Raw genomic sequence first — 57,046 nt, forward strand, 5'->3', positions numbered from 1 at the left:
CTTATGCGGGCCGAAGCATTCGTAATGAATGTTGTCTTTGTTGATCCCTAATTCGACCAGCTGCTTCGCTGCAAACTGCATAAACGCTACCGGGCCGCAGAGATAATACTGCATCTGCGGGTCGCGAATATTGTCCGCCACTGCTGCTAAATCCATCAAACCTTCGCTATCAAAACGTCCAGCCTGACGGTCGGCCTCTGTCGGGGTGCGATACCAGACGTGAGAGGTAAACGCCGGCAGCGCCGCGCCGAGCGCCTTCACTTCATCGGCAAAGGCGTGAACGTCGCCATTTTCCGCCGCATGGAACCAGTTCACCTGACCCTGATGACCGCTCTTCGCCAGCGCATCCAGCATCGCCAGCATCGGCGTTTGCCCGACGCCGCCAGAGAGCAGAGTGACCGGCGTCTGTGGCTTAACGTTAAGGAAGAAATCTCCCGCCGGGGCGGCCAGATAGACCACATCGCCTTCGCTGGCATGGTTATGCAGCCAGCTGGAAACCTGACCGCCTTCCTCGCGTTTAACCGCAATGCGGTAGCCTTTGCCGTCCGCTTTGCGGGTCAGGGAATACTGGCGGATTTCCTGATATTCGAAGCCTTCCGGTTTCAGCCAGATGGCCAGGTACTGGCCAGGCTGGTAATCGGCGACCGGCTGGCCATCAACCGGTTCGAGCTCAAAGCTGGTGATAAGCTGGCTGCGCGGGGTTTTCTTCACGATGCGGAACGCGCGGGTCCCTTCCCAGCCGCCGGTTTTACTGGCGTTTTGCTGATAGATCTCGGCTTCACGGCCGATAAAGACGTTCGCCAGCACGCCGTAGGCTTTACCCCAGGCATCGAGCACTTCCTGGCCCGGACTGAACATTTCATCGAGGGTCGCCAGCAGATGGCTGCCAACAATATTGTACTGCTCCGGTTTGATCTGGAAGCTGGTGTGTTTCTGGGCGATCTTTTCCACCGCCGGCAGCAGGGCAGGCAGGTTATCGATATTGCTGGCGTAGGCGGCAATAGCGTTGAATAACGCTTCACGCTGATCGCCGTTGCGCTGGTTGCTCATGTTGAAGATCTCTTTGAGCTCCGGATTATGCGCGAACATACGATCGTAGAAATGGGCGGTTAATTTCGGGCCGGTCTCTACCAGCAGGGGAATGGTGGCTTTTACCGTGGCGATGGTTTGAGCGTCAAGCATAGCGTGCTTCCTTATGTGTTATCTTAATGATGCATTTTAAATGCATCTTAAAGAAATAACCCTGCGTTGTAAATGGTTCTTTAACACATTCCCCCGATCCAGTTACAACATGAAGAATTTGCATCACAAACCTGAAAAGAAATCCGTTGATACTGAGAGAGGCGTTATTGCTCAAAGCCTTGTGTCATGCGGAGCCAATCGTTTGCGTAAAATCCTTTGTCAAGACCTGTTATCACAGAATGATTCGGTTATACTGTGGGCCGTTGTCCAATCGGACCGCCTTTTTAGGCCGAAATTTTATTGTTAGCTGAGTCAGGAGATGCGGATGTTAAAGCGTGAAATGAACATTGCCGATTATGATGCCGAACTGTGGCAGGCTATGGAGCAGGAAAAAGTACGTCAGGAAGAGCACATCGAACTGATCGCCTCCGAAAACTACACCAGTCCGCGCGTTATGCAGGCGCAGGGCTCTCAGCTGACCAACAAATATGCTGAAGGGTATCCGGGCAAGCGTTACTACGGCGGCTGTGAATACGTCGACGTGGTTGAACAGCTGGCAATCGACCGCGCGAAAGAACTGTTCGGCGCTGACTATGCTAACGTCCAGCCGCACTCCGGCTCCCAGGCTAACTTTGCCGTCTACACCGCGCTGCTGCAGCCGGGCGACACCGTGCTGGGGATGAACCTGGCGCAGGGCGGCCACCTGACTCACGGCTCCCCGGTTAACTTCTCCGGCAAACTGTACAACATCATCCCTTACGGTATCGATGAGTCCGGTAAAATTGACTATGACGATATGGCGAAGCAGGCTCAGGAACACAAACCGAAGATGATCATCGGTGGTTTCTCCGCTTACTCCGGTATCGTTGACTGGGCGAAAATGCGTGAAATCGCTGACAGCATCGGCGCTTACCTGTTCGTCGATATGGCGCACGTGGCAGGCCTGATTGCCGCTGGTGTGTATCCGAACCCGGTTCCGCATGCTCACGTTGTGACCACCACCACCCACAAAACCCTGGCGGGTCCGCGCGGCGGCCTGATTATGGCGAAAGGCGGTAGCGAAGAGCTGTACAAAAAACTGAACTCTGCCGTGTTCCCAAGCGCGCAGGGCGGCCCGCTGATGCACGTTATCGCGGCGAAAGCGGTGGCGCTGAAAGAAGCGATGGAGCCAGAGTTTAAAGTTTACCAGCAGCAGGTTGCGAAAAACGCTAAAGCGATGGTGGAAGTGTTCCTGAACCGCGGCTACAAAGTGGTGTCTGGCGGTACTGAGAACCACCTGTTCCTGCTGGACCTGGTGGATAAAAACCTGACCGGTAAAGAAGCTGACGCTGCCCTGGGCCGCGCCAACATCACCGTCAACAAAAACAGCGTGCCGAACGATCCGAAGAGCCCGTTCGTAACCTCCGGTATCCGTATCGGTTCTCCGGCAGTGACTCGCCGCGGCTTTAAAGAAGCGGAAGTCAAAGAGCTGGCTGGCTGGATGTGTGACGTGCTGGACAATATCAATGACGACGCGGTCATTGAACGCGTGAAAGGTAAAGTGCTGGATATCTGCGCCCGCTTCCCGGTATATGCGTAAGCGTTAGCGTTGACATCAAAAAGGCCGCGTATGCGGCCTTTTTTGCGTCTGGATATTAGCGGCGGTCGAGGGAGATCGCCCCGGGGCCGGTTACCGCCAGCAGCAGGAAAGCGCCGGCGATGCTGACGTTTTTCCAGAAGTTAATCATGTTCGGCAATACCGCATCGCCAGTCATATCCCAGTAGTGATGGCCAATCACCGCCGTGCCCAGGGTGTAGAAAATAAAGATGACCGCCAGCGGGCGGGTGAAAAAGCCGAGCACAATCAGAATCGCGGCAGGCACTTCCATAATGACGGCGATAATCGCCGCCAGGGCCGGCATCGGCGCGCCGGAGGCGGCCATGTACTGCACCGTACCGTCAAAGCCCAGCAGTTTGGGGTAGCCAAAAAGAATAAACAGAATCACCACGGCGATGCGGGCGATAAGCAGCAACAGAGAGCGGGAAGCGCCAAAATCAAAATAGCGGAGTGTGTTCATAATCAGCTCGTTATGAGAGACGTGTGATTTAAACGTAATACACAAATTTGCGCTCCGCCACGTTCGTTTATGACTAAACCAGCGTCTGCAATTGCTCCTCAACGTACAGATAACCTATCCCCATCAGCTGCTGGGCGCGTGTCAGCTGGCCAAAGCCAATTTGGGTGGCGTGCGCCCGCGGTGTATCCCGGTGGTCAAAGGGGTTGAAACCCGTTTGTTTGACGATACTTTCCAGCCACTGCTCACCGAAGGCGCAGCTGCGCCCGTAAAGCCAGATTTGATTAATATTTAATATATTCAGGAAATTATAGAGGCTTAAGCCAATCGCGTTGGCAGCGTTATCAACCCATGCGCGAATTTGCACATCTCCCTCTTTCCAGGCCTCAATGAGCGACGCCGTGGTTAACTGCTCGGGGGCGAGCGTTGCTTCAGGCTGCGTTTTGAGCCACATTCGGGCCTGTTTTTTCAGCGCGCTGAGAGAGGCAACGGTTTCGAGGCAACCGTATCTTCCGCAGTCGCAGGCTTTGCCGTCAGGATTGACAATCGTATGCCCTATCTGCCCGCTGCCGTACAGACTGCCGCGATAAATATGATCGTTAATCACAAATGACGAGCCAATACCGTAGTCGACGTTGATCACGCAAAAATCCTGCTGTGTACCCTGATGCTGCCACTTCTCCGCCAGCGCCAGCATCACGCAGTCGTTATCCACCCGAACCTGCACGCCAAGCCGCTCCTCAAGCAGATACTTTATTTCGATCGGTGTTTTCCAGCGTGCCTGGGGCATGGTTTGTGAAACGCCGGTAATCGGATCAACCTGTCCATGCACGCCAAGGGCGAGATTGATGCTGTGCTGCGGGTAGCGGCGGTGGATATGCCGCCAGCATTCAACGATGGCCTCAAGCAGGGCCTGAGGAGTGGGCGCGTTGACCGGCAAATGCTGATGGCCATCCACTGCCAGCAGGCGGGCGTCGGCAAGCTGATATTCAATGCTGGTCGGGGTGATATTCATGCACAGTGTCCAGGCGCCGTGCTCGGGGATCTGGTAGCTGCCGCTGTTCACGCCCCGTTTGCTCAAGTGTTCCGTTGAGTGACCGATCAATCCCTCGCTAAGCAGCTCGGCCAGAATATTGCTCACCGCCGGAATGGAGAGACCGGTGAGTTGAGAGAGCTGTGATTTACTGAGCTGCTTTTCCCGCCACAGATGGGAAAGAAAAATCGACTTATTGGCCTGCCGGACCCGGGCATTATTAAAGCCAGTACGCTGCATACACTTAACTCCCTTAACTATATTGCGTGAGCATTGCGCATTTTAACAGCTAATTGGCGATATAGACTCCTGTTATTGCAACTTTTACTTCGTTTTGTTTAGTGGAGGCATCATGTACGGTTTGGTTAAGGTCTGGCAGGAAATCATTTCATTACCAACGTGGACAACGGGAGCGGAAGATCCGAACCCTATGTTTCTGGAAAAACGTGTTTATCAAGGATCTTCCGGCAGCGTCTATCCCTACGGCGTGATTGATACCCTGACCGGCGAACGCGAAATGCGCGATTATCAGGCAGTGTGGATGGAGAATGATTTCCTTCGGGTCATGCTGCTACCGGAGCTTGGCGGCCGTATTCACCGGGCATATGACAAAGTCAAACAACGTGATTTCGTCTATTACAATGAGGTGGTTAAGCCAGCCCTGGTAGGGCTGCTCGGGCCCTGGATCTCCGGCGGAATCGAATTTAACTGGCCGCAACATCACCGGCCGACGACCTTTAAGCCGGTCGATTTTTCTATTCAGCAGGGAGAAAACGGCGCGCAGACCGTATGGATGGGGGAAGCGGAGCCCATGCGCGGTTTGCAGGTTATGGCCGGGTTTACGCTCTATCCTGACCGCGCGCTGATTGAAATCACTGGCAAGATCTTCAATGGTAACGCCACGCCGCGCCATTTCCTGTGGTGGGCCAACCCTGCAGTAAAAGGCGGCGATGCCCACCAGAGTGTATTCCCACCCGATGTCACCGCTGTATTCGACCATGGTAAGCGTGATGTTTCCGCTTTCCCGATTGCCACCGGTACCTACTACAAAGTGGACTATTCTGCGGGGGTTGATATCTCCCGTTATAAAAACGTCCCGGTACCCACTTCGTATATGGCGGAGAAGTCGGATTACGATTTTGTCGGCGCTTATCATCATGACGAGCGAGGCGGGTTACTGCATGTTGCCGATCACCATGTCTCTCCTGGCAAGAAACAGTGGAGCTGGGGGTACGGGGATTTTGGCCAAGCCTGGGATCGAAATCTGACTGATGAAAATGGCCCTTATATTGAGCTGATGACCGGCGTCTTCACCGATAACCAGCCTGACTTTACGTGGCTTGCGCCTTATGAAGAGAAGGTGTTTGTGCAAAATTTCCTTCCCTACAGCGAGTTAGGGATGGTGCAAAATGCCAATACACAGCTGGCACTGAAGCTGGTTCGCGAGTCTGGGCAACTGCAGCTTGGCGTATATGCCATTGCTCCGCTAAATCATATCGTGGTTGAACTCAGCGCTGACCATCAGCCATTGTACGAAACTCAGCTGACGCTGAAGCCCGGTGAGAGCTGGCAGCAGACGCTGCCGGAAAATGGCGTCGGGCGCTTAACCCTCAAAGTGAAAACCGCCGAGAACCAGCCGCTGCTGGATTATCAGGAACATATTACCCAACAGACGCCGCTGCCCGAACCAGCTATAGCGCCCGCGTTACCGGAAGCGATCCACAATGGCGACGAGCTCTATTTTATCGGCCAGCACCTTGAACAATACAACCACGCAAGCCGCTACGCCGGGGATTACTATCGTCGGGCGGTTGAGCTCGATCCGCAGGATTATCGCAATAATGTTGCCCTCGGTACCCTGGCGTTCAACAGTGCCGACTGGGCGCTGGCGGAACAGTGTGCCCGTGCTGCGCTACAGCGCGCGCATCGTTTGAATAAGAACCCGCGAGATGGCGAAGCCAGTATGCTGCTTGCCAGCGTGCTGGAAAGGATGGGGGATGATGCAGGCGCCTGGGATCACTATTACAAAGCCTCCTGGAGCGGTAACTGCCGTGACGCCGCCTGGTGGTCGCTGGCACGGCTGGCGATGAAGCGCGGTGATGTTGCCGATGCGCTGGAAAAAGTAAACACCAGTCTGCGGTTCAACGCCAGCAATCCTCTGGCGATGGGGTTGAAAGCGCTGGCATTAGCCAACAGTGGGCAGAAGAAAGCAGCGCTAGAGTTTATTTTCGCCTCTCTTGAGCAATACCCATTGAGCTATCCGCTGCACTGCGCGCGCTGGATGATTGAGCGGAGCGACGACGCGCGAGAAACCCTGCTGCGCATCACGGGGCGCAGAGGGGTCAACGCCAGCCTGCTGGCGGGTTGGCTGCTCTCTATCGGACAGACGTCGGCGGTGAAAGAGGTTCTTGCGGTTCTGGACAGTCAGGAAGCGCTGCCGATGCTCTGGCGTGCGTCGCTAAGTGATGATGCCAATGAACGCCAACAGTTTATTGCCGCCGCCGAGCACTGCCATGCGCACAATGTTCGTTTCCCTAACTCGCTCGATGAAGTTCAGATGCTGCAGTCGCTGGGCGACAGCGCTTTTGCCCGCTATCTACTCGGTTGCTTCTGGTACAGCAAACGTCGCTATGACGAGGCGGTGAGCTGCTGGCGCGAGACGCTCGAAAAATCTCCCGATTATGCGCCCGCTCATCGTCTGCTGGGCGTTTACTCCTGGAATAAACAGCAGGATGCAACGCAGGCGCTGGCTTATCTGCAGCGCGCCGTAGCGCTGGAGCCGGAAAATGCGCGCTTCCTGTTTGAACTCGATTTTTTGCAAAAATTACTGGCCAGGTCGGTACATGAGCGACTGACGACGCTGGTGGAACGTAAAGCCGTGGTGCTGAAGCGGGACGACCTGACCGCTGAGCTGCTAAGCCTGTGGAACGCGTCCGGTCATTATGCCGATGCCGCCGCGATTCTGGATACGCGCGTATTCCATCCCTGGGAAGGAGGAGAAGGGAAAATCACCGGCCAGTATTTGCTCAATCAGCTCCATCGGGCATTACAGTTCATCGAGCGTGGGGCGTTTAAACAGGCCACGGACTGTCTGAAAGCCGCATTACGCTATCCCGACAATCTGGGGGAGGGGCGACTGCCTGGGCAAACGGATAACGATATCTGGTATTTGCTGGGCTACTGCGCAGAACAGGCTGGGGATGCGCAGCAGGCGGCGGAATATTACCAGCTTGCCCGGCAAGGGGGCTCAACGCTGGACGCCGGGCGGTACTACAACGATCAACCCGCCGATTATCTTTTCTGGCAGGGCATTGCGCTGCGTAAGAGCGGTAACCCAGCGCAGGCCGAGCAGCACTTCCGCCATTTTATCGACTGGGCCGCGCAGCATCGGGATGACGTTCCGCAAGTCGATTTTTTTGCCGTCTCTCTTCCGGACCTGGTGGTTCTCGATGTATCAGCGCAGCAGAGACATCAGCAGCACTGCTTGTTTATTGAAGCGTTGGGCCATCTGGGGCTGGGCAACGTATCCGCCTGCCAGCAGAGGATGCAGCAGCTTCTGCAAATAAATCCGGCTCATGATAAGGCGCATCTGATTCGCCATGCCCTGCAAAGCGGCATTTTTTCCTGAACCTCAATGGGCGGGCTCGGCCCGCCTGAACCCTACTGTTCCCTGCGTTTCCCTTATAGAGGAATCATTATGAACAACGCGCAGACACATCTCAAAATGGGCTACGTCTGGACGATTTGTCTGGTCGCCGCCTGCGGTGGTTTACTGTTTGGCTATGACTGGGTGGTGATTGGCGGCGCTAAGCCATTTTATGAAGCCTGGTTTTCAATTACGGACCCGGCGCAGTCCGGCTGGGCGATGAGCTCAGCGCTGTTGGGCTGTATTTTCGGCGCATTAATTTCGGGATGGTGCGCAGACAAACTGGGGCGCAAGCTGCCATTAATTCTTTCCGCCGTGCTGTTCAGCGCGTCGGCCTGGGGGACGGCGGTCGCCAGTCATTTCGATATGTTTGTGGTTTACCGCATTGTGGGCGGCGTAGGGATTGGTCTGGCTTCCGCTCTCAGCCCGCTTTACATTGCCGAAGTCAGCCCGGCAGAGAAAAGAGGACGTTTTGTCGCGGTCAATCAGCTCACCATCGTGATTGGCGTGCTGGCCGCTCAGTTAATCAATCTGATGATTGCTGAACCGGTGGAGCCGGGGGCGACGCAGCAGATGATTGTGGACAGCTGGAATGGGCAGATGGGCTGGCGCTGGATGTTCGGTGCGGAACTGGTGCCGGCGCTGGCGTTTCTGGTCCTGATGTTTTTTGTCCCCGAGTCGCCGCGCTGGCTCATGAAGGCCGGTAAACCGGAGCGCGCCCGGGCTGCGCTGGAACGCATTGGTTCTGCCGACTATGCCGACAGGATCCTGCGTGAAATCGCGCATACCCTGGAAAAGGATAACAATAAAGTCTCCTACGGCGCGCTGTTGGCTCCCCAGGTGAAACCGATTGTGATCATTGGCATGGTGCTCGCCATATTCCAGCAGTGGTGTGGGATTAACGTCATCTTTAACTACGCGCAGGAGATTTTTGCCTCGGCGGGGTTCGATATTAACAGCACGCTGAAATCGATCGTCGCGACGGGCGTCGTTAATCTGGTCTTTACCATTGCGGCGCTGCCGCTGGTGGATAAAATCGGTCGCCGTAAATTAATGCTGCTTGGCGCTTCGGGATTGACGCTGATCTATGTGCTGATCGCCGGCGCTTACGCCATGGGCATTATGGGGTGGCCGGTACTGTTGCTGGTGCTGGCGGCGATTGCTATTTATGCGTTGACCCTGGCGCCGGTGACCTGGGTGCTGCTGGCGGAGATTTTTCCCAACCGCGTACGTGGACTCGCGATGTCTTTAGGTACCCTGGCGCTGTGGATCGCCTGTTTCCTGTTAACCTATACTTTCCCGCTGCTTAATGCCGGTCTGGGCGCGGCAGGAAGCTTCCTGCTGTATGGTGTCATTTGCGCTGCCGGCTACCTCTATATCCTGCGCAACGTCCCGGAAACGAAAGGTATCACCCTCGAAGCGCTGGAAGAGCAGCTGGCGCAGCGTCATACGGGCGTGAATGCGGCGAAGCAGGAGCAGATGCGCTAATGGCGGAAGAGTGGATTCTGGAGAACGCGCATCTGCGGATGTGCGTCTCTTCTCTGGGCGGCAAAGTGCAAAGTTTATTCTCGCGGCAATATCAAGCGCCGGTGCTATATGAAAATCCCGCCGGCGGCATGTTTCCGATGCTGCCATTGGCCAATCGCGTCGCCGGCAACCGTTTTATTTTTCATGGGCAGGAGATTGTCCTGCCTCGCCACCATGCCGACGAGTATTTCTTTCTTCACGGTGACGGCTGGTTACAGCGCTGGGATATTATTGAGTGCGGCGCCGAGTATTGTGTATTACAGCTGCGTCGGCAGCATGCCTGCGGTTTCGATTATCTGGCGCAGCTCCGCTACCAGTTGCTGCGTAACCAGCTGATAGCGGAGCTAACGCTTACCCACTATGGGGAGGTCCCTGCGCTTTACGGCTGCGGCTTTCATCCCTTTTTCCCTTTCGATGAACGCAGCAAGGTTCAGTTCCAGGTCAGCGGTTACTGGCCGGAAGGGGAGAATCACTTACCTCTCAACTGGCAAGGAAACTTGCCCGACTATGCCAATTTCAGCGTGGCTCAGTTCGGTGAAGATCGTTGGCTGAACGTGGGTTATTCCGGCTGGGGCGGGCGGGCGAGGGTAAGCAATGACGTGATGAATATCACAATTCTATCGCAAACTCCGTGGTTGATGCTGTTCAGAATGCAAGGTGAATCATTCCTTTGCCTCGAGCCGCAAAGCCATCCGGTAAACGCCCACAACATGGACGGGCAGCCGGGGCTGCGAGTTTTAGGCGCGGGAGATAAGCTGAATTTTTCGCTGAAAATCATCATCGAGGGGGCATAAATAACGAGCTATCAGCAGACAAGAGCATCTTGCGCCCGCCGGGGTTTATCGCCAGACTATCGCCACCATTCGGGAGGAAATCATGGTCTTGCACTCCACGCGCTGGCTGGCGCTCAGTTATTTCACCTACTTTTTTAGCTACGGTATTTTTCTGCCCTTCTGGAGCGTCTGGCTGGCCGGAAACGGGCTGACTCCGGAAACCATCGGCATTTTGCTTGGCGCCGGTCTGGTGGCCCGTTTTCTCGGCAGTCTGCTGATTGCCCCGCGGGTGAGCGATCCCTCCCGGCTGATCGCCGCGCTGCGCGTGCTGGCGCTGTTAACCTTGCTCTTCGCGCTGGCCTTCTGGGCCGGCAGCCACGTAGCATGGCTGCTGGCGATCATCATCGGCTTCAACCTGTTCTTTTCGCCGCTGGTGCCGCTGACGGATGCTCTGGCCAATACCTGGCAAAAGCAGATCACCATGGACTATGGCCGGGTGCGGCTATGGGGCTCTATTGCCTTTGTGATTGGTTCGGCGCTGACCGGCAAGCTGGTGAGCCTGTTCGATTACCGGGCGATCCTGCTGATGCTAAGCCTGGGGGTCGCCTCGATGCTGCTCGGCATGCTGCTTAAGCCGTCGGTGATGCCCCAGGGGGAGTCGCGCCAGCAGCAGGGGGCCGGAATGGCGGCCTGGCTGACGCTGGTGCGCCAAAGCTGGCGCTTTCTCGCCTGCGTTTGTCTGCTGCAGGGAGCGCATGCCGCCTACTATGGCTTTAGCGCCATCTACTGGCAGCAGGCCGGCTATTCCGCCTCGGCGGTCGGTTATCTGTGGTCGTTAGGCGTGGTGGCGGAAGTGGTGATCTTCGCGTTGAGTAAAAAGGTGTTCCGCCGCTTCAGCGCCCGCGACCTGCTGTTGCTCTCCGCCGTCTGCGGGCTGATTCGCTGGGGACTGATGGGCTGGACCACGGCGCTGCCGGGACTCATCCTTGCGCAGATCCTTCACTGTGGCACCTTCACGGTGTGTCATCTGGCGGCGATGCGCTATATCGCCGCCCGTCAGGGTAGCGAAGTGATCCGTCTGCAGGCCGTCTACTCCGCGGTGGCGATGGGCGGCAGCATTGCCATCATGACCGTCTTCGCCGGTTTCCTCTATCAGCACCTGCACCAGGGCGTATTCTGGGTGATGGCCCTGCTGACGCTCCCGGCGATGGCTATACGGCCAAAAGCGGTGGCGGCCTAGTCCTCGAGCATGGCGCAGATATGCTGCTGCTGGCGTTCAGTGAAGTAGTTCTCCGCGTGGATAAGCGGCGGCGAAAACAGCGGCAGCGCCGTCGCATAGGGGGTGACGATAAGCGTCACCCCTTTGGGCGCACCTTCCTTCTGAAAGCGCTCTACGCTCTGGTATTTGATATTCAGCGGCAGCAGCGTTAGTTCGCGCAGCTGTTGTTCCAGGGCCTCTTCAATAGCTGGGTTGTCATCGGTTAGCAACAGCACCTGTTTCTCGTGCAGGTCGCTTTTCTGCATCAGCCAGGCGCCAAAGATCACCGCGATTAAACCGGTCTCTTCCTCATTAAAACGGATGTGCCAGGCCTCCTCGAATTCGCTCAATGCCGCCTGGGTGGTACGCAGTAAGCGAGGGTAGAGCCGGGTCACTTCCTCTGTGAGCGTGCTGTCGATGCCGATAGCAAACACGCTGCGGATCAACGCCTGCGACAAATGAATATAGAGTTGATCGCTGAGCCCCTGCTCATCATTGAACGCTCTGCCAGCGAGGATCTGAAAGCGGTGGATCAGGCCGGAGATAGCCAGCCGCAGGCGGCGATCGTGCGGGTGACCGTCGCGGACCGGGTCGGGGGTTTTGAGCAACATAAACAGCAGCGAGAGGAAAAAAGGTTCTCCGACATGGGGCGGAGCGCCGACCCGACGCTGCCAGTGGCGGACAATCTCCTGCGCCAGGGTGAACTCGGCGGCGGTTTGAGCCCAGCGTTGCTGTTCCTCATTGAAGTCCGGAGAGTATCCCCGGTGATGTTCGAGCAGACAGTACTGCAGGTACAAGCGCAGAAACTGCACGTCGCGGCAGTCAAACTGGCGATTGAGCGCCCGCGCGCAGCGGTTCACCAGCGCCTGCAGATTGGTATCATCGTATAAGGTGCGGGCAATGCCTTCCTGTTTAAGCTGCGTTTTCAGCGCCGGGGTAAAATGATGATTAACGAACTGTGGGCAGAGGCGCAGCCCCCGCCGCAGCGCATGCAGCAGACATAAACGTTGGTCGAGCGCGGCGCCTTCAATCCGATAGCTGCCGTCCACCTGTGACTGGAGGGTCAAACGGTGGTAACGCTGAATTTCGCGTCCGGTCTCCTCAATATCCTGCCGGGCCGTGGTCTCATCAACGAGGTTGATCCTGCCAAGCCGTTCAGTCGTCACCGACTGTCCGGGCAGATAAAACATCAGGAGCACCTGGCTACGGCGCTGTGGACTGGAAAGCGCAGATGGTGGTTCAATGACGGTCATCATCTGGTAAGTTCCAGTTAGGGTTTCCGCTAAGGATAGACAATGACCGCGGCGTGGGCAGGGAAGAGCGTCCGCTTTTACTCAGGATTGCTGGCGAAGTTCACAGAATTTTTCACGTGAGGAACAGATGAACAGAGTGAAACAATGCACAAGCGCGGCGTTTTTCATGGTTTTATCATGGTCGGCCGCTGCTCATCCGCATAGCTTCATCAGCCTGCAAAGCGAGCCGGTGGTCAAGGATGGTCTGCTGAGCGCCTTTAAAATGCGCTGGACGATGGATGAAATTACCTCATCGGATCTGCTCTATGATGCCGGAAACGCCAAACCGGGCAGCGAAGTCTGGAAAAAGCTGGCGGCGGAGGTGATGGCCAACGTGCTCGGTCAGCACTATTTCAGCGAGCTGTGGCATAACGGTCAGCGGGTTAAATTTGACAATCGTCCCGACGGTTACGGCCTCGAACGTGACGGACTGCAGGCGGTACTCACCTTTACTCTGCCGCTGGCGACGCCGCAACCCATTGCCGGGCAGACGTTTACCTTTTCCACCTTCGACCCGACCTACTACGTCGATATGTTTTATGACAAGGATAGCGATTTTTCCCTGCCCGCAGGGCTGCGGGCCGCCTGTAAGGCAACGGTGATGACGCCAAAACCGAACGACAAAATGCTCTCATACGCCCAGTCGCTGGATAAAGCGGATGCGCCGCCGGAGGATATGGCGCTGGGCAGCTATTTTGCCCAGAAGGTGACCCTGACATGTCAGTAATTTTTACTCCGCGCGCGCGATCTTCGCGCTGGAAAGCGCTGTGGCCGCTGGCGCTGTTGCTGGCTGTGAGCATCATCGGCGGCATCTGGCTGTGGCGGGCGTGGCCGCAGGTGCTGATGCAGAGCGCAGTCTGGCAGCGTTCGCTCAACCTGGAACTCAGCCGCCTGCTGCAGGCGGTGGCGGAGAACCCGGCGGCGGCAGGGCTGTCGCTGCTGGGGTTTAGCTTCGTTTACGGGGTGCTCCATGCCTTAGGGCCCGGACACGGTAAAATTGTCATTACGACCTGGCTTGCCACCCATCCCGCGAAGCTGAAATCAAGCATTGGCCTGACGCTGGCCGCCTCTTTATTACAGGGGCTGGTGGCCATCGCGCTGGTGGTCGTGGTGCTGGCGCTGCTGCAGCTGCCGGCGCGCCAGCTGCACCTCAGCAGTTTCTGGCTGGAGAAGGGGAGCTATTTGCTGGTGGGTGCGTTAGGGCTGCTGCTGTGCTGGCGGGCGTTAAAAAAGCTGCGTCTGCTGCTGCGCCGGCCAACGTTTACCGCTTTTACCCCGCATCATGTTCATAACGAACACTGCGGCTGCGGGCATCAGCATCTCCCGGCCCCGGAGCAGCTGCAGGCCGGCGACGACTGGCGGGCTCGCGCCGCGATTGTCCTGTCGATGGGCATGCGTCCCTGCTCGGGGGCGATCATGGTTCTGCTGTTCAGCAAGGTAATCGGCGTTTTTGGCTGGGGGATGGCGGCGGCGCTGGCGATAGCGGCGGGAACCTCGTTGACTATCACGGCGCTGGCGCTGTTGGTGCATGGGTTCCGCCAACTGGCGATCCGCCTCAGTCGCCATCAGGCGCCAGCGTTATGGAAGCAGGTTAGTTGGGCGACGCTGGCGCTGGCCGGCGGCGTCATATTGCTGGCGGCGGCAGGGGTGATGTGGCTCAGCGCCGTCCCTGCCGGCGGTGGGATCCGTCCGTTTTAGACAGACGCCGGGCGCAAATCCTAAAGTGGGCGCCAGCGCTTGCCGCTGGCGAAGCGATGCTCTAGTTTTCCGCTTTTCGGCGGATGACAAGGAGTCGCTATGGCCGCAAATATCGTTTCTCCCGCGCAGAGCGGGCGGTTCTATTATGGCTGCGCCGGCGCCGCCGGGCTGCTGGCGGGCCTGGCGATCGTATTCTGGTTTCCAGTCCTGGCCAGCTGGTGGCCGTCAGATCTGGTGCGTGTCTACCACGCTATGCCGTATGTTATGCGATTCGGGGTGGCGAGTGTCGCGGATATTCCGCTGGTGGCCTACGCCACCCTAACGCTGTCGGGCTTCGTGCTGGCCTTTTGCCATCCCGGTCACAGTAAACTGCCCATTGTTGCCTGGGCTGTGCATAACCAGCCCTCGCCGCGGGAGATGGTCGACTGGATCCTGCGCAGCTGGGTGTTGCAGTTCGGTTTTCTGGTGATCATTTTCTGGCGTTTCGCGTTTATGGGTAAGCTAAGCAGCGACAGGCTAATGCAGATCGTGGGCATCTTTAACGACGTATGCTATCTGGCCACGCTGGTGCTGGCTGGAATACTGCTGCGCGACGGCTGGCGCGACTTTCAGGGCGTTGCCGCACCGGCAGGCAATATTCGCATTCCGCTGATCTTTGCCCTGAGCTTTTATCTGCCGTTTCAGCTGGTATGGATTTTACTCAGTGCGCAGCAGTATGAGCTGCCTCTGTGGGGATGGCTGCTGCTGGTTCCGGCGATGGTCGGCGTGCTGTTAGCCCGCCTGGCGACGGTAGGGATAGCGCTGTGTTTCCGGCGCTGGCTGGGGACGCAGGGCTGTCTGCGCTGGCGCGGACCGCTGGCCTTGTTTAGCGGCCTGACGGTGCTCTGTATTGGCGGCAATGCGGTGATTCGCCAGATCCTCAACATGATAAAATGACATAAAAAAAGGAAGCCGCGGCTTCCTTTTTGACATCAGTAAGAGATTAACGCTTCAGCGCGTCGCTCAGCTGCTCGCGCATGTTCGCCAGCATCGCTTTCACCACGCGCGGGTTACCGGCAACGATGTTGCCCGTCAGCATATAGTTATGACCGCCGGTGAAGTCGCAGACAATCGCGCCAGCTTCACGGGCGATCAGCTCGCCTGCGGCGAAATCCCATGGTTTCAGGGCGATCTCAAAGTAACCGTCAACGCGGCCGGCGGCCACATAGGCCAGATCCAGCGCGGCAGAGCCGGTGCGACGGAAGTCGGCACATTCGGTAAACATGTTGCCGAGAATATTCATGTAGGTGGTGGCGTGCTGCTTCGCTTTGAACGGGAAGCCGGTCGCGATAATGGTGCCGTCGAGGTCGCGAGCGTTGCTGCCGCGCAGACGGTAGCCGTTCAGCTGCGCGCCCTGGCCGCGGGTCGCGGTAAACAGTTCGTTACGCATCGGATCGTAGACCACCGCGACTTCAGTACGCCCTTTGATGCGTACGGCGATGGAAACAGAGAAGTGCGGCAGACGTTTAACGAAGTTGGTGGTACCATCCAGTGGATCGATAACCCATTGAACATCCTGCTCTTCGCCAGCGTGTTCACCGCTTTCTTCGGTGATAATGGTGTGCTGCGGGTAAGATTTGCGAATGGTTTCGATAATAATCGCTTCGGCGGCTTTATCGACGTTGGTCACAAAATCATTGCTGCCTTTCTGGCTGGTTTCTACGGTGTCTGGCGTTTCGTAGTGTTTGGCAATTAAATTACCCGCCTTGCGCGCGGCGCGCACGGCGATGTTCAGCATCGGATGCATCGGTCTCTCTCACTGGATGTTAAAGAACGGGAAAAAACGGCGCATATAATAGCAGCCAAATCTGCTTATGTCTCCGTTTTATGGTAGCATGCACGAATAATCTTTAGCCGAAGAACCATAATGCTGCAAAATATTCGAATCGTACTGGTAGAAACCTCCCATACCGGCAACATGGGCTCCGTAGCCCGCGCGATGAAAACCATGGGCTTAACTAACCTGTGGCTGGTCAATCCGCTGGTCAAACCCGATTCGCAGGCGATAGCCCTGGCCGCGGGCGCCAGCGACGTGATCGGCAACGCGCAGATTGTCGATACCCTTGATGAAGCGCTGGCAGGCTGTAGCCTGGTGGTTGGCACCAGCGCGCGCTCCCGCACGCTGCCGTGGCCGATGCTCGACCCGCGCGAATGCGGTCTGAAAAGCGTCGCCGAAGGTCAGCATGCGCCGGTGGCGCTGGTCTTTGGCCGCGAGCGCGTTGGTCTGACCAACGATGAACTGCAGAAGTGCCACTATCACGTGGCGATCGCCGCCAACCCGGAGTACAGCTCGCTGAACCTGGCGATGGCGGTGCAGGTTATCGCCTATGAAGTGCGGATGGCCTGGCTGGCGGCGCAGGAGCAAGCGCAGCCGGCGGTTGAGCATGAAGAGGCGCCGTACCCGCTGGTGGACGATCTGGAGCGATTCTACGACCATCTTGAGCAGACGCTGCTGGCGACCGGCTTTATCCGCCCGAATCATCCGGGGCAGGTGATGAACAAGCTGCGTCGTCTGTTCACCCGCGCGCGTCCGGAAAGCCAGGAGTTGAACATCCTGCGCGGCATGCTGGCGTCTATTGAGCAGCAGAATAAAGGTAAGTAACCGCGTTAACGCCGGATGGCGCTTCGCTTATCCGGGCTACGAATCGGGCTCGCCTGGCGCGATGAAGGTATCAGGCTATGCGGAAGTAAAACGGCACGGAAAGCCAAATACCTGACTAAAACAGTCAAGTAAATAGTTGACCAAATTACTCGGGAATGTCAGACTTGGCCCTGCTATGCAATACCCATATTAATAAAAAGCCCGGCCAGGGGCGAGTTTGAGGTTAAGTAAGACATGAGACTGACATCTAAAGGGCGTTATGCCGTGACCGCGATGCTTGACGTTGCGCTCAACTCTGAAACGGGCCCGGTGCCGTTGGCAGATATTTCAGAGCGTCAGGGAATTTCGCTTTCCTATCTGGAACAGCTGTTCTCTCGCCTGCGTAAAAATGGCCTGGTTTCCAGCGTTCGTGGCCCAGGTGGTGGTTATCTGTTAGGTAAAGATGCCGGCAGTATCGCCGTCGGCGAAGTCATTAGCGCCGTGGACGAATCCGTTGACGCCACCCGTTGCCAGGGCAAGGGCGGCTGTCAGGGCGGCGATAAATGCCTGACTCACGCGCTGTGGCGCGACCTGAGCGAGCGCCTGACCGGCTTCCTGAACAATATCACCCTCGGGGAACTGGTGAATAACCAGGAGATCCTCGATGTTTCCGGTCGTCAGCATCAGCACGAAACCCAGCGCAATGCGCGCACCCAGGACGCGATTGACGTTAAACTGCGCGCCTGAGTGACCCGTCCCGTTTCGGGCTGCGGCTGACAGGGCAAGGCGGCGCGAAACGGCGGGACAACGATTATAAAGAGCTTTCAGAATCAGGCCGGGATGCTCCGACATTCCGTGTACTCGGTCGTACATCAAGCCGGTTGCCTGATTCCTTGCATTGAGTGATGTACGGAGTTTAAGAGCAATGAAATTACCGATTTACCTCGATTACTCCGCAACCACGCCGGTGGACCCGCGTGTTGCCGAGAAAATGATGCAGTTCCTGACCATGGACGGGACCTTTGGTAACCCGGCCTCCCGTTCCCACCGTTTTGGCTGGCAGGCTGAAGAGGCGGTTGATATCGCCCGCAATCAGATTGCCGAGCTGGTCGGCGCCGACCCGCGCGAAATCGTCTTTACCTCTGGTGCGACTGAATCCGACAACCTGGCGATCAAGGGTGCAGCCAACTTTTATCAGAAAAAAGGCAAGCACATCATCACCAGCAAAACCGAGCATAAAGCGGTTCTGGATACCTGCCGTCAGCTGGAGCGCGAAGGCTTCGAAGTGACCTACCTGGCGCCGCAGAGCAACGGGATTATCGATCTGAAAGAGCTGGAAGCGGCGATGCGTGACGACACCATCCTGGTTTCCATCATGCATGTGAATAACGAAATCGGCGTGGTGCAGGATATCGCTACCATCGGCGAGATGTGTCGCGCCCGCGGTATCATTTACCACGTAGACGCCACCCAGAGCGTGGGCAAGCTGCCTATCGATCTGAGCCAGCTGAAAGTTGACCTGATGTCCTTCTCCGGTCACAAAATCTACGGTCCGAAAGGCATCGGCGCGCTGTACGTACGTCGTAAGCCGCGTATTCGTATCGAAGCGCAAATCCACGGCGGCGGCCACGAGCGCGGTATGCGTTCCGGTACTCTGCCTGTTCACCAGATCGTCGGCATGGGTGAAGCTTACCGTATCGCCAAAGAAGAGATGGAAAGCGAGATGGCGCGTCTGCGCACGCTGCGCAACCGTCTGTGGAACGGCGTGAAGGATATGGAAGAAGTGTACCTCAACGGCGACCTCGAGCAGGGCGCGCCGAACATTCTTAACGTCAGCTTCAACTATGTTGAAGGCGAGTCGCTGATTATGGCGCTGAAAGACCTGGCGGTTTCCTCCGGTTCAGCCTGTACTTCCGCGAGCCTTGAGCCATCCTACGTGCTGCGCGCGTTAGGCATGACTGATGAACTGGCGCACAGTTCTATTCGTTTCTCTTTAGGTCGTTTCACTACCGAAGAAGAGATTGACTATGCCATCGATCTGATTCGCAAATCCATTGGCCGTCTGCGCGAGCTTTCTCCGCTGTGGGAAATGTTCAAACAGGGCGTGGATCTGAACAGCATTGAATGGTCACATCACTAATTCGGCACCAATAAGGAGAATTCATCATGGCTTACAGCGAAAAAGTTATCGATCATTACGAGAATCCGCGCAACGTCGGCTCTTTTGACAACAGCGACGAGAACGTCGGCAGCGGCATGGTCGGCGCGCCGGCCTGCGGCGACGTGATGAAGCTGCAGATTAAAGTCAACAATGAAGGTATCATTGAAGACGCGCGCTTCAAGACCTACGGCTGCGGTTCCGCTATCGCTTCCAGCTCCCTGGTTACCGAGTGGGTGAAGGGCAAATCGCTGGACGAAGCGCAGGCGATCAAGAACACCGATATCGCCGATGAACTGGAACTGCCGCCGGTGAAAATCCACTGCTCGATCCTGGCGGAAGACGCGATTAAAGCCGCGATTGCGGATTACAAAAGCAAACGTGAAGCAAAATAATTAGTTGAGGTTTTGTTATGTCGATTACTCTTAGCGACAGTGCAGCAGCGCGAGTCAATGCCTTCCTGGCGAACCGCGGTAAAGGGTTTGGCCTGCGCCTGGGCGTAAGAACCTCCGGCTGCTCGGGTATGGCCTATGTACTGGAGTTTGTTGACGAGCCGGCGGCTGAAGACACCGTGTTTGAAGACAAAGGCGTGAAGGTCGTGATCGACGGCAAAAGTCTGCAATTCCTCGACGGCACTCAGCTGGACTTCGTCAAAGAAGGCCTCAACGAAGGGTTCAAATTCACTAACCCTAACGTCAAAGATGAGTGCGGCTGCGGCGAAAGCTTTAACGTATAATCGGTACTCCTCAACCCCACCGCGGTCACGCCGCGCGTGGGGTTTTAATTTAGATGCATGACCCTGAGGTTACTATGGACTATTTCACCCTCTTCGGGTTACCAGCCAGCTATACCCTCTCGCTTGAACAACTGGCTGTCCGGTATCAGGATCTGCAGCGCCAGTACCATCCGGATAAATTTGCCAGCGCGCCTGCGGCGGAACAGCTTGCGGCGGTTCAGCATTCCGCCACTATAAACCAGGCCTGGCAGACGCTGCGCCATCCGCTGACTCGCGCAGAATATCTCCTTTCGCTGCATGGCTTCGATCTGGCCAGCGAGCAGCATACCGTTCGCGATACCGCGTTCCTGATGGAACAGCTGGAATTGCGCGAAGAGCTGGATGAGATCGGCCAGGCGAAAGACGACGCGCGGCTGGAAGGTTTTATCAAACGGGTGAAAGCGCTGTTTGATACCCGTCAGCAGCTGATGGTTGACCAATTGCATAATGAGAGCTGGGAGGCGGCGGCGGACACGGTTCGTAAGCTCCGTTTCCTCGATAAACTGCGCAGCAGTGCTGAAGAACTCGAAGAAAAACTGCTCGATTTTTAATTTTCGGAAGCAATTATGGCCTTATTACAAATTAGTGAGCCCGGCCTGAGCGCCGCGCCGCACCAGCGTCGTCTGGCGGCCGGTATCGACCTGGGCACCACCAATTCTCTGGTGGCTACCGTGCGTAGCGGCCAGGCCGAGACTCTGCCCGATCATCAAGGCCGCTATCTGCTGCCGTCGGTGGTGAACTACCACGCTTCGGGGCTGACCGTCGGCTATGACGCCCGGCTTAACGCCGCTCAGGATCCTGCCAATACCATCAGCTCCGTGAAGCGGATGATGGGGCGCTCCCTCGCCGATATTCAAAACCGTTACCCGCATCTGCCGTATCAGCTGCAGGCCAGTGAAAACGGCCTGCCGATGATCCAGACGGCCGGCGGCCTGCTGAACCCGATTCGCGTCTCCGCCGATATCCTCAAAGCGCTGGCCGCCCGGGCGACCGAAGCGCTGGCCGGCGAACTCGACGGCGTGGTCATTACCGTTCCCGCTTACTTCGATGACGCTCAGCGCCAGGGAACCAAAGACGCGGCGCGTCTGGCGGGCCTGCACGTGCTGCGCCTGCTCAATGAGCCGACCGCGGCGGCTATTGCCTACGGCCTCGACTCCGGCCAGGAAGGGGTGATTGCGGTCTACGATCTCGGCGGCGGCACCTTTGATATCTCCATTCTGCGTTTAAGCCGCGGGGTGTTTGAAGTGCTGGCCACCGGCGGCGACTCGGCTCTCGGCGGCGATGATTTCGATCACCTGCTGGCTGACTACCTGCGCGAGCAGGCGGGCTTCAGCGACCGCAGCGATAACCGTCTGCAGCGTGAGCTGCTGGATGCCGCCATCGCGGCGAAAATCGCCTTGAGCGATGCCGAGGCAGCGCACGTCGAGGTCGGCGGCTGGCAGGGCGATATCACCCGCAGCCAGTTTAACGATCTGATTGCCCCGCTGGTAAAACGTACCCTGATGGCCTGCCGTCGGGCGCTAAAAGACGCTGGCGTTGAAGCGCAAGAAGTGCTGGAAGTGGTGATGGTCGGCGGTTCGACCCGCGTGCCGCTGGTGCGTGAGCGCGTTGGCGAGTTCTTTGGTCGCACTCCGCTGACCTCCATTGACCCGGACAAAGTTGTCGCCATCGGCGCGGCGATCCAGGCCGATATCCTGGTGGGCAACAAGCCGGACAGCGAACTGCTGCTGCTCGACGTTATCCCGCTGTCGTTAGGCCTGGAAACCATGGGCGGCCTGGTGGAGAAAGTGATCCCGCGTAATACCACCATTCCGGTGGCCCGCGCGCAGGAGTTTACCACCTTCAAAGATGGCCAGACGGCGATGTCCATTCACGTGATGCAGGGCGAGCGTGAGCTGGTCCAGGATTGCCGTTCGCTGGCGCGCTTTGCGCTGCGCGGTATCCCGGCGCTGCCGGCGGGCGGGGCGCATATTCGCGTTACCTTCCAGGTGGATGCCGATGGCCTGCTGAGCGTTACGGCGATGGAAAAATCGACCGGCGTGGAAGCCTCCATCCAGGTGAAACCGTCTTACGGTCTGACCGATGGCGAAATCGCCACCATGATTAAAGATTCGATGAGCTACGCCGAACAGGATATTCAGGCGCGCATGCTGGCTGAACAGAAAGTGGAAGCCGCGCGCGTACTGGAGAGCCTGACAAGCGCGCTGGCCGCCGACGCCGCGCTGTTAAGCGCCGCGGAGCGTCAGGCCATCGATGCCGCTGCGGAGCAGGTACGCGCCGCCGCGGCAGGCGACGACGCTGACGCGATTAAAGAAGCGATTAAAAATATCGACACACAAACCCAGGAATTCGCCGCTCGCCGTATGGATCAGTCGGTCCGTATCGCGCTGAAAGGCCAATCCGTGGACGAGGTTTAAAATGCCAAAAATTGTATTTCTGCCCCACCAGGACCTGTGTCCGGATGGCATCGTTGTGGAAGCTGAGACCGGTGAAACCATTCTCGATGCCGCGCTGCGTAGCGGTATCGAAATTGAACACGCCTGCGAAAAATCCTGTGCCTGCACCACCTGCCACTGCATCGTGCGTGAAGGTTTTGACTCGCTGGCGGAAAGTAGCGAAGATGAAGACGACATGCTGGATAAAGCCTGGGGGCTGGAACCTGACAGCCGTCTGAGCTGCCAGGCGCGCGTCACCGACGAAGATCTGGTCGTTGAGATCCCGCGTTACACCATCAACCACGCACGCGAGCACTAATATGGCACTGAAATGGACCGACAGTCGCGAAATCGGCGAAGCCTTGTATGACGCTTACCCGGATCTCGACCCGAAAACCGTTCGCTTTACCGACATGCATCAGTGGATTTGCGATTTGGAAGAGTTTGATGATGATCCAAACGCATCCAATGAAAAAATTCTCGAGGCGATTCTGCTAGTCTGGCTAGACGAGGCCGAATAATTTCGCGTTAAGCGAAAACATTTTAACGGGCTGCCATAGGGTGGCCCGTTTGCTAAGAAGGATAATGATAATGACCGAAGCTATGAAGATTACGCTTTCTACTCAGCCAGCCGATGGTCGCTGGGGAGAAAAAGCGACCTGGAGCATCAATAACGACGGCATCGCTCTACATCTCAACGGTAAAGACGACCTCGGGCTTATCCAGCGCGCGGCGCGCAAAATTGACGGCATGGGCATCAAGCACGTCGCCCTGAGCGGCGAAGGCTGGAACACCGATCGCGCCTGGGCCTTTTGGGCCGGCTATAAAGGGCCGAAAGGTCAGCGTCAGGTCGAATGGCCATCCCTTGACGACGCGCAGCGCAGCGAGCTGGATAACCGCCTGACGATCATCGACTGGGTGCGCGACACCATCAATGCGCCGGCGGAAGAGCTGGGTCCGGAGCAGCTGGCGCAGCGCGCTGTCGACCTGCTGTGCGGCGTGGCGGGTGAGAAGATAAGCTATCGCATCACCAAAGGCGAAGATCTGCGCGAGCAGGGCTATCTTGGTCTGCATACCGTGGGCCGCGGCTCCGAGCGCCCGCCGGTCCTGCTGGCGCTGGACTACAACCCGACCGGCGATAAAGAGGCGCCGGTATACGCCTGCCTGGTGGGCAAAGGCATCACCTTTGATTCCGGCGGCTACAGCATCAAGCAAAGCGCCTTTATGGATTCGATGAAATCCGATATGGGCGGTGCGGCGACTATCACCGGCGCGCTGGCTTTCGCCATTACCCGCGGTCTGAACAAACGCGTGAAGCTGTTCCTGTGCTGCGCCGACAACCTGATCAGCGGTAACGCCTTCAAACTGGGCGATATTATTCATTATCGCAACGGCAAAACCGTTGAAGTTATGAACACTGACGCGGAAGGCCGCCTGGTGCTGGCGGATGGCCTGATTGACGCCTCGGCGCAGAAGCCAGAGCTGATCATCGACGCCGCCACCCTGACCGGCGCGGCGAAAACCGCGTTGGGCAATGATTACCACGCGCTGTTCAGCTTTGACGATGCGCTGGCGAATCGCCTGCTGGCGAGCGCTCAGGCGGAAAACGAAGCCTTCTGGCGTCTGCCGCTGGCCGAGTTCCACCGCAACCAGCTGCCGTCCAACTTTGCTGACCTGAACAACACCGGCAGCGCGGCCTATCCGGCCGGCGCCAGCACCGCGGCGGGCTTCCTGTCCCACTTCGTGGAAAACTACCATCAGGGTTGGCTGCATATCGACTGTTCGGCAACCTACCGCAAATCTGCCGTTGAGCAGTGGTCGGCGGGCGCCACCGGGCTTGGCGTGCGTACCATTGCTAACCTGCTGACAGCTGAGTAATGGCCTTGCCGGGTGGCGCCCGCGCTTACCCGGCCAGGAAAACCATATGCCCGCGTGGACGAATGGCCGCCGGGCAATTCATTGTGAAGTAGCCAAACTATGTCAGATACAAAAAATGAATTAGAAACCCTGCTGGAAAAAGCGGCGACTGAGCCTGCCCATCGTCCGGCATTTTTCAGCGCGCTGCTGGAGGCCACCGTCTGGGTGCCGGGCAGGGCAGCCGATGGCGAGCAGATTGTCGAAGATAGCGCGCTGGATCTGCAGCATTGGGAAAAAGACGACGGTACCTCGGTGATTCCATTCTTTACCTCGCTGGAGGCGCTGCAGCAGGCGGTGGCGGATGAACAGGCCTTCGTGATGATGCCGGCCCGCACGCTGATGGCGATGACGCTGGGCGAATCGTTATTCCTCAACCCGAAGCTGCAGAGCGGCAAAGAGTTCACCCCACGGGAAATCAGCCATCTGTTAGGCGAAGAGGGCAGCCCACTGAGCACCCAGACGGTACTGGAAGGCGGCGAAGCGCTGCTGCTGTCTGAGGTCGCCGAACCGCCGGCGCAGATGGTCGATTCGCTGACCACGTTGTTCAAAACGCTGAAGACCGTCAAGCGGGCGTTTCTGTGCTCGATTAAAGAGCGCGCCGACGCGCCGGCAAACTTATTGATCGGGATTGAAGCGGAAGGGGATATTGAAGCCATTATCCAGACCACCGGCAGCGTGGCCACCGATACCTTGCCAGGCGACGAACCTATCGATATTTGCCAGGTGGTGGAAGGCGAGAAGGGCATCAGCCACTTTATGATTGCCCATATCACGCCGTTCTATGAAAAGCGCTGGGGCAGCTTCCTGCGCGATTTTAAGCAGAACCGCATTATCTGACAGCGGGGGCGGCAGCCCCCGCTGTTTCTTTCTGCTTCCAGTTCGAGGCACAAAAGCGGGGTGGCAAAAGCTAATGCAGGGCGGCAAAGATTCGCGGATAGGCAGACACCATGTGATAGAGGAGAAATCCCGTCACGCACAGTGTGACAATGCCGTTGAAGAGCGCCATATCCCCGCGCCAGGCCCGGCACCTCTCTTCGCCCAGCAGAGAACGTAGCGCTGCCACCAGCCCGCCGACCAGCATAAACGCCAGTAACACCCCTGCCATTTGCGCGATAACAATGTACCAGCCCAGCGGCGTATTCACGCCCCGGGCGCTCATCAGCGCGATCTGCGCCGGCAAAATCGTCTGGAACCCGAGGGTAAGTATCATGAGAAGACGCAGGTCCGCCAGCTGAGCGTCGAACGTGCGGGCCAGGCGCCGGGCGTCACGCAGGAGCAGCACCCCTGACGCCACCGCCGCGGCAACGCTGATGTGCTGGAGAATAAAAATATATAACGCCAGGGTTCCGGATGGGACCCGGGACAAAAAGAACAGATTGCAAAAGACAATGACCAGCAGGCCAAATTTTGTGACCCAGGCACGGAATACCTCGCCGGGCCAGCGACGGCTTGACGCTGGGTTATGCATCATCCACGCGGCAAGGGTCGACTTACCGTAACCGGGCGCGAGCAGCACCATCAGAAAACCCAGCAGCGCCTGATGGCAATAGGTGACTAACGGAACGTCTTCGAGAGTGACCCCGAGAAAGCGGGTATACACGGAGACTGGCGCAGGCACCAAGCTTAGCCATGTCCGGTTCCATTGCGGCCAAAAATAAAGGATCGCGCCGCCTGCCAGCAGGCCAGCTATACCTCCCAGCCAGGGAAGGCGCGGTGAATAAGCCGAATGTGGGTTAGAGACTAATGCCATTTTCACTCCTTGTGGTGACATCAGATTGGGATGGACTGGATGCGCTATCAGCCCTGAGGAATTCTGTACCAGTGCTCTGCCTCCCCATCAGGCAAAGCGAACTCGGCAGGAACAAGCCCTGCGGCAGCACAGAGTAACCGGTTTAGCGAGAAGCAGAAGAAAGTGGGAGAGAAAATCAGAAATTATTTAGTGACCGCGGAACGGGAGGCCCGCGGTCACGCCGTGTTTACGGAGCGGCAGGGGCCGGTTCAATCGGCAGATCGCTCCGCGCGCCCCATTCGCTCCAGGAGCCGTCATACAGGCAGACGCCGTTCACGCCAAGCGTGGTGAGCGCCAGCACGACCACCGCCGCCGTCACCCCCGAGCCGCAGCTGGCGATGATCGGCCGTTCAAAATCGACACCCTGACGTAAAAAGATGTCGTTCAGCTCGTCAACGGTTTTCAGTTCGCCGTTAATCACCAGATCCGTCCACGGTACGTTCAGCGCGCCGGGGATATGCCCGCGGCGCAGGCCCGGGCGCGGTTCGTCGGCCTGGCCGTTAAACCGGGCCGCCGGACGGGCATCGACAATCTGCGCCGATCCTTCATGGCTGACCAACAGGACGTCGGTCAGACGCTTAATTTGTTGAGGATCGAACCGCACGTCGAATTCCCCTTCGGCCACCTCCGGCATCCCTTGTTCCAGCGGCAGTTCGTCGCGCCGCCAGCCCTCCAGCCCGCCGGCCAGAATTGACACCTTCTCTACGCCAAAGGTGCGCAGCATCCACCACGCGCGCGGGGCGGAAAACAGATTGCCTTCGTCATAGACCACCAGATGCTTATCGCTGCAGACGCCCAGTTCGCGCATGGCGACGGCAAACGCTTCGGCCCGCGGCATCATATGCGGCAGCGGACTGGTGTGGTCGGATAGCGCCTCGATATCGAAAAACAGCGCGTTCGGCACATGGCCGGCGCGGTATTCCGCGGCCATATCCCGCAGGGCCTCCTGCCCGGCGGGCGCCATGCGGGCGTCGATAATCTGAATTTCCGGGTCATCAATATGTTCTGCCAGCCAGTCGGCAGCGACAAAAAACGAGGTGGACATAGGTGCCTCCGTTTTATTATTCATGACTGAATTGTCGGCGTTTTAGCTGGCGCTGACAAGTTAAGGACGCCAGAGTGGGGACGGCGTCACGGCACTTTTCTGATTAATCGGCAGAAACCCGCTTCGTCACTGTTGAGAAGCGCCGCCATAACGCATAATAAATGTGACAAATTGCATCAGGCTCATCGGCCGAGGGGTTAGAAGGATGAAACCATTTCGTTTAGCGGCGCTATCACTGGCGCTCCTTACCGCATTTTCATTAACCGGGTGTGATGACAGCGGTACACCGCAGGCCTCGGCCCCGGCGCCAGCCGCGGATAGCAACCCAGGCGCGACGGCAAAACCGGACCGCGCCCAGCTGGCGGCGCTGGCGGAAAAAAGCCAGGGTAAAGCGCTGACGCTCCTCGACGCCTCGGAGGTGCAACTGGATGGCGCCGCGACCCTGGTGCTGACGTTTTCCGTCCCGCTGCAGCCGGACCAGGATTTCTCGCGCAGCGTGCATCTGGTCGACAAGAAAAGCGGTAAGGTGGACGGTGCCTGGGAGCTGGCGCCGAATCTGAAAGAGCTGCGTCTGCGTCACCTTGAGCCAAAGCGCGAGCTGATTGTCTCAGTCGACCCGACGCTGACCGCCCTGAACAAGGCGACGCTCGATAAACCGTTTGAGAAGACCCTGACCACCCGCGATATCGCACCGAGCGTTGGGTTTGCCAGCCGCGGCTCGCTGCTGCCGGGCAACGTGGTCGCCGGGCTGCCGGTGATGGCGCTGAACGTCGATAATGTCGACGTTAATTTCTTCCGCATTAAGCCGGAATCGCTCTCCGCCTTTGTCAGTCAGTGGGAATACCGTAACTCGTTAAGCAACTGGGAATCTGATGAACTGCTGAAGATGGCGGATCTGGTCTATACCGGCCGCTTCGATCTCAACCCGGCGCGTAATACTCGCGAAAAGCTGCTGCTGCCGCTGAGCGATATCAAGCCGCTCCAGCAGCCTGGCGTCTACGTGGCGGTCATGAACCCGGCGGGCCGTTATAGCTACAGCAACGCGGCGACGCTGTTTACCCTCAGCGATATCGGCGTCTCGGCGCATCGCTACCATAACCGGCTGGACGTTTTTACCCAGAGTCTGGAAAACGGCGCCGCCCAGTCGGGCATTGAGGTGCAGTTGCTCAATGCCAAAGGGCAGACCCTGGCGGAAGCGAAAAGCGACAGCCAGGGCCACGTCACCCTGCAAACCGATAAAGAAGCCGCGCTGCTGCTGGCGCGCAAAGAGGGGCAGACCACGCTCCTCGACCTCAAGCTGCCGGCGCTGGATCTGGCGGAATTCTCTATCGCAGGCGCGCCCGGCTTTAGCAAACAGTTCTTTATGTTTGGCCCGCGCGATCTCTATCGTCCCGGCGAAACGGTGATCCTTAATGCGCTGTTGCGCGATAGCGACGGCAAGCCGCTGGCGGAGCAGCCGGTGAAACTGGAGGTGGTTCAGCCGGACGGCCAGGTGATCCGCTCGGTGATGAGTAAACCAGTGAATGGCCTGTACCAGTTTACTTATCCGCTCGACAGCGGCGCGGCTACCGGCATGTGGCACATTCGCGCCAGCGCCGGCGACAACCAGCCGCGCGAATGGGATTTCCACGTTGAAGACTTTATGCCGGAACGCATGGCCCTGAACCTGACGCCGCAGGCCGCGCCAGTCGCGCCGGATGCCGACGTCACCTTTGGCGTTAGCGGCGCTTATCTCTACGGCGCGCCGGCCAGCGGCAACCAGCTGCAGGGCAAGCTGTTCCTGCGCCCGCTGCGCGACGCCGTCGCTGCGCTGCCGGGCTTCCAGTTCGGCGATATTGCGGAAGAAAACCTCTCCCGTAGTCTGGATGAAGTCCAGCTGACGCTGGACGAAAAAGGCCATGGCGAAGTGACTACCTCAAGCCAGTGGCAGGATAGCCATTCGCCGCTGCAGGTGGTGTTGCAGGCCAGCCTGCTGGAATCCGGCGGTCGCCCGGTGACCCGTACGGTTAAGCAGCCGATCTGGCCCGCCGAGGCGCTGCCGGGGATCCGCCCGCAATTTACGCTGAAGGACGTTTACGATTACCTCACCGATACCACCGTGAAACAGCCGGTGGTGGATGAAAACAGTAACGCCGCGTTTGATATCGTCTATGCCGACGTCAAAGGCGAGAAAAAAGCGATCTCCGGTCTCCAGGTGCGGCTGATCCGCGAGCGACGCGACTACTACTGGAACTGGTCCGACAGCGAAGGCTGGCAGTCGCAGTTCGATCAAAAAGATCTGCAGGAGGGCGAGGAGTCGCTAGACCTGCAGGCCGGCCAGATCGGCAAAGTGAGCTTCCCGGTGGAGTGGGGATCCTATCGCCTGGAGGTGAAAGGACCGGACGACGTGGTCAGCAGCGTGCGCTTCTGGGCGGGCTACAGCTGGCAGGATAACAGCGAAGGCGCCGGCGCGGCGCGTCCTGACCGGGTCACCATGAAGCTGGATAAACCGAGCTATAAACCGGGCGACACCATCAGGCTGCACATCGCCGCCCCGGCGGCGGGTAAAGGCTACGCAATGGTGGAATCCAGCGAAGGGCCGCTGTGGTGGCAGGAAATTGACGTCCCGGCGGAGGGGATGGACCTGTCGATCCCGGTGGATAAAACCTGGAATCGCCACGACCTCTACCTCAGCACGCTGGTGGTTCGTCCCGGCGATAAATCGCGCTCGGCAACGCCGAAACGCGCGGTGGGCCTGCTGCATCTGCCGCTGGGCGATGAAAACCGTCGCCTGACGCTGGCGCTGGAGGCCCCGGACAAAATTCGCCCCAACCAGCCGCTGACGGTGAAAGTGAAAGCCAGCGTCAAAGAGGGCGAGGCGCCGAAACAGGTCAATGTCCTGCTCTCGGCGGTGGATAGCGGGGTACTGAATATCACCGATTACGCTACCCCGGATCCGTGGAACGCCTTCTTTGGCCAGAAGCGTTACGGCGCAGATATCTATGACATCTACGGCCAGGTGATCGAAGGGCAGGGACGTGTGGCCAGCCTGCGCTTCGGCGGCGATGGCGACGAGTTAAAACGCGGCGGCAAACCGCCGGTCAACCACGTGACGATCGTCGCCCAGCAGGCGCAGCCGGTGGTATTGAACGATCAGGGCGAAGGCACGGTGACGTTACCCATTGGCGATTTTAACGGCGAGCTGCGGGTGATGGCCCAGGCGTGGACGGCGGATGACTTCGGCAGCAGCGAAGATAAAGTGGTGGTGGCCGCCCCGGTCATCGCCGAACTGAACACCCCGCGCTTCCTCGCCAGCGGCGATACCACACGGCTGGCGCTGGATCTCAGCAATCTGACCGATAAACCGCAAACCCTGCAGGTACATCTTACCGCCAGCGGGCTGGTAACGTTGAGCGAGGGCCAACTGCCGCCGGTGCAACTGGCGCCGGGGGCGCGCAGCACGCTGTTTATACCAGTGAGCGCGCTGGCGGGCTTCGGCGATGGTCAGGTTAATGCCACCATCAGCGGCCTGAGCCTGCCGGGCGAAACCTTCGCCCCGCTGCAAAAACAGTGGAAAATCGGCGTGCGTCCGGCGTACCCGGCACAGACCGTCAACAGCGGCGCAGCGCTGCAGCCAGGTGAAAGCTGGCAGCCGCCGGCGGCGCAGAGCCAGGGCTTTGCCCCGCAAACGCTGCAGGGCCAACTGCTGCTCAGCGGTAAACCACCGTTGAATCTCGCCCGCTATATCCGCGAGCTGAAAGCCTATCCTTACGGCTGCCTTGAGCAGACCGCCAGCGGCCTGTTCCCGTCCCTGTATACCAGCGCGGCGCAGCTAAAGGCGCTGGGCATTAGCGGGGACAGCGACGAAAAACGCCGCGCGGCCATCGATGTCGGTATTTCACGCCTGCTGCAGATGCAGCTGGAAAACGGCGGCTTTGCGCTATGGGATAGAGAGGGGCCGGAAGAGTACTGGCTGACCGCCTACGCCATGGACTTCCTCGTGCGTGCCAGCGAGCAGGGCTATAGCGTACCGGTCAACGCCATTAATAAAGGCAACGAGCGCCTGCTGCGCTATCTGCAGGAGCCGGGCCTGATGACCGTGCGCTACAGCGACGACGCCCAGGCCAGCCGCTTTGCCGCCCAGGCATACGCCGCGCTGGTGCTGGCGCGTCAGCAAAAAGCGCCGCTCGGCGCCTTGCGTGAAATCTGGAGCCGTCACGACCAGGCGCGATCCGGCTTGCCGCTGCTGCAGCTCGGCATTGCGCTGAAAACTATGGGCGATGCGCCGCGCGGCGACGCCGCCCTGAAGCTGGCGGTTGCCACCCCGCGCCAGGATGAGAATCGTTGGCTGGGCGATTACGGTAGCCCGCTGCGCGACAACGCCCTGAAACTGGCGCTGCTGGAAGAGAATAAGCTGCTGCCGGAGGTGCAAAATCAGCTGTTGAGCACGCTGTCGGAAGAGGCCTATGGCCAGCGCTGGCTGTCGACCCAGGAAACCAACGCCTTGTTCCTTGCCGGACGTACGCTGGCGGACCTGCCGGGCAGCTGGCAGGCGAAAACCTCGCTGCAGGCGGAGCCGTTGGCCGGCGACAAAGCGCAAACCCGCAACCTCGACGGCGATCGGCTGGCGGCGCTGCAGGTGAGTAATACCGGCAGTCAGCCGCTGTGGCTGCGTCTCGACAGCAGCGGCTATCCGCAAAGCGCGCCGCAGCCGGGCGGTAACGTCCTGGGGATTGAACGCACTATTTTCGATACCCAGGGGCAGCAGAAATCGCTGTCTTCACTGCGCAGCGGCGAACTGGTGCTCGTCAAGCTGGAGGTGACCGCCAAACGCAACGTGCCTGACGCGCTGGTGGTTGATCTGTTGCCAGCCGGTCTGGAGCTGGAAAACCAGAATCTGGCCAACAGCAGCGCCAGCCTGCAGGAGAATGGCGACGCGGTGCAAAACCTGCTTAACCAGATGCAGCAGGCGGATATTCAGCATATCGAGTTCCGCGATGACCGTTTCGTCGCCGCCGTCGCTGTCAATGAAGGCCAGCCGGTGACGCTGGTCTATCTGGCGCGGGCGGTGACGCCGGGCACTTATCAGGTCCCGCAGCCGCAGGTGGAATCGATGTATGCGCCGCAGTGGCGGGCGACAGGAGCGGCCAGCGGTCCGCTCACCGTGACGCCGTAAATGCGCGTATTGCCTCGGGTAAAACGCCGCTGGCGCTGGCTGGCGGCGTTTATTTTTCTGCTGTGGCTGGCGGTGCTGGCGGCCGATCGCCTGTGGCCGCTGCCGCTGCATGACGTCACGCCTGCCCGTGTGGTGGTGGCGGAAGACGGGACGCCGCTGTGGCGGTTTGCCGACGCGCAGGGCGTCTGGCGTTATCCGGTCACGCTCGCCGACGTGTCGCCGCGCTATCTGCAGGCGCTCATCCAGTATGAAGACCGCTGGTTCTGGCGCCATCCGGGGGTCAATCCCTTCGCGGTGCTGCGCGCCGCCTGGCAGGATCTTACTTCCGGGCGAGTTATCTCGGGCGGCAGCACGCTTACCATGCAGGTGGCACGCCTGCTTGATCCCCATCCACGCACCTTCGGCGGCAAGCTGCGCCAGCTGTGGCGAGCGCTGCAGCTGGAGTGGCATCTGTCAAAAAGCGACATTCTAACCCTCTATCTGAACCGCGCGCCGTTTGGCGGCACCCTGCAGGGGATCGGCGCGGCCAGCTGGGCCTATCTCGGTAAGCCGCCTGCCAGTCTTAGCTACGGCGAGGCGGCGCTGCTGGCGGTACTTCCCCAGGCGCCCAGTCGTTTACGTCCGGACCGCTGGCCGCAGCGGGCCCAGGCGGCGCGTGATAAAGTGCTTACGCGAATGGTCAGCCAGGGCGTCTGGCCGGAACAGGCGGTAAAGGAAGCGATGGAGGAGCCAGTATGGCTGTTTCCGCGCCAGATGCCGCAGCTGGCGCCGCTTTTTTCACGCCGGGCGCTGGCGACCAGTCGTGATGAAAAGGTGGTGACGACTCTGGATGCCGGACTGCAGCGGCAACTGGAAGATCTGGCGCTGAACTGGAAATCGCGCCTGCCGCCGCGCAGTTCGCTGGCGATGGTCGTCGTCGACCACACGGATATGAAAGTTCGCGGCTGGGTGGGCTCGGCGGATATCACCGACGACAGCCGCTTCGGCCATATTGATATGGTCTCGGCGGTACGCTCGCCGGGGTCGGTGCTGAAACCCTTTATCTACGCGATGGCGATGGATGAGGGGCTGATTCACCCGGCATCGCTATTACAGGATGTGCCACGGCGTTTTAGCGATTATCGCCCCGGTAATTTCGACAGCGGGTTTCATGGCCCGGTGAGCGCCAGCGAGGCGCTGGTTCGGTCGCTGAATCTGCCGGCGGTGCAGGTGCTCGAAGCCTATGGACCAAAACGCTTTGCGGCTAATTTACGCAACGCCGGGCTGCCCCTGACGCTGCCCGCTGGCGCAGAGCCGAATCTGTCGCTAATCCTCGGCGGCGCCGGGGCGCGGCTGGAAGATATTGTCGCGGCGTACAGCGCCTTCGCCCGCCATGGCAAGGCGGCGCGGCTGCGCCTGAAGCCGAGCGACCCATTGACCGAGCGCGCGCTGATGTCGCCCGGGGCGGCATGGATCGTCCGGCGTATTTTGGCCGGCGAAGCGCAACCGGTTCCCGATGCCTCGCTGCCGCAGGCGGTGCCGCTGGCGTGGAAAACCGGCACCAGCTACGGCTATCGCGACGCGTGGGCGGTCGGCCTCAATGCGCGATATCTGATAGGCATCTGGACCGGGCGCCCGGACGGTACGCCGGTGGTGGGCCAGTTTGGCTTCGCCAGCGCCGTACCGCTGCTCAACCAGGTCAATAATCTGCTGCTGGCCCGCCCGGCGATGAGCCGCGGCGGGCTGCCGAGCGATCCGCGCCCGGCAACGGTCAGCCAGGGGACAATCTGCTGGCCTGGCGGGCAGGATCTGCCGGCGGGCGACAGCAACTGTCGTCGTCGCCTGACCAGCTGGCTTTTGGATGCCAGCCAGCCGCCGACTCTGCTGCTGCCGGGGCAGGAGAGCATACGCGGGATCCGCTTCCCGGTGTGGCGCAATGAACACGGCGAACGGGTGGCTGCGGATTGTCCCGGCGCTCGGGAAAGCCAGGTCGAAGTCTGGCCGCTGCCGCTGGATCCCTGGCTGCCGGCCAGTGAAAGGCGGCTCGCGCGCCTGGGACCGGCATCGGAGTCATGCCCGCCGTTACAGACTCAGGATACCGCGCCGCTGGTGCTGTCCGGCATCCGTGATGGGGCGGTGATAAAACGTCTCCCGGGTGAGGCGCGGGTGATGTTGCCGCTACAAACCAGCGGTGGGGAGGGGCGGCGCTGGTGGTTTATTAATGGCGAACCGTTAGAGGCCGCCGGCGCAAGAACCACGCTAATGCTGGATAAACCCGGCGAGTGGCAGTTGGTAGTGATGGATGAAGCGGGTCAGACGGCAGCCGCCAGCTTTACCCTGCAATAACCAGGGTGAATTTGTTGTTGGCGGTTTGTGTTTTCAATACTCATCTTATTTTAACAAAATGTTACCTTCATCCGTAGGCAGGGGCGGGGATGCTCATTATAATGCGCGCCAGGCCATACAATCGTATGTGCAACAACAGAACATTTAATTAGAGGTAATCATGGCTATTGAACGTACTTTTTCCATCATCAAACCAAACGCGGTGGCAAAAAACGTTATTGGCAGCATCTTTTCCCGCTTTGAAGCTGCAGGGTTCAAAATCGTCGGCACCAAAATGCTGCACCTGACCGTTGAACAGGCTCGTGGTTTCTATGCTGAGCACGAAGGTCGCCCGTTCTTCGACGGTCTGGTTGAGTTCATGACCTCCGGCCCGATCGTGGTTTCCGTTCTGGAAGGCGAAAATGCGGTACAGCGTCACCGTGACCTGCTGGGCGCCACCAATCCGGCAAACGCCCTGGCGGGTACCCTGCGCGCTGACTACGCTGACAGCTTCACCGAGAACGGCACCCACGGTTCCGACTCTGTAGAATCCGCTGCCCGCGAAATCGCGTTCTTCTTTGCTGAAGGCGAGGTTTGCCCGCGCACTCGCTAATCTCCTGCGTCTTTCACGCCACAGCATTGTTGGCTTCCTTCGCGCACCCCGGTCACATAGTTATCTATGCTCCCGGGGATTTGCGAACTCGCCGTCTCGCTGTGACCTGAAATACTTTGGAGATACAAACCTCGTCTTTTCGACCGTCGCGGGTCGGCTGCGCGCGTTCACCCCGGTCACATAGTTATCTATGCTCCCGGGGATTAATGAGAGGCTCCTGCCTCTCACCGGAGGCCAGCCTACGGCTGGTCAAATTCGTTCCCGACGAATTTGTCACTTGCTTGCCGCCTTGCGACAATCGAAAAGCCTTAGAGGATTGAGCAGTCAGTTACAGATTTTTTTTCATTGCTTTGTGCAAACGTGGCAATGATGCGCCAGAATTTGTAGAATATAGCGCCCCTGGACGAGCAGTCGCTCTCCGGGGCGTTTCTTTTTCAACCCACCTGGGGCCATAACGTGTAATAACGAGGCCGGAAAATATTATGTCTGAACAAATTGTCACGCCTGATACCGCCGCTCTGACGGTGCCGAACAAAGATGCCAAAATCAACCTGCTGGATTTAAACCGTCAGCAGATGCGCGAGTTTTTCAAAAACATGGGCGAGAAGCCTTTCCGCGCCGATCAGGTGATGAAATGGATGTATCACTACTGCTGCGACGACTTTGATGAGATGACCGACATCAACAAAGTCCTGCGCAGTAAACTGAAAGAAGTGGCGGAGATCCGCGCCCCGGAAGTGGTTGAAGAGCAACGCTCAACCGACGGGACCATTAAATGGGCGATTGCCGTTGGCGATCAGCGCGTCGAGACCGTCTATATCCCGGAAGAAGACCGCGCCACCCTGTGCGTCTCCTCCCAGGTAGGCTGCGCGCTGGAGTGCAAATTCTGCTCCACCGCCCAGCAGGGCTTTAACCGCAACCTGCGGGTATCCGAAATTATCGGCCAGGTCTGGCGCGCGGCGAAGATCGTCGGCGCGGTGAAGACCACCGGCGTGCGTCCCATTACCAACGTAGTAATGATGGGCATGGGCGAGCCGCTGCTGAACCTCAACAACGTCGTTCCGGCGATGGAAATCATGCTCGACGATTTCGGCTTTGGCCTTTCCAAGCGTCGTGTGACCTTGTCTACCTCCGGCGTGGTGCCGGCGCTGGATAAACTCGGCGATATGATCGACGTTGCGCTGGCGATCTCCTTGCACGCGCCGAACGACACCATTCGCGACGAAATCGTCCCGATCAACAAAAAGTACAACATCGAGACGTTCCTCAACTCGGTGCGCGGCTATATTTCGAAGTCCAACGCCAACCAGGGCCGGGTGACCATCGAGTACGTGATGCTGGATCACGTCAACGACGGCACCGAGCACGCCCATGAGCTGGCGGCGCTGCTGAAAGATACGCCGTGCAAGATCAACCTGATCCCATGGAACCCGTTCCCGGGCGCGCCGTATGGCCGCAGCTCCAACAGCCGCATCGACCGTTTCTCCAAAGTCCTGATGGAGTACGGCTTTACGACCATCGTGCGTAAAACGCGCGGCGACGATATCGATGCCGCCTGCGGCCAGCTGGCGGGCGACGTCATTGACCGTACCAAGCGTACGCTGCGTAAGCGGATGCAGGGCGAAGCGATTGACGTAAAAGCGGTCTGACAAATGATGACCCGTGCAGCGCAGGCGGCACGGGTCATATTTATGGCCGATAGCCAGGCGAAATACGCTGATTCGGTTAATAATTACGGTGCGTTTTTGTCGACTTTGAGGCAGTATGTAGCGGCACAACAACCGCTTAGCATTCAATTTTGATTCGTCTCTGTGATCGCGCGGCTGACAGTCCTATACTGTGAGGCTGACGTAGCACAGATGTCTCGCGGCGCCGGCTTTTTCCCGCGCTGAACTTTAAATTTCACGTACCAGTAGTTGTAGCGAATGAATACTGAAGCCACTCAAGATCATCAAGAAGCAAACACCACGGGCGCGCGTCTGCGTCACGCCCGCGAACAACTCGGACTTAGCCAGCAAGCGGTGGCCGAACGCTTATGCCTGAAGGTGTCCACGGTTCGTGATATTGAAGACGATAAGGCCCCCGCCGACCTCGCTTCCACCTTCCTGCGCGGGTACATCCGCTCCTACGCTCGCCTCGTACATATTCCAGAAGACGAGCTGCTGCCGATGATGGCCAAGCAGGCGCCCATCCGCGCGGCGAAAGTCGCGCCAATGCAGAGTTTCTCTTTAGGCAAGCGCCGCAAAAAGCGCGACGGCTGGCTGATGAGCTTCACCTGGCTGGTGCTGTTTGTGGTTATCGGTCTGAGCGGCGCCTGGTGGTGGCAAGACCATAAGGCGCAGCAGGAAGAGATTTCGACTATGGCCGATCAGTCTTCCGCAGAGCTGAACGGCGGCGACGCCAACAGCCAGAACGTGCCGCTGGATACCAGCGCCCCTGCAGCCCCGACCGCCGATAGCGCCGCGAACAGCGCGCCAACCGATACCGCCAGCGCACCGACCACCAGCGCGCCGGCTCAGACGCCAGCGGATAATAACGCTGTCGTGGCGCCTTCCCAGGCCAATGTCGATACCGCGGGGACGACGCCGGCAGCTCCGGCTACCACCCCAGCCTCGCCGTTGCCGACCGATCAGGCGAACGTCACGACTCCGGCGGCGTCGGCGCAGGATCTGGTGATGAACTTTTCCGCCGACTGCTGGCTGGAAGTGAGCGATGCCACCGGTAAAAAACTGTTCAGCGGCCTGCAGCGTAAAGGCGGTAACCTGAACCTGAGCGGTCAGGCGCCGTATAAGCTGAAAATTGGCGCCCCGGCCGCGGTACAGATCCAGTATCTGGGCAAGCCTGTCGATTTAAGTCGTTTTATCAGAACTAACCAGGTTGCGCGTCTGACCCTCAATGCCGAATCATCACCGGCGCAGTAACAGACGGGTAACGCGGGAGATTTTTCATGCATAACCAGGCTCCGATTCAACGTAGAAAATCTAAACGTATTTACGTTGGTAATGTGCCAATTGGCGATGGGGCTCCCATCGCCGTTCAGTCAATGACCAATACGCGCACCACCGATGTGGCGGCGACCGTAAATCAAATCAAAGCGTTAGAGCGCGTAGGCGCGGACATTGTCCGTGTCTCTGTTCCGACGATGGACGCTGCTGAGGCGTTCAAACTTATCAAACAGCAGGTTAACGTCCCGCTGGTCGCCGATATCCACTTTGACTACCGTATTGCGCTGAAAGTGGCGGAATATGGCGTCGACTGCCTGCGTATCAACCCGGGCAACATCGGCAACGAAGAGCGCATCCGCATGGTTGTAGATTGCGCTCGCGATAAAAACATCCCGATCCGCATCGGCGTCAACGCCGGCTCGCTGGAAAAAGATCTGCAGGAAAAATATGGCGAGCCGACGCCGCAGGCGCTGCTCGAATCCGCCATGCGTCATGTCGATCATCTCGATCGTCTGAACTTCGATCAGTTTAAAGTCAGCGTTAAAGCCTCCGATGTCTTCCTGGCGGTGGAATCCTATCGTCTGCTGGCGAAACAGATCGATCAGCCGCTGCATCTCGGGATCACCGAAGCGGGCGGCGCGCGCAGCGGCGCGGTAAAATCGGCGATCGGTCTGGGACTACTGTTGTCCGAGGGGATCGGCGATACGCTGCGCGTCTCGCTGGCGGCGGATCCGGTGGAAGAGATCAAGGTCGGCTTCGATATCCTCAAATCTCTGCGTATTCGTTCCCGCGGCATTAACTTTATCGCCTGCCCGACCTGTTCACGCCAGGAGTTTGACGTTATCGGTACGGTGAATGCTCTGGAGCAGCGTCTGGAAGATATCATCACCCCGATGGATGTTTCGATCATCGGTTGCGTGGTGAACGGCCCGGGCGAAGCGCTGGTCTCCACCCTTGGCGTCACCGGCGGCAACAAGAAAAGCGGCCTGTATGAAGACGGCGTGCGTAAAGATCGCCTGGACAACAACGACATGATCGACCAGCTGGAAGCGCGGATCCGCGCCAAAGCCTCGATGCTCGATGAAGCCCGTCGGATTGACGTTCAACAGGTTGAAGCAAAATAACGTGTTGGGAAGCGATACGCTTCCCGTGTATGATTGAACCTGCGGGCGCGAGGCGCCGGGGTTCATTTTTGTATATATAAAGAGAATAAACGTGGCAAAGAACATTCAAGCCATCCGTGGCATGAACGATTATCTGCCGGGCGAAACCGCTCTCTGGCAGCGCATTGAAGGCTCACTGAAGCAGGTGCTCGGTAGCTACGGTTACAGCGAAATCCGTTTGCCGATTGTAGAGCAGACCCCGTTATTCAAACGCGCGATCGGCGAAGTGACCGACGTGGTTGAAAAAGAGATGTATACCTTCGAAGACCGCAATGGCGACAGCCTGACGCTGCGTCCGGAAGGGACGGCGGGCTGCGTACGTGCCGGCATCGAACATGGTCTGCTGTACAATCAAGAACAGCGTCTGTGGTACGTCGGGCCAATGTTCCGTCACGAGCGCCCGCAGAAAGGTCGCTACCGCCAGTTCCACCAGATCGGCGCCGAAGTGTTTGGCCTGCAGGGCCCGGACATCGACGCGGAGCTGATTATGCTGACCGCGCGCTGGTGGCGTGAGCTGGGCATCTCCGAACACGTCAGCCTGGAGCTGAACTCCATCGGTTCGCTGGAAGCGCGCGCCAACTACCGCGACGCGCTGGTGGCATACCTGGAGCAGTTTACCGATAAACTGGATGAAGACAGTAAACGCCGGATGTATACCAACCCGCTGCGGGTGCTGGACTCCAAAAACCCGGACGTTCAGGCGCTGCTCAACGACGCGCCGGCGCTCGGCGATTATCTTGACGAAGAGTCGAAAGCCCACTTTGCCGGCCTGTGCGCGTTGCTTGACGATGCCGGGATCCGCTACACCGTCAACCAGCGCCTGGTGCGCGGCCTTGATTACTATAACCGCACCGTGTTCGAGTGGGTGACCACCAGCCTTGGTTCCCAGGGCACCGTCTGCGCCGGCGGTCGTTACGACGGCCTGGTTGAGCAGCTGGGCGGTCGCGCTACCCCGGGCGTGGGTTTTGCCATGGGGCTGGAACGTCTTGTTTTACTGGTCCAGGCAGTGAATCCGGAATTTAAAGCCGATCCTGTTGTCGATATATACCTGGTAGCCTCCGGGACCGATACTCAGTCTGCTGCAATGCGTCTGGCTGAGCAGGTTCGCGATGCGCTGCCCGGCGTGAAGCTGATGACCAACCACGGCGGCGGCAACTTTAAGAAGCAGTTCGCCCGCGCTGACAAGTGGGGGGCGCGCGTCGCGCTGGTGGTCGGTGAATCAGAGATTGCTGACGGAAACGTGGTAGTGAAGGATTTACGCTCAGGTGAGCAAACTACCGTAACGCAGGAGAGCGTTGCCGCGCATTTGCGCACACTTCTGGGTTAATCTCCCGGGAATTATTAGTCAGGAGAAGGACTGCGTGGAAACTTTTAACAACGAGAACGATCAGGTCGATGCGCTGAAGCGTTTCTTTGCCGAAAACGGCAAAGCGCTGGCGGTCGGGGTGATTTTAGGGATTGGCGCGCTGGTTGGCTGGCGCTACTGGACCTCCCATCAGCAGGATACCGCCAGAGACGCGTCGCTGGCTTACGAGAAGGCGACTTCCGCGCTGAAATCGAATACGCCAGAAGTGCTGTCAGGGGCAGAGAAATTCGCGGCTGACAATAAAAATACCTACGGCGCCTTCGCCTCTCTCGAGCTGGCACAGCATTTTGTTGAACAGAACGATCTGCCGAACGCTGAAAAGCAGCTGCAGCAGGGGCTGGCGGCCGCATCTGATGATAATCTGAAATCGGTTATCAGTATGCGTCTGGCCCGCGTTCAGCTGCAAATGAAACAGGCTGATGCGGCGCTGAAAACCCTCGACAGCATCAAAGGTGAGGGCTGGACCGCCATTGTGGCCGATTTGCGCGGCGAAATTCTGTTGAGCAAAGGCGATAAGCAAGGGGCCCGTGCGGCGTGGGAAGCTGGCGTGAAAAGCGATGCTTCTCCTGCGCTCAGCGAAATGATGCGTATGAAAATGAATAATTTGTCCATCTGAGAGGGACTCGATGCAATTGCGTAAATTACTGTTGCCAGGGCTGCTTTCCGTTACCTTGCTGAGCGGGTGTTCGCTGTTTAATAGCGAAGAAGATGTGGTGAAAATGTCACCGCTGCCGACGGTAGAAAACCAGTTTACGCCGTCCACGTCCTGGAGCACCTCGGTTGGCGATGGTATCGGCGAATTTTACTCTAACCTTCATCCGGCCTTTGCCGACGGCGTAGTGTATGCTGCTGACCGTAAAGGCACCGTCAAAGCGCTGAACGCCGACGACGGCAAAGAGGTGTGGTCGGTGAATCTAGCGGAGAAAGATGGTTGGTTCTCGCGCACGCCAGCGCTGCTTTCCGGCGGGGTGACCGTCTCTGGCGGCCATGTTTATATCGGCAGCGAGAAAGCGCAGCTGTATGCGCTGAATACCAGCGATGGTACCGTGGCCTGGCAAACCCGTGTCGCCGGCGAGGCGCTGTCGCGTCCGGTGGTGAGCGATGGCATGGTGCTGGTGCATACCAGTAACGGCCAGCTGCAGGCGCTAAACGAGACCGATGGGGCCGTGAAGTGGACCGTTAACCTCGATATGCCGGCGCTCTCCCTGCGCGGCGAGTCTGCGCCTGCGACCGCCTACGGCGCGGCGATCGTCGGCGGCGACAACGGCCGCGTCAGTGCAGTATTGATGCAGCAGGGGCAGATGATTTGGCAGCAGCGTATTTCTACGGCCACCGGCCCGACGGAAATTGACCGCCTGAACGACGTCGACACGACGCCGATCATCGTTAACGGTGTGGTTTATGCGCTGGCTTATAACGGTAACCTGACCGCGCTGGACCTGCGTAGCGGCCAGATTATGTGGAAACGCGAGCTGGGTTCGGTGAATGATTTCATCGTCGATGGTAACCGTATCTACCTGGTAGACCAGAACGATCGCCTGCTGGCACTGACCACCGACGGCGGTGTAACCCTGTGGACGCAAAGCGATCTGCTGCACCGTTTGCTGACCGCGCCGGTGTTGTATAATGGCAATCTGGTCGTCGGCGATAGCGAAGGCTACATGCACTGGGTTAATCCGGAAGATGGCCATTTTGTGGCGCAGCAGAAAGTCGATAGTTCCGGCTTCCTGACCGACCCGGTGGTTGCCGATGGTCGACTGCTGATCCAGGCGAAAGACGGTACGCTGTACGCGATTACGCGTTAATTACCGCTGTCGTGAGTGATTAAGAAACGGCCCCTGGCAGACAGGGGCCGTTTTGACTTTTTTAAAAACGTCGTTAAGACGATGTTGCTTAGTGATTGTATGAGGCATTTAACATGATACCTGTGGTCGCGCTTGTCGGGCGCCCTAACGTTGGAAAATCCACGCTCTTTAACCGCCTGACGCGCACTCGTGATGCGCTGGTTGCGGATTTCCCGGGGCTGACTCGTGACCGTAAGTACGGTCGGGCCGAAGTCGAAGGCCGCGAATTCATCTGTATCGATACCGGTGGTATTGATGGTACGGAAGAGGGCGTGGAAACCCGGATGGCGGAGCAGTCGCTGCTGGCAATCGAAGAGGCCGATGTGGTGCTGTTTATGGTCGATGCGCGCGCGGGCCTGATGCCGGCGGACATCGCGATCGCTAAACACCTGCGCTCTCGTGAAAAGCCCACCTTCCTGGTGGCTAACAAAACCGACGGCATCGACGTCGACCAGGCAATGGCGGACTTCTGGTCGCTCGGCCTGGGCGATATCTATCCGATTGCCGCTTCGCACGGCCGCGGCGTGACCAGCCTGCTGGAGCAGGCCCTGCTGCCATGGGTAGATGAGGTTAATCCGCAGGAAGAAGTGGATGAAGACGCCGAATACTGGGCGAAATTCGAAGCCGAGCAGAATGGCGAAGCGGAAGAAGAGCCGGAAGACGACTTCAATCCGCAGGATCTGCCGATCAAGCTGGCGATTGTCGGGCGTCCTAATGTCGGTAAATCAACCCTCACCAATCGCATCCTCGGTGAAGATCGTGTGGTGGTCTACGATATGCCGGGCACCACCCGTGACAGCATTTATATCCCGATGCAGCGTGACGAGCGCGAATACGTGCTCATCGATACCGCTGGGGTGCGCAAGCGCGGGAAAATCACCGACGTAGTGGAAAAGTTCTCGGTGATCAAAACGCTGCAGGCGATTGAAGACGCCAACGTCGTGCTGCTGGTGATCGATGCTCGCGAAGGGATCTCCGACCAGGACCTCTCGCTGCTGGGCTTTATTCTTAACAGCGGCCGTTCGCTGGTGATCGTCGTTAACAAGTGGGATGGCCTGAGTCAGGAAGTGAAGGAGCAGGTGAAGGAGACCCTCGACTATCGTCTGGGCTTTATCGACTTTGCCCGGGTGCACTTCATCTCCGCCCTGCACGGCAGCGGCGTCGGCAACCTGTTTGAATCGGTACGCGAAGCCTACGACAGCGCTACGCGCCGCGTAAGCACCGCGATGCTGACCCGGATCATGAACATGGCGGCGGAAGATCATCAGCCACCGCTGGTGCGTGGCCGTCGCGTGAAGCTGAAATACGCCCACGCCGGGGGCTACAACCCGCCTATCGTGGTGATCCACGGTAACCAGGTCAAGGATCTGCCGGATTCCTACAAGCGCTACCTGATGAACTACTTCCGTAAATCCCTGGACGTGATGGGCACGCCAATCCGGATCCAGTTCAAGGAAGGGGAAAACCCGTTCGCTAACAAGCGTAACACCCTGACGCCGAACCAGATGCGTAAACGTAAGCGCTTGATCAAGCACATCAAGAAAAGCAAATAATCATTAAACCCGCTTCGGCGGGTTTTTTGTGGCCGCCATGCCGGTAAATGTCAAAACCTTCCGCCATAATCCCGCGATACTTCGCCGGGAACAGAGCGGCTCAAAGGTGGACTTACTATGCAGATTGGTTTTATCGGCCTCGGCGCGGTGGTGGAAACCGCCTATTTACCGGCGCTGCGTCGCCTGGGGGACGTCATCGACCGCTGCCAGGGCTATGACCTGGACTGCAGCAGAGCGCTGCCGGGGATCCAGCGCTGTAGTTCGCTGTCGGCGCTGCTGGCCGAACTCCTGGATACGCTCTTCATTACCACCTCATCACTTCAGCATCTGCCCGTACTGGAGAGGGCGTTAGCCAGCGGCATTTCCCGCATCGTGGTGGAAAAGCCGATCGTGGCCAACCTTGAGCAGGCCGCCCGGCTGCGGGCGCTGCTGGCGCCGACTGAGCAGGCCGCGCGGGTGCTGGCTCTTGACCACTGGATGGCGCGAGGCGTTGCGCTGAACGCTCCTGGCCCGCTGTGGCGGGCGGAAGGGGAGGCCAGCGGCCTGCCTCCGCCGCACCTGTCAGCGCAGGATATCGTCTGGATCGAAGGTTATTTGCAGGAGCTAAGCGGCTTTAACAGCGCTGGTGAGCCGGTCGCACTCAATTTTGCCACCGGGGAGCTGGATACCCGGCAGCTGCGTCACCCTGATGGGGTGATCCTCGATATCGGCACCCATGTCCTGGCGATGCTCCGCGAAACCCTGCACGCCAGCGGAGGCGATACGGCGCTGAGCCTTTCCCTTCGGGTGGCGAAAGACCGCCTCGGCCATGACATTGCTCCTGGGGATACGAGCACTGCCGAGGGGGAGGCGCATCTGCAGGGAACCCTGGGCACTATCCCGCTCAATATCTGGCTCAACAAATACGCGGGTCCCGCGGGCGGGCAAAAGGGAATGCGGATAGGACTGCGGGACGGGCGAATAATTACCTTCGATCGCGCCCCTGAGGGCGAAGTGGTGACGCTACAGGACGGCGAGCGGGTGCAGCGCTGGACCCGGCCCGGGGCGATCTATACGCACTGTCTTGATGAGCAGATCCTCGGCGCTGATAATCTGTTTATCCGGGCGCCGGACAGCGTGGCCGGGCTAACGCAGCGTAGGCTTGAGGAAGTGGAATGGCTGCTCAGGTTGCAGCAGCAATTACGCGGCCCGCATTAAACCCGGAACATGATAAAATAGGTGCAGATAAACGTTGAAAGGAATGGTTATGGAACTTGATTGCCCTCTGTGCCACGCGCCGTTAGATGTCAAAGGCAGTAGCGCGCATTGCGCCCAGTGCGAAAGGGTATTTACCCTTGAGGCCCGCTGCCCGGAATGCCACCAGCCGCTGGAGGTGCTGAAGGCGTGCGGCGCGGTGGATTACTTTTGCCAGCATGGGCATGGCCTGATCTCGAAAAAACGGGTGGAATTTATTCCGCTGGTTTAGTGGGCGAAGGCTTTCTGGCCCGCGTTTTTTTCACCGGCGCGATCTGCTTCACTTCGCTTTCGACCCAGCCGTCTTTCAGGCGGGTGGTGAGCAGATCGCCGGTTTTGACCTGTTTTGTCTGCTTCAGCACCGTACCGTCGCTCACCGAGGTGACGCTGTAGCCCCGCGCCAGGGTGGCTAAGGGGCTCACCGCCTCCAGATGGGTCACCGCGTTGCCAAACCGTTCACGCCGCTCGCTGAGGCGGCCACGCATAATTTCCGCCAGCCGGTATTCCAGCTGCTGGATCCGCGACTGCGCGCGGTGGATCCGTGGCTGCGGGTTGTAGTGATTCAGACGCTGAACGGTGCGCTTTTGCCGCTGTTCTGCGCGCTTAAGCTGTGACTCCACGGCGATACGCATCCGCTGGCGCAGGCGTTCCAGGGCGGTCTGCTGGCGGGCCAAGCGCAGCTGTGGATGCTGTTGCTGCAGGCGATGGAACAGCTGGGTAAAACGGCGCTGGCGACTGGCGAGGAAATAGTCCATCGCCATCTCCAGCCGCTGCTGTCCGGACTGCAGCTGGCGCAGCAGCTCCTGCTGGTTGCGGCTGACGATTTCCGCGGCGGCTGAGGGAGTCGGTGCCCGCAGGTCGGCAACAAAATCAGCGATCGTGACGTCGGTTTCATGGCCGACGGCGCTGACGATAGGGATCTGGCTGGCGAAAATAGCACGCGCCACCCGCTCATCGTTAAAACTCCACAGATCCTCCAGCGAACCGCCGCCGCGTCCGACAATCAGTACGTCACACTCCTGGCGCGCGTTGGCCAGCGCGATGGCGCGCACAATCTGCCCGGGGGCGTCGTCACCCTGGACCGCGGTTGGGTAGATGATCACCGGCAGCCCGGGATCGCGGCGCCTGAGCACATGGAGAATATCGTGCAGCGCGGCACCGGTTTTCGAGGTGATGACGCCGACGCAGTGGGCGGGAGAGGGGAGCGCCTGCTTATGTTTTTGCTCGAACAGTCCTTCCGCCGTTAACTGCGCTTTCAGCTGCTCATACTTCTGCTGCAGCAACCCTTCGCCGGCGGGCTGCATGCTTTCGACGATAATCTGGTAGTCGCCGCGCGGCTCATACAGCGTGATGTTGGCGCGAACCAGCACCTGCTGCCCGTGCTGCGGGCGGAACGTGACCCGGCGGTTGCTGTTGCGGAACATCGCGCAGCGCACCTGGGCGTTATCGTCTTTTAAGGTGAAGTACCAGTGGCCGGAGGAGGGCTGGCTGAAGTTAGAGATCTCGCCGCTGATCCAAACCTGGCCCATTTCGCGCTCAAGCAGCAGACGCACCGTCTGATTGAGGCGGCTTACGGTAAAAATTGCGGGGGATTGAGAGGGTAACATGTGAGCAAGATCAAACTTTAAATCAGCAGGTTATTCAGTCGATAGTAACGCGCTCAGAGGGGATGGCAAGTATTATTTGCAAAAAAGGGTAGATGCAATCGGTTACGCTCTGTATAATGCCACGGCAATATTTATCCACCCTGGTCGAGATATTGCCCATGCTACGTATCGCTAAAGAAGCCCTGACGTTTGACGACGTCCTCCTCGTTCCCGCTCATTCTACCGTTCTGCCGAATACTGCCGATCTCAGCACTCAGCTGACGAAAACCATTCGTCTGAATATTCCTATGCTCTCCGCAGCCATGGATACCGTAACGGAAGCGCGTCTGGCTATTGCCCTGGCACAGGAAGGCGGCATCGGCTTTATTCACAAAAACATGTCCATCGAGCGCCAGGCGGAAGAAGTTCGTCGCGTGAAGAAACATGAGTCCGGCGTGGTCACCGACCCGCAGACTGTTCTGCCGACGACCACTCTGCGTGAAGTGAAAGAGCTGACCGAGCGCAACGGTTTCGCCGGCTACCCGGTGGTTACCGAAGAAAACGAGCTGGTTGGCATCATCACCGGCCGCGACGTGCGTTTCGTCACCGATCTGAACCAGCCGGTCAGCGTCTACATGACGCCGAAAGAGCGTCTGGTCACCGTTCGTGAAGGCGAAAGCCGTGAAGTGGTCTTCGCTAAGATGCACGAAAAACGCGTTGAGAAAGCGCTGGTCGTGGATGAAAGCTTCCACCTGCGCGGCATGATCACCGTCAAAGACTTCCAGAAAGCAGAACGTAAACCGAACGCCTGTAAAGATGAGCAGGGCCGTCTGCGCGTAGGCGCGGCGGTCGGCGCTGGTGCCGGCAACGAAGAGCGCGTAGACGCGTTGGTAGCGGCAGGCGTTGACGTTCTGCTGATCGACTCCTCGCACGGTCACTCAGAAGGCGTTCTGCAGCGTATCCGTGAAACGCGCGCGAAATATCCTGACCTGCAGATCATCGGCGGCAACGTTGCCACTGGCGCAGGCGCACGCGCGCTGGCGGAAGCCGGCTGCAGCGCGGTGAAAGTGGGCATCGGCCCGGGCTCCATCTGTACTACCCGTATCGTCACCGGCGTGGGTGTGCCGCAGATCACCGCTGTTTCCGACGCGGTGGAAGCGCTGGAAGGGACCGGTATTCCGGTTATCGCTGACGGCGGTATCCGTTTCTCCGGCGATATCGCCAAAGCGATCGCCGCCGGTGCGGCGGCGGTGATGGTTGGCTCCATGCTGGCGGGTACCGAAGAGTCCCCGGGTGAAATCGAACTCTATCAGGGTCGCTCTTACAAATCCTACCGCGGGATGGGCTCCCTTGGCGCGATGTCCAAAGGCTCCTCTGATCGCTATTTCCAGAGCGATAACGCCGCTGACAAACTGGTGCCGGAAGGTATCGAAGGCCGCGTGGCCTATAAAGGCCGCCTGAAAGAGATCATTCACCAGCAGATGGGCGGTCTGCGTTCCTGTATGGGTCTGACCGGCTGTGGTACCATTGACCTGCTGCGTACCAAAGCTGAATTCGTACGCATCAGCGGTGCGGGCATTCAGGAAAGCCACGTTCACGACGTGACCATCACCAAAGAGTCCCCGAACTACCGTCTGGGCTCCTGATTTCTTCGCCCGACCTTGCGTCGGGCGATTTATTTACTCTGTTTCACTTGCCTCGGAATTAGCGTCAATGACGGAAAACATTCATAAACATCGCATCCTCATCCTCGACTTCGGGTCTCAGTATACTCAGCTGGTGGCGCGTCGCGTGCGTGAGCTGGGCGTCTACTGTGAGCTGTGGGCATGGGATGTCACGGAAGCACAGATCCGCGAATTTAATCCAAGCGGCATCATTCTTTCCGGCGGCCCGGAAAGCACCACCGAAGAGAACAGCCCGCGCGCGCCGCAGTATGTGTTCGAAGCCGGCGTGCCGGTATTTGGCGTCTGCTACGGCATGCAGACCATGGCGATGCAGCTGGGCGGCCATGTAGAAGGTTCTAACGAGCGTGAGTTTGGTTACGCACAGGTTGAAGTGGTTAACGACAGCGCGCTGGTGCGCGGTATCGAAGATTCCCTGACCGCAGACGGCAAACCGCTGCTGGACGTGTGGATGAGCCACGGCGACAAAGTGACCGCCATCCCAGCGGACTTCGTAACCGTCGCCAGCACCGACAACTGCCCGTTCGCCATTATGGCCAACGAAGAAAAACGCTTCTACGGCGTGCAGTTCCACCCGGAAGTGACCCACACCCGTCAGGGGATGCGTATGCTGGAGCGCTTCGTGCGCGACATCTGCCAGTGCGAAGCGCTGTGGACCCCGGCGAAAATCATTGACGACGCCGTTGAGCGTATCCGTCAGCAGGTTGGCGACGACAAAGTGATCCTCGGCCTCTCCGGCGGTGTGGACTCTTCGGTGACCGCGATGCTGCTGCACCGCGCTATCGGCAAAAACCTGACCTGCGTATTCGTGGACAACGGTCTGCTGCGCCTGAACGAAGCGCAGCAGGTGATGGAGATGTTCGGCGACCACTTTGGCCTGAACATTGTTCACGTTGAAGGCGAGCAGCGTTTCCTCGACGCGCTGGCGGGTGAAAGCGATCCGGAAGCGAAGCGTAAAATTATCGGTCGCGTTTTCGTGGAAGTGTTCGACGAAGAAGCGCTGAAGCTGGACGACGTCAAATGGCTGGCGCAGGGTACTATCTACCCTGACGTTATCGAGTCTGCCGCTTCCGCCACCGGTAAAGCACACGTCATCAAATCTCACCACAACGTGGGCGGCCTGCCGAAAGAGATGAAGATGGGCCTGGTTGAGCCGCTGCGTGAGCTGTTCAAAGACGAAGTGCGTAAGATCGGCCTGGAACTGGGCCTGCCGTACGACATGCTCTACCGTCACCCGTTCCCGGGCCCCGGCCTTGGCGTGCGCGTGCTGGGCGAAGTGAAGAAAGAGTACTGCGACCTGCTGCGTCGTGCGGACGCTATCTTCATCGAAGAGCTGCACAAAGCTGACCTGTATAACAAAGTCAGCCAGGCGTTCACTGTGTTCCTGCCGGTTCGTTCCGTCGGCGTGATGGGCGATGGCCGTAAATACGACTGGGTCGTTTCCCTGCGTGCGGTGGAAACCATCGACTTTATGACCGCGCACTGGGCGCACCTGCCGTATGATTTCCTCGGCCGCGTCTCCAACCGTATCATCAATGAAGTGAACGGTATCTCCCGCGTGGTGTATGACATCAGCGGCAAGCCGCCAGCAACGATTGAGTGGGAATGATTAACGGCTACATTATAGCTAATCACATCTACTCAAATTGAAATGCAACCCTCTGTTTTTACAGAGGGTTTTTCTTTATATCACATCAACACTATTCACTCTATCTCACATTTTTTGACGGTATACCTGACGGTATTACCATTACGGTATACTCTCGTACCGTCAGAAAAAATGATGCATCACGGGTGAAATGTGCTTACCGATACCAAACTAAAAAACCTGAAACCGCAGGGCAAAATGTACAAGGTCTCCGATCGCGACGGTCTATACGTAGCCGTGCTGATCTCAGGCACCATCTCGTTTCGTTACGATTACCGCATCAACGGCCGACGGGAGACGCTGGTTATCGGTCAGTATGGTCGTGACGGTATCACACTGGCTGAAGCCAGGGATGAACTGATAGCGGCTAAAAAGCTGCTGAACGCAGGCCAATCGCCGGCTGCGGCTAAACGTGACGGTATCAAACGGATCCGCGGCGCCGAAACATTTACGGTACATACCGACGCCTACATGAAACATGTGGTCCTGGCTGACAGTACGCGGGCTATGAAGCAATCAGTAATCGACCGGGATATTTTGCCTGTTCTCGGAAACAAAATGATGTCAGAGATAACGACCCCTATGGTGCGTGATCTTTGCGATCGCATAGTCGAGCGCGGCGGACGCGCGACGGCGGTGCAGGCGCGTGAAATCATCAGCAGCGTTTACCGGTACGCCAATGACCGCGGGCACGGGTTATTCAACCCGGCCGCAGATATCAAACCTTCAGCGATCGCCATGTTTAAACCGCGTGACCGTTGCCTGCAGCCGGAAGAAATCGGCGTGCTGTTCAGGTCCCTCGATACCGTCAGCACTTTGCCAACCTTAAAGCTGGCTGTGAAGCTCATCCTGATCACGATGGTGCGCAAAACCGAGTTCATCATGGCGACGTGGAAAGAGGTGGATTTCAGCAAAGGAACCTGGACGATCCCATCTGACAGGATGAAAGGCAGCCGGTCACACGTCATCTACCTGCCGTCCCAGGCACAGGATCTGATGATAGGCCTGCAGATGTGCGCCGGCGGGAGTGATTATCTGTTGCCAGGTCGCTACAGCACCAGTAAGCCGTTATCCAATGCCGCTCTTAACTCAGTCATCGATCGCGCGGTTGCTGCTGCAGCGGATGCCGGGGAGAACCTGCAACCTCTAACAGTGCACGACCTGCGGCGCACAGCGAGCACGCTTTTGCATGAAGCGGGATTCCCGTCAGACTGGATAGAGAAGGCGCTGGCGCATGAACAGAAGGGCGTGAGGGCGGTTTACAACAAGGCCGAGTATTCCCGGCAGCGGGCCTACATGCTGCAGCAGTGGGCAAATATGGTTGATGCATGGATAAACGGGGAGCATTACGACCTTGTGCCGTTCTCCCCGTCTGCATTTGAAAAGTGGATGAATGAACAATAGTCCGCCCGGAGGCGGCTCATTGTGTCGCCTGCGAAGAATTCTCAAAGAGTCCGCGCAGGAACTTAACCATCGCGTTTGCAGAATCCCGCTGCTCACGGTAGCGCGCCGCTTCTCTCTGCAGGTGAAGGATCTCACCATTCCTCTGGTTGATAATGGCGCGCGCCTCTTCGAGTTGTCGTATCAGTGAGGCCTCTTCGGCAATGTTCATGCGGCCTCCGTCTTCACTACCGGCACTACGCAGCCGGGCAGCAACTCAACCGCCGGCGCCGTGCTCTGGTTCCCCCACACATCGAAACCGTGAGACGACTGGCGGGCAAAGAGCTCAATGCGCGGGACATCGCCAAGCAGCTGCACCAGTTTCTCGCGGATAACGTCCGGTTTGCGCGAGTTCTCCAGGCGCGGCGCCGTGACATGCTGGCAGATTGAGGCATCCATGCGGGCCGGTAGTTTCCCGCGCACGGCAAACAGGCAGTCTTCGCTGTTCGCCCGGGTCATATGGCCCATGCCGATCGCACTGTTCCCTTTATGCTTGTTCGTCTTGTGCCAGGTGAATCCCTTCATGGTCATCAGGCGGAACCCCCAGGCCTCCATGACTTTCAGCGCCTCTACCGGCTGAGTCGGTACCCACCACATAGCCAGAAGACAATCTTCGGCGGCGAGCTCCCATACTGGCAGCCGGCAGATATCCATAACGTTCATAACCGGATATTTGAAACCGGCGCCGCGGTCACCGTCGGCTGCCTTGTCGCGGTATGCCCATGGCGGATCGCTATAAATTAGAGTGTATTTTTTAGTTGTCATGATTTTTTCCTCAACAGCTCAGCTACGCGACGAAAAGATGAAAATGATTCGATATTTCTTGAATAATCAAGAATTCTTTGTTTTCCGGTAGGGTAAATTCGTCCTGGGTAAACTTTATCTTCAGTGCGAAACTCTAAAGTTTGTTTTATTGAGCCAATGTTTTTGCAGCTGGTAAGCTCCTTTGCTGCCATGAAACCTATTTTTTCATCCTCGATCACAACAAAGGCATAAAAATCACAATATCCACATTGAGTTGCTCGTATGCTCCCTTTTCCGGTTCTGGTGCTAAATCTGTAAACATTTTTTGACTTTCCGTAATCTCGCATACGAAGTGTTGATCTGACCTGTCCTCGCAATAACCTTCCTTCACTTTGGACAACGATGTCATATGGCAATCCCTGGTCTGACGGGAAACAAATAAACCCTTGTTTTGTTAATGAGAAAATTGCGTAATACTCACCACATTTCCCCATTTCGAGTTCATTGACATATCCATCAGTCATGCTGCCCCCTTCTTACTATTCAGTTGCTCAGCCAGGCGTTGTGCCTTCAGCGGGTTCTGGATAACCTGGCCGCCGGGCGCCAGCCAGCCACTCCGCACGGACGAATAAACCAGCGTGATACTGCCTACGCGAATGCTGTCGTGTGGGTTAGTCATAAATCACCCCGGCGGTTGCGCAGATCCCGGCATAGCATCCCTGGCGAAGCCGGTTCCCGCGGCCAATGCACTGATCGCGGCGTATAGCGATACGGGCCCGCTCAACCTCGCCAGTGGCCGCATCCATGCACTCAAGCCAGAGGCGAGCGGCCAGGCGGATACGGCGGCCAGGTACATAAACCATCCTGACCACCTTTCCCAGTACCTCGCCAGCGACGTCACGCCGCGTTACCAACCGGGCGAAATACTCGCTGCTCAACCGGAGGCTTTTTTCCAGCAAACTCCGTTGTGCCGTTCTGCTGACGTTCATCCAGCCAGCGCTCGATCTCTTCGCTGTTCCAGGCGCAGCGCTTGTCTGTGATCCAGAAACGCTTAGGGAACTCCCCGTTTTTCTCCATGCGGTCGATAGTGCTCATCGATACAGGCACCACCGCCAGCAGTTCCTTTTTGCCTAATGCACCTTTCATCGTTACCTCTCTTTTTTCAGTGCGGCGCGCCCGGCGCCGCGGTGGTGGTGTTATGCAAATTCAGGACGCATATCGTTAAGCGTCGTCATGAATCCCTGGTGGTATTCATCGCCTAACTTTTCAGCCAGTGCGTTTATTTCGTCTTCTGCCCGCTTAAAAAGCGCCTTTGCATCATCCACAGAAGGATCAAGGCTGTTCAGAATGGCGCTAGCGTATTCACGTGCTTCTTCTCGATCAGATTCAGAAACTGCTGTCATGCTCTGCTGCTCATCGTCTACGACGGAATACTCACCGGTGATAACAGCTGCGTTATCTTGGCTCAGGCCGGCTTCAGCTCGTTCATCCATCACAACCGCTTTTTGCAGTTCGATAGAAACAGGCAGGTATTTAAACAGGCGACGGATCACCGTCTTTTTGGCCATCTCGTCAAAGTGCTCCACCCACGGTCCGCTGCTTCCGGCTTTGCTCAGGGCACGAACTTTCTCAACGTCTGCCCGGCTCATAACTTCGAACTGAACGCCGCCATCTTTCAGGCGTGCAACGGCGTAAACATGCGTAAGTTCTCCTCGGTCACCGGTCTCGCAAGGTGAATGCTCGAGCGTTTCTTCCAGCCCGTATGAGTAACTGAATTTGTCGTTCGCATGGACTGTGCGCGCTGATATGCTCAGGATTTGACCTGACCGGCGGGCGAGGTCAATCATTCCTCGATAACCAATAATCAGCTGCGCTTCTGTCGATACAGTTTCCCAGCGGCCATTTACTTTCTGGCGTTTGTCGAACGGAATCAGGTATGCATGGCCAAGTGCGCCGCCTGGCTCAAGACCGAGTTGAGCACATTGCATAATCGCCCCGAGGAAGCTGGCCTGGTCACAGGCCGCCAGTTTTGGGATCTTGCGGATCTCTGTAGTAGCGATGCGCGCAAGGCGGTCGGCTGTCATGTGCTTTGGAAGAGCCAGCGCCATCTGAGCCTTAATTTTTGGATCTGCGAGCAAGCCAGCCAGAGTGGTTGGTTTATCGCTATGCTGCGCGACCTGGTTTCCTGTCGCAGCCGCCTTAAGTGCGTTGGTAGACATGTTTTCTCCTTACTTCATTCTGAATACGCGTGATGTCGTTGCTGTTTTGAATTTTTCGTAAAGGGCAGGGTGTTCTGCTTGGAATAGCTTTTGGTCAAATCGATTGCTAACCTGAGATTTCCATGTGCAGATCGGCTTACCATCCAGCGTCAGAACTGAGTTATCCTGCATATAAATCTTCAGTTTCTCTTCTGATACAGCTATTTCTGCTTCCAGCGCTTTGCAGCGTGACTTCATGTCTCTAAGGTCGTTGTATAGCGACAGAGCTTTACCGTCTGCCTCAATACTGGTACCGGCGTCCTTCTCAAACATCAGCGAAATATCGCTTACGCTGGTGGCCTCCGGCGGGTTGAGGTTTATCACCCTGTCCCAGAAGGAGACTTCTTTCTCCAGGATGGCCTGGATGGTTTCTTCGTCACGCTCAACCCGATAGATACGGAAGTCATCACCGCCGATCAGCACACCAAATACGCATACCTGTTTCCCGGTAACCATCAGCCCATGCATGGCCTGCGCCGTGTAATGCACAGGGATCGCATCTGTCTGAACCTCTCCCCATTCCTTAGCCTTGAACGGGCTAACCGTTTTGATCTCGATGTTCTCTCCGGTAGCTGCTTCTGCATCAATCTCAGCTGCGATAAAGCCGTAATCACGGTGGATGTACCGGTTCCCGCGGTGGATGATTTCGAGTCCTGTTTCTTCAGCCAGCAGGTCGATTACGTATGGCTCCATACGCTGGCCACGCGTAAACACTCTCTGTTTCCCTGGATCTATTGGCTTATTGCGTGGCTGAACTTTGTCGAGGTAAACCTCAAGCGGAGTGCGCCACGGGCTGATCCCGAGAATACCGGCGACATCACTGCCGCCGAGATACTTGGTTCTGTCCATGCTGCCAACGTTATTCATCATGCTGCGTTCCTCGCCGTATCCAGCTGGTCAGCCAGATCCCACTTGGCAATGATGCCGGTGAGTTCCCGCTGATACGCGGCCAGGCATTCTTCAAACTCAGAGCTCATCATCAGCTCTTCCAGGATCTCGCTGCGCACGCCTTTGCGCTCCAGTTCGTAGAATGGTTTTTGCAGCTGATGGAACTTGATCGCGTCGATAAGCTCGACGTGGCGCTCGTACAGCATCTGGTTAAGCTGGTAGTCGCCGTCGATGCTGTTCATGATTTTTTTCAGGTTGTTAATCTGCTGAATGTTCACTTGCTCACCCCCATATCCATTTCCGTTTTTGCTGCCAGTTTGCTGACGAATGCCCAGCTGATTGCTTCCGGCAGCGTGCGAAACTTCCAGCTCATCAGCCCGCATGCCGTAACGCAGTACCAGCCGTTAATGATTTGCCATTGCATACACACCTCACTATTACCATTTGGTAAATATCAGGGGTATGAGAAAACCACCCGGTGGTGGATTTCTGGTAATTTAACGCCCTGTTGTTACCGTTAAGGTAATAATCTGATCAATTTATGGTTGTGTCAATAGATTTGATGAGGAAAAGTTTACCATTTTGGTAAGTGCATGAGGCGCGGGGAGTTATCCCACCAGGGGGTGACAGGTAGGTTAGAGGTTACTGGTTCTGGCTGACGATGAACTTGATGAAGGCGGCGATCTTGTTTTTCTCTTCCTGCGGCAGCCCGGCGTATTCATGATGGTCATAGTCAATCAGACCAGCATTTCCAGGCGGCAGGATCAGCTCATATGCATCGCGGCCGAACGCCCTGGCGATAGCCGACAGCACGCCAATGCTGGTGGATCCTTCGCAGTTCAGGATGCGATTTACGGTCGCCTGGCCGATGCCGGCCGCTTCCGAAACCTTTTTCTCTGAGTTCAGATCCGGATGCTGTCCCATCCATACACCCAGGGTAAACGCTGCCTGCTTTTCCACACTCCATTCCTGCGGGTCGATAATCTCCGGCAGCGTCGGGGTATCTGACAGATGGTCGATATCCAGCCAGAAACGACCTTTCCCGGCGAACGACTCGATCTCGCGTGCCGCGTTAGCGCCGATATTTTTTGTCCCCTTGCTCCACCTGTTAACGAGGTTAGCTGATTTTTTTATTCTCTCGGCAAACCTGAGTTGCGTGTTATCGAAATCCTTCCGGATTATCTCGTTGAGGTTGTCGCGTCGTATGTCGTAGATGCTTTTCATTTCTATTTTTTTGGCCTGAAATTGTTACCTAACTGATTAAATTTAATAGAATATTACCATAAAGGTAAACTTACCAAAAAGGTAACAGTCATTGATTTTTACACCAGATTGGTAATAATCAGGCTGTCTAAAGTTAGTCCGGGACTAAAAAAATATGAGCGATGTGCAAAAATTTGACTTCAAACGCTGCTGGCTCGA

54 protein-coding genes (2 of these 54 cut by a window edge) are annotated in these 57,046 nt (G+C 57.9%); 35 read left to right on the forward strand and 19 right to left on the reverse strand.

Annotation, left to right across the window (positions count from 1 at the left end; translation table 11 throughout):
• On the reverse strand, nt 1–1,182 hold the 5' portion of the coding sequence (gene hmpA / locus DR88_RS06930; RefSeq protein WP_002914028.1) for an NO-inducible flavohemoprotein. Its footprint begins 9 nt before the window's first position; 1,182 of the gene's 1,191 nt are visible here — the first part of the coding sequence; its start codon is at nt 1,180–1,182; its stop codon lies beyond the left edge, outside the window.
• A 325-nt stretch (nt 1,183–1,507) separates the two neighbouring features.
• Here hmpA and glyA point away from each other — a divergent pair, with 325 nt between their 5' ends.
• Nucleotides 1,508–2,761 (forward strand): serine hydroxymethyltransferase, encoded by a 1,254-nt coding sequence (glyA, locus tag DR88_RS06925; RefSeq protein ID WP_025860531.1) that lies wholly within the window; start codon nt 1,508–1,510, stop codon nt 2,759–2,761.
• 55 nt (nt 2,762–2,816) lie between these two features.
• Here glyA and DR88_RS06920 read toward each other — a convergent pair whose 3' ends face one another.
• On the reverse strand, nt 2,817–3,239 hold the full coding sequence (locus DR88_RS06920) for a DoxX family protein (protein ID WP_025860533.1): 423 nt from the start codon (nt 3,237–3,239) through the stop codon (nt 2,817–2,819).
• Nucleotides 3,240–3,312: 73 nt separating this feature from the next.
• A complete protein-coding gene (locus DR88_RS06915; protein ID WP_004149353.1) occupies nt 3,313–4,509 on the reverse strand; it encodes an ROK family transcriptional regulator in 1,197 nt (398 codons plus the stop codon).
• Between the two features lie 112 nt (nt 4,510–4,621).
• On the opposite strand from DR88_RS06915, the gene DR88_RS06910 reads away from it, so the two are divergent.
• From DR88_RS06910 to DR88_RS06895, 4 genes are all read left to right on the forward strand, one after another.
• The gene (locus DR88_RS06910; RefSeq protein ID WP_004149352.1) at nt 4,622–7,897 is read left to right on the forward strand and encodes a DUF5107 domain-containing protein; all 3,276 of its coding nucleotides are present in this window, start codon (nt 4,622–4,624) and stop codon (nt 7,895–7,897) included.
• 69 nt (nt 7,898–7,966) lie between these two features.
• Nucleotides 7,967–9,403, forward strand: a complete 1,437-nt coding sequence (locus DR88_RS06905) for a sugar porter family MFS transporter (protein WP_002914018.1) — start codon at nt 7,967–7,969, stop codon at nt 9,401–9,403.
• Entirely contained in the window at nt 9,403–10,236 is an 834-nt protein-coding gene (locus DR88_RS06900; RefSeq protein WP_004149350.1) for an aldose 1-epimerase, read from the forward strand. The genes DR88_RS06905 and DR88_RS06900 overlap by 1 nt, the downstream gene beginning before the upstream one ends.
• A gap of 82 nt (nt 10,237–10,318) precedes the next feature.
• Complete coding sequence (locus tag DR88_RS06895; protein WP_004149349.1) at nt 10,319–11,455, forward strand: 3-phenylpropionate MFS transporter; 1,137 nt, start codon at nt 10,319–10,321, stop codon at nt 11,453–11,455.
• On the opposite strand, the gene csiE is transcribed toward DR88_RS06895, so the two are convergent.
• Nucleotides 11,452–12,729 (reverse strand): stationary phase inducible protein CsiE, encoded by a 1,278-nt coding sequence (gene csiE, locus DR88_RS06890; RefSeq protein ID WP_004149348.1) that lies wholly within the window; start codon nt 12,727–12,729, stop codon nt 11,452–11,454. The two genes, DR88_RS06895 and csiE, sit on opposite strands and share 4 nt — an antisense overlap.
• Before the next feature lie 124 nt (nt 12,730–12,853).
• Here csiE and DR88_RS06885 point away from each other — a divergent pair, with 124 nt between their 5' ends.
• The 3 genes from DR88_RS06885 (at nt 12,854) to DR88_RS06875 (ending at nt 15,399) form a co-directional block, all read left to right on the forward strand.
• A complete protein-coding gene (locus DR88_RS06885; RefSeq protein WP_004151988.1) occupies nt 12,854–13,492 on the forward strand; it encodes a DUF1007 family protein in 639 nt (212 codons plus the stop codon).
• Nucleotides 13,483–14,463, forward strand: coding sequence for a nickel/cobalt transporter (locus DR88_RS06880; RefSeq protein WP_004149346.1), 981 nt, complete (start codon nt 13,483–13,485; stop codon nt 14,461–14,463). Before DR88_RS06885 ends, DR88_RS06880 begins: the two co-directional genes overlap by 10 nt.
• A 99-nt stretch (nt 14,464–14,562) precedes the next feature.
• Complete coding sequence (locus DR88_RS06875) at nt 14,563–15,399, forward strand: hypothetical protein (protein WP_032421652.1); 837 nt, start codon at nt 14,563–14,565, stop codon at nt 15,397–15,399.
• A gap of 46 nt (nt 15,400–15,445) precedes the next feature.
• On the opposite strand, the gene suhB is transcribed toward DR88_RS06875, so the two are convergent.
• A complete protein-coding gene (gene suhB, locus DR88_RS06870) occupies nt 15,446–16,249 on the reverse strand; it encodes an inositol-1-monophosphatase (protein WP_002913995.1) in 804 nt (267 codons plus the stop codon).
• A gap of 120 nt (nt 16,250–16,369) precedes the next feature.
• On the opposite strand from suhB, the gene trmJ reads away from it, so the two are divergent.
• The 11 genes from trmJ to sseB all read left to right on the forward strand — a co-directional run bounded on the left by trmJ (nt 16,370) and on the right by sseB (nt 25,205).
• Nucleotides 16,370–17,104, forward strand: coding sequence for a tRNA (cytosine(32)/uridine(32)-2'-O)-methyltransferase TrmJ (gene trmJ / locus DR88_RS06865; protein ID WP_002913994.1), 735 nt, complete (start codon nt 16,370–16,372; stop codon nt 17,102–17,104).
• A 234-nt stretch (nt 17,105–17,338) separates the two neighbouring features.
• On the forward strand, nt 17,339–17,830 hold the full coding sequence (iscR, locus tag DR88_RS06860) for a Fe-S cluster assembly transcriptional regulator IscR (protein ID WP_002913993.1): 492 nt from the start codon (nt 17,339–17,341) through the stop codon (nt 17,828–17,830).
• Between the two features lie 178 nt (nt 17,831–18,008).
• On the forward strand, nt 18,009–19,223 hold the full coding sequence (gene iscS, locus DR88_RS06855; RefSeq protein ID WP_002913992.1) for a cysteine desulfurase: 1,215 nt from the start codon (nt 18,009–18,011) through the stop codon (nt 19,221–19,223).
• A gap of 26 nt (nt 19,224–19,249) precedes the next feature.
• Complete coding sequence (gene iscU, locus DR88_RS06850) at nt 19,250–19,636, forward strand: Fe-S cluster assembly scaffold IscU (RefSeq protein ID WP_002913991.1); 387 nt, start codon at nt 19,250–19,252, stop codon at nt 19,634–19,636.
• Nucleotides 19,637–19,653: 17 nt separating this feature from the next.
• Nucleotides 19,654–19,977, forward strand: a complete 324-nt coding sequence (gene iscA / locus DR88_RS06845) for an iron-sulfur cluster assembly protein IscA (protein ID WP_002913979.1) — start codon at nt 19,654–19,656, stop codon at nt 19,975–19,977.
• A 74-nt stretch (nt 19,978–20,051) separates the two neighbouring features.
• Nucleotides 20,052–20,567, forward strand: a complete 516-nt coding sequence (gene hscB / locus DR88_RS06840; RefSeq protein ID WP_004174835.1) for a co-chaperone HscB — start codon at nt 20,052–20,054, stop codon at nt 20,565–20,567.
• A 15-nt stretch (nt 20,568–20,582) separates the two neighbouring features.
• On the forward strand, nt 20,583–22,433 hold the full coding sequence (gene hscA, locus DR88_RS06835; protein ID WP_004149343.1) for a Fe-S protein assembly chaperone HscA: 1,851 nt from the start codon (nt 20,583–20,585) through the stop codon (nt 22,431–22,433).
• A gap of 1 nt (nt 22,434) precedes the next feature.
• Nucleotides 22,435–22,770: an ISC system 2Fe-2S type ferredoxin gene (gene fdx / locus DR88_RS06830; RefSeq protein ID WP_002913956.1), complete on the forward strand. Its 336-nt coding sequence runs from the start codon at nt 22,435–22,437 to the stop codon at nt 22,768–22,770.
• 1 nt (nt 22,771) lies between these two features.
• Nucleotides 22,772–22,972: a Fe-S cluster assembly protein IscX gene (gene iscX / locus DR88_RS06825; RefSeq protein ID WP_002913954.1), complete on the forward strand. Its 201-nt coding sequence runs from the start codon at nt 22,772–22,774 to the stop codon at nt 22,970–22,972.
• A 70-nt stretch (nt 22,973–23,042) separates the two neighbouring features.
• Nucleotides 23,043–24,329, forward strand: coding sequence for an aminopeptidase PepB (pepB, locus tag DR88_RS06820; protein WP_004185110.1), 1,287 nt, complete (start codon nt 23,043–23,045; stop codon nt 24,327–24,329).
• Between the two features lie 99 nt (nt 24,330–24,428).
• Nucleotides 24,429–25,205: an enhanced serine sensitivity protein SseB gene (gene sseB, locus DR88_RS06815; RefSeq protein WP_025860540.1), complete on the forward strand. Its 777-nt coding sequence runs from the start codon at nt 24,429–24,431 to the stop codon at nt 25,203–25,205.
• Between the two features lie 70 nt (nt 25,206–25,275).
• Here sseB and DR88_RS06810 read toward each other — a convergent pair whose 3' ends face one another.
• Nucleotides 25,276–26,118 (reverse strand): hypothetical protein, encoded by an 843-nt coding sequence (locus DR88_RS06810; RefSeq protein WP_004180898.1) that lies wholly within the window; start codon nt 26,116–26,118, stop codon nt 25,276–25,278.
• 226 nt (nt 26,119–26,344) lie between these two features.
• The gene (gene sseA, locus DR88_RS06805; protein WP_002913950.1) at nt 26,345–27,202 is read right to left on the reverse strand and encodes a 3-mercaptopyruvate sulfurtransferase; all 858 of its coding nucleotides are present in this window, start codon (nt 27,200–27,202) and stop codon (nt 26,345–26,347) included.
• Between the two features lie 205 nt (nt 27,203–27,407).
• Here sseA and DR88_RS06800 point away from each other — a divergent pair, with 205 nt between their 5' ends.
• The 12 genes from DR88_RS06800 (at nt 27,408) to DR88_RS06745 (ending at nt 45,610) form a co-directional block, all read left to right on the forward strand.
• Entirely contained in the window at nt 27,408–32,357 is a 4,950-nt protein-coding gene (locus DR88_RS06800) for an alpha-2-macroglobulin family protein (RefSeq protein WP_032443964.1), read from the forward strand.
• Complete coding sequence (gene pbpC, locus DR88_RS06795) at nt 32,358–34,682, forward strand: peptidoglycan glycosyltransferase PbpC (protein WP_004149339.1); 2,325 nt, start codon at nt 32,358–32,360, stop codon at nt 34,680–34,682.
• 160 nt (nt 34,683–34,842) lie between these two features.
• Nucleotides 34,843–35,274, forward strand: a complete 432-nt coding sequence (ndk, locus tag DR88_RS06790) for a nucleoside-diphosphate kinase (RefSeq protein ID WP_004144312.1) — start codon at nt 34,843–34,845, stop codon at nt 35,272–35,274.
• A 482-nt stretch (nt 35,275–35,756) separates the two neighbouring features.
• On the forward strand, nt 35,757–36,923 hold the full coding sequence (gene rlmN, locus DR88_RS06785; RefSeq protein WP_002913894.1) for a dual-specificity RNA methyltransferase RlmN: 1,167 nt from the start codon (nt 35,757–35,759) through the stop codon (nt 36,921–36,923).
• Nucleotides 36,924–37,199: 276 nt separating this feature from the next.
• Nucleotides 37,200–38,195: a cytoskeleton protein RodZ gene (gene rodZ, locus DR88_RS06780; RefSeq protein WP_004149336.1), complete on the forward strand. Its 996-nt coding sequence runs from the start codon at nt 37,200–37,202 to the stop codon at nt 38,193–38,195.
• Nucleotides 38,196–38,221: 26 nt separating this feature from the next.
• Nucleotides 38,222–39,343: a flavodoxin-dependent (E)-4-hydroxy-3-methylbut-2-enyl-diphosphate synthase gene (ispG, locus tag DR88_RS06775; RefSeq protein ID WP_002913892.1), complete on the forward strand. Its 1,122-nt coding sequence runs from the start codon at nt 38,222–38,224 to the stop codon at nt 39,341–39,343.
• Between the two features lie 91 nt (nt 39,344–39,434).
• On the forward strand, nt 39,435–40,709 hold the full coding sequence (hisS, locus tag DR88_RS06770) for a histidine--tRNA ligase (RefSeq protein ID WP_004149335.1): 1,275 nt from the start codon (nt 39,435–39,437) through the stop codon (nt 40,707–40,709).
• Between the two features lie 34 nt (nt 40,710–40,743).
• Nucleotides 40,744–41,364, forward strand: a complete 621-nt coding sequence (locus DR88_RS06765) for a YfgM family protein (RefSeq protein ID WP_002913890.1) — start codon at nt 40,744–40,746, stop codon at nt 41,362–41,364.
• Between the two features lie 10 nt (nt 41,365–41,374).
• Nucleotides 41,375–42,553 carry an outer membrane protein assembly factor BamB gene (gene bamB, locus DR88_RS06760; protein WP_002913889.1) on the forward strand — a complete coding sequence of 393 codons (1,179 nt, stop codon included), beginning with the start codon at nt 41,375–41,377 and terminating at the stop codon, nt 42,551–42,553.
• 113 nt (nt 42,554–42,666) lie between these two features.
• Entirely contained in the window at nt 42,667–44,145 is a 1,479-nt protein-coding gene (gene der, locus DR88_RS06755; RefSeq protein WP_004144309.1) for a ribosome biogenesis GTPase Der, read from the forward strand.
• Between the two features lie 117 nt (nt 44,146–44,262).
• Nucleotides 44,263–45,342, forward strand: a complete 1,080-nt coding sequence (locus DR88_RS06750; RefSeq protein ID WP_004149334.1) for a Gfo/Idh/MocA family oxidoreductase — start codon at nt 44,263–44,265, stop codon at nt 45,340–45,342.
• A 49-nt stretch (nt 45,343–45,391) separates the two neighbouring features.
• On the forward strand, nt 45,392–45,610 hold the full coding sequence (locus DR88_RS06745) for a zinc ribbon domain-containing protein (RefSeq protein WP_004144303.1): 219 nt from the start codon (nt 45,392–45,394) through the stop codon (nt 45,608–45,610).
• Here DR88_RS06745 and xseA read toward each other — a convergent pair.
• Entirely contained in the window at nt 45,594–46,985 is a 1,392-nt protein-coding gene (xseA, locus tag DR88_RS06740; protein WP_004149333.1) for an exodeoxyribonuclease VII large subunit, read from the reverse strand. The genes DR88_RS06745 and xseA overlap by 17 nt on opposite strands.
• Before the next feature lie 158 nt (nt 46,986–47,143).
• Here xseA and guaB point away from each other — a divergent pair, with 158 nt between their 5' ends.
• The 3 genes from guaB to DR88_RS06725 all read left to right on the forward strand — a co-directional run bounded on the left by guaB (nt 47,144) and on the right by DR88_RS06725 (nt 51,698).
• Entirely contained in the window at nt 47,144–48,610 is a 1,467-nt protein-coding gene (gene guaB, locus DR88_RS06735) for an IMP dehydrogenase (protein WP_004151980.1), read from the forward strand.
• Between the two features lie 67 nt (nt 48,611–48,677).
• On the forward strand, nt 48,678–50,255 hold the full coding sequence (gene guaA, locus DR88_RS06730; protein ID WP_004151979.1) for a glutamine-hydrolyzing GMP synthase: 1,578 nt from the start codon (nt 48,678–48,680) through the stop codon (nt 50,253–50,255).
• Nucleotides 50,256–50,447: 192 nt separating this feature from the next.
• The gene (locus DR88_RS06725; protein WP_004149328.1) at nt 50,448–51,698 is read left to right on the forward strand and encodes a tyrosine-type recombinase/integrase; all 1,251 of its coding nucleotides are present in this window, start codon (nt 50,448–50,450) and stop codon (nt 51,696–51,698) included.
• A gap of 16 nt (nt 51,699–51,714) precedes the next feature.
• Here DR88_RS06725 and DR88_RS06720 read toward each other — a convergent pair whose 3' ends face one another.
• From DR88_RS06720 to DR88_RS06685, 11 genes are all read right to left on the reverse strand, one after another.
• Nucleotides 51,715–51,906 (reverse strand): hypothetical protein, encoded by a 192-nt coding sequence (locus DR88_RS06720; RefSeq protein ID WP_004200579.1) that lies wholly within the window; start codon nt 51,904–51,906, stop codon nt 51,715–51,717.
• Nucleotides 51,903–52,499, reverse strand: a complete 597-nt coding sequence (locus DR88_RS06715) for an MT-A70 family methyltransferase (RefSeq protein ID WP_025860545.1) — start codon at nt 52,497–52,499, stop codon at nt 51,903–51,905. Before DR88_RS06715 ends, DR88_RS06720 begins: the two co-directional genes overlap by 4 nt.
• Complete coding sequence (locus DR88_RS28470; RefSeq protein WP_023285452.1) at nt 52,496–53,002, reverse strand: PDDEXK-like family protein; 507 nt, start codon at nt 53,000–53,002, stop codon at nt 52,496–52,498. The genes DR88_RS06715 and DR88_RS28470 overlap by 4 nt, the downstream gene beginning before the upstream one ends.
• Nucleotides 52,999–53,157, reverse strand: a complete 159-nt coding sequence (locus tag DR88_RS27430; RefSeq protein WP_025860547.1) for a DUF1317 family protein — start codon at nt 53,155–53,157, stop codon at nt 52,999–53,001. Before DR88_RS27430 ends, DR88_RS28470 begins: the two co-directional genes overlap by 4 nt.
• Nucleotides 53,150–53,341: a hypothetical protein gene (locus tag DR88_RS06710; RefSeq protein ID WP_025860549.1), complete on the reverse strand. Its 192-nt coding sequence runs from the start codon at nt 53,339–53,341 to the stop codon at nt 53,150–53,152. Before DR88_RS06710 ends, DR88_RS27430 begins: the two co-directional genes overlap by 8 nt.
• 34 nt (nt 53,342–53,375) lie before the next feature.
• Nucleotides 53,376–53,624 carry a helix-turn-helix transcriptional regulator gene (locus DR88_RS06705; protein ID WP_004144294.1) on the reverse strand — a complete coding sequence of 83 codons (249 nt, stop codon included), beginning with the start codon at nt 53,622–53,624 and terminating at the stop codon, nt 53,376–53,378.
• A gap of 50 nt (nt 53,625–53,674) precedes the next feature.
• A complete protein-coding gene (gene recT / locus DR88_RS06700; RefSeq protein WP_004149325.1) occupies nt 53,675–54,697 on the reverse strand; it encodes a recombination protein RecT in 1,023 nt (340 codons plus the stop codon).
• A gap of 9 nt (nt 54,698–54,706) precedes the next feature.
• Nucleotides 54,707–55,606, reverse strand: coding sequence for a YqaJ viral recombinase family nuclease (locus DR88_RS06695; RefSeq protein ID WP_025860551.1), 900 nt, complete (start codon nt 55,604–55,606; stop codon nt 54,707–54,709).
• The gene (locus DR88_RS06690; protein WP_004149323.1) at nt 55,603–55,902 is read right to left on the reverse strand and encodes a hypothetical protein; all 300 of its coding nucleotides are present in this window, start codon (nt 55,900–55,902) and stop codon (nt 55,603–55,605) included. Before DR88_RS06690 ends, DR88_RS06695 begins: the two co-directional genes overlap by 4 nt.
• Nucleotides 55,899–56,048, reverse strand: a complete 150-nt coding sequence (locus DR88_RS31030) for a hypothetical protein (protein WP_164993470.1) — start codon at nt 56,046–56,048, stop codon at nt 55,899–55,901. Before DR88_RS31030 ends, DR88_RS06690 begins: the two co-directional genes overlap by 4 nt.
• 218 nt (nt 56,049–56,266) lie before the next feature.
• Nucleotides 56,267–56,848 carry a helix-turn-helix domain-containing protein gene (locus tag DR88_RS06685; protein WP_004144290.1) on the reverse strand — a complete coding sequence of 194 codons (582 nt, stop codon included), beginning with the start codon at nt 56,846–56,848 and terminating at the stop codon, nt 56,267–56,269.
• A 154-nt stretch (nt 56,849–57,002) separates the two neighbouring features.
• Between DR88_RS06685 and DR88_RS28475 the strand changes: the two genes are divergently transcribed.
• Nucleotides 57,003–57,046: the 5' portion of a hypothetical protein gene (locus tag DR88_RS28475; RefSeq protein ID WP_025860555.1), read on the forward strand. 190 nt of this gene lie beyond the right edge of the window; 44 of the gene's 234 nt are visible here — the first part of the coding sequence; the start codon lies at nt 57,003–57,005; its stop codon lies beyond the right edge, outside the window.

Source organism: Klebsiella pneumoniae (assembly GCF_000742135.1).
Classification (GTDB): Bacteria; Pseudomonadota; Gammaproteobacteria; order Enterobacterales; family Enterobacteriaceae; genus Klebsiella; species Klebsiella pneumoniae.

Excerpts from the sequence above, each read along its gene's own strand:
- glyA (WP_025860531.1), top strand. The coding sequence starts at position 1,508 with ATGTTAAAGCGTGAAATGAACATTGCCGATTATGATGCCGAACTGTGG.
- DR88_RS06920 (WP_025860533.1), bottom strand. The coding sequence starts at position 3,239 with ATGAACACACTCCGCTATTTTGATTTTGGCGCTTCCCGCTCTCTGTTG.
- DR88_RS06915 (WP_004149353.1), bottom strand. The coding sequence starts at position 4,509 with ATGCAGCGTACTGGCTTTAATAATGCCCGGGTCCGGCAGGCCAATAAG.
- DR88_RS06910 (WP_004149352.1), top strand. The coding sequence starts at position 4,622 with ATGTACGGTTTGGTTAAGGTCTGGCAGGAAATCATTTCATTACCAACG.
- DR88_RS06905 (WP_002914018.1), top strand. The coding sequence starts at position 7,967 with ATGAACAACGCGCAGACACATCTCAAAATGGGCTACGTCTGGACGATT.
- DR88_RS06900 (WP_004149350.1), top strand. The coding sequence starts at position 9,403 with ATGGCGGAAGAGTGGATTCTGGAGAACGCGCATCTGCGGATGTGCGTC.
- DR88_RS06895 (WP_004149349.1), top strand. The coding sequence starts at position 10,319 with ATGGTCTTGCACTCCACGCGCTGGCTGGCGCTCAGTTATTTCACCTAC.
- csiE (WP_004149348.1), bottom strand. The coding sequence starts at position 12,729 with ATGATGACCGTCATTGAACCACCATCTGCGCTTTCCAGTCCACAGCGC.
- DR88_RS06885 (WP_004151988.1), top strand. The coding sequence starts at position 12,854 with ATGAACAGAGTGAAACAATGCACAAGCGCGGCGTTTTTCATGGTTTTA.
- DR88_RS06880 (WP_004149346.1), top strand. The coding sequence starts at position 13,483 with ATGTCAGTAATTTTTACTCCGCGCGCGCGATCTTCGCGCTGGAAAGCG.
- DR88_RS06875 (WP_032421652.1), top strand. The coding sequence starts at position 14,563 with ATGGCCGCAAATATCGTTTCTCCCGCGCAGAGCGGGCGGTTCTATTAT.
- suhB (WP_002913995.1), bottom strand. The coding sequence starts at position 16,249 with ATGCATCCGATGCTGAACATCGCCGTGCGCGCCGCGCGCAAGGCGGGT.
- trmJ (WP_002913994.1), top strand. The coding sequence starts at position 16,370 with ATGCTGCAAAATATTCGAATCGTACTGGTAGAAACCTCCCATACCGGC.
- iscR (WP_002913993.1), top strand. The coding sequence starts at position 17,339 with ATGAGACTGACATCTAAAGGGCGTTATGCCGTGACCGCGATGCTTGAC.
- iscS (WP_002913992.1), top strand. The coding sequence starts at position 18,009 with ATGAAATTACCGATTTACCTCGATTACTCCGCAACCACGCCGGTGGAC.
- iscU (WP_002913991.1), top strand. The coding sequence starts at position 19,250 with ATGGCTTACAGCGAAAAAGTTATCGATCATTACGAGAATCCGCGCAAC.
- iscA (WP_002913979.1), top strand. The coding sequence starts at position 19,654 with ATGTCGATTACTCTTAGCGACAGTGCAGCAGCGCGAGTCAATGCCTTC.
- hscB (WP_004174835.1), top strand. The coding sequence starts at position 20,052 with ATGGACTATTTCACCCTCTTCGGGTTACCAGCCAGCTATACCCTCTCG.
- hscA (WP_004149343.1), top strand. The coding sequence starts at position 20,583 with ATGGCCTTATTACAAATTAGTGAGCCCGGCCTGAGCGCCGCGCCGCAC.
- fdx (WP_002913956.1), top strand. The coding sequence starts at position 22,435 with ATGCCAAAAATTGTATTTCTGCCCCACCAGGACCTGTGTCCGGATGGC.
- iscX (WP_002913954.1), top strand. The coding sequence starts at position 22,772 with ATGGCACTGAAATGGACCGACAGTCGCGAAATCGGCGAAGCCTTGTAT.
- pepB (WP_004185110.1), top strand. The coding sequence starts at position 23,043 with ATGACCGAAGCTATGAAGATTACGCTTTCTACTCAGCCAGCCGATGGT.
- sseB (WP_025860540.1), top strand. The coding sequence starts at position 24,429 with ATGTCAGATACAAAAAATGAATTAGAAACCCTGCTGGAAAAAGCGGCG.
- DR88_RS06810 (WP_004180898.1), bottom strand. The coding sequence starts at position 26,118 with ATGGCATTAGTCTCTAACCCACATTCGGCTTATTCACCGCGCCTTCCC.
- sseA (WP_002913950.1), bottom strand. The coding sequence starts at position 27,202 with ATGTCCACCTCGTTTTTTGTCGCTGCCGACTGGCTGGCAGAACATATT.
- DR88_RS06800 (WP_032443964.1), top strand. The coding sequence starts at position 27,408 with ATGAAACCATTTCGTTTAGCGGCGCTATCACTGGCGCTCCTTACCGCA.
- pbpC (WP_004149339.1), top strand. The coding sequence starts at position 32,358 with ATGCGCGTATTGCCTCGGGTAAAACGCCGCTGGCGCTGGCTGGCGGCG.
- ndk (WP_004144312.1), top strand. The coding sequence starts at position 34,843 with ATGGCTATTGAACGTACTTTTTCCATCATCAAACCAAACGCGGTGGCA.
- rlmN (WP_002913894.1), top strand. The coding sequence starts at position 35,757 with ATGTCTGAACAAATTGTCACGCCTGATACCGCCGCTCTGACGGTGCCG.
- rodZ (WP_004149336.1), top strand. The coding sequence starts at position 37,200 with ATGAATACTGAAGCCACTCAAGATCATCAAGAAGCAAACACCACGGGC.
- ispG (WP_002913892.1), top strand. The coding sequence starts at position 38,222 with ATGCATAACCAGGCTCCGATTCAACGTAGAAAATCTAAACGTATTTAC.
- bamB (WP_002913889.1), top strand. The coding sequence starts at position 41,375 with ATGCAATTGCGTAAATTACTGTTGCCAGGGCTGCTTTCCGTTACCTTG.
- der (WP_004144309.1), top strand. The coding sequence starts at position 42,667 with ATGATACCTGTGGTCGCGCTTGTCGGGCGCCCTAACGTTGGAAAATCC.
- DR88_RS06750 (WP_004149334.1), top strand. The coding sequence starts at position 44,263 with ATGCAGATTGGTTTTATCGGCCTCGGCGCGGTGGTGGAAACCGCCTAT.
- DR88_RS06745 (WP_004144303.1), top strand. The coding sequence starts at position 45,392 with ATGGAACTTGATTGCCCTCTGTGCCACGCGCCGTTAGATGTCAAAGGC.
- xseA (WP_004149333.1), bottom strand. The coding sequence starts at position 46,985 with ATGTTACCCTCTCAATCCCCCGCAATTTTTACCGTAAGCCGCCTCAAT.
- guaB (WP_004151980.1), top strand. The coding sequence starts at position 47,144 with ATGCTACGTATCGCTAAAGAAGCCCTGACGTTTGACGACGTCCTCCTC.
- guaA (WP_004151979.1), top strand. The coding sequence starts at position 48,678 with ATGACGGAAAACATTCATAAACATCGCATCCTCATCCTCGACTTCGGG.
- DR88_RS06720 (WP_004200579.1), bottom strand. The coding sequence starts at position 51,906 with ATGAACATTGCCGAAGAGGCCTCACTGATACGACAACTCGAAGAGGCG.
- DR88_RS06715 (WP_025860545.1), bottom strand. The coding sequence starts at position 52,499 with ATGACAACTAAAAAATACACTCTAATTTATAGCGATCCGCCATGGGCA.
- DR88_RS28470 (WP_023285452.1), bottom strand. The coding sequence starts at position 53,002 with ATGACTGATGGATATGTCAATGAACTCGAAATGGGGAAATGTGGTGAG.
- DR88_RS27430 (WP_025860547.1), bottom strand. The coding sequence starts at position 53,157 with ATGACTAACCCACACGACAGCATTCGCGTAGGCAGTATCACGCTGGTT.
- DR88_RS06710 (WP_025860549.1), bottom strand. The coding sequence starts at position 53,341 with ATGGTTTATGTACCTGGCCGCCGTATCCGCCTGGCCGCTCGCCTCTGG.
- DR88_RS06705 (WP_004144294.1), bottom strand. The coding sequence starts at position 53,624 with ATGAAAGGTGCATTAGGCAAAAAGGAACTGCTGGCGGTGGTGCCTGTA.
- recT (WP_004149325.1), bottom strand. The coding sequence starts at position 54,697 with ATGTCTACCAACGCACTTAAGGCGGCTGCGACAGGAAACCAGGTCGCG.
- DR88_RS06695 (WP_025860551.1), bottom strand. The coding sequence starts at position 55,606 with ATGATGAATAACGTTGGCAGCATGGACAGAACCAAGTATCTCGGCGGC.
- DR88_RS31030 (WP_164993470.1), bottom strand. The coding sequence starts at position 56,048 with ATGCAATGGCAAATCATTAACGGCTGGTACTGCGTTACGGCATGCGGG.
- DR88_RS06685 (WP_004144290.1), bottom strand. The coding sequence starts at position 56,848 with ATGAAAAGCATCTACGACATACGACGCGACAACCTCAACGAGATAATC.